Source organism: Stenotrophomonas sp. (genome assembly GCF_032099025.1).
GTDB lineage: Bacteria > Pseudomonadota > Gammaproteobacteria > Xanthomonadales > Xanthomonadaceae > Stenotrophomonas.
Genome location: NZ_DAMCID010000006.1, coordinates 56,169 through 104,609, shown reverse-complemented (window position 1 = coordinate 104,609; position 48,441 = coordinate 56,169). Strand labels below are relative to the sequence as shown.

Here is a 48,441-nt window from a genome sequence, read left to right as displayed (position 1 = left end):
ACCAACAGTAGTGCCGGCCGCTGGCCGGCTCCACGGATCGTCTGCTCGACCAACAGTAGTGCCGGCCGCTGGCCGGCTCCACGGATCGTCCGCTTGACCAACAGTAGTGCCGGCCGCTGGCCGGCTCCACGGATCGTCTGCTCCGGCCGCAAACCGGCCGGAATGCGATTTTCGACTTACGGAAAGGGGTTTTTCATGGCAATTGCCGAACATCAAAAACGCGCTGAAACCTTGTTGCTTGCTGCCGGCATCCTGCCGGTGGTGACGGTGCATACGCTCGACCAGGCGCGCGCGGTCAGCGCGGCGTTGCTGGAAGGTGGCCTGCCGGCCATCGAGCTGACGCTGCGGACGCCGGTGGCGATGGAGGCGCTGGCGATGTTGAAGCGCGAGCTGCCGGATGTGGTGGTGGGTGCGGGCACGGTGCTGACGGTGGAACAGATGCAGCAGTCGATCGATGCGGGCGCGGATTTCCTGGTGACGCCGGGTACGCCGGCGCACATGGCCGATGCGCTGGCGGCGGCACCGCTGCCGGTGGTGCCGGGTGCGGCGTCGCCGACGGAGCTGTTGGCGCTGTACGCGCGCGGGTTCCGGGTGTGCAAGCTGTTCCCGGCCTCGGCGGTGGGCGGGCTGGCGATGATCAAGGGGCTGGCCGGTCCAATTCCGGACCTGAAGCTGTGCCCGACCGGTGGGATCACGGAGACGACGGCGGCGGAGTACCTGGAGCAGAAGAACGTGGTCTGCATCGGCGGCTCGTGGATGGTGCCGGGCAACTGGATCGCCAACGGCGAATGGGACAAGGTGCGCGACAGCGCGGCAGACGCCGCCAAAATCGTCGCGCGTGTCCGGTCGCGCTAGGATTGCGAAGATGGCGCAGCCACGCAGGGCGTGGCTCTACCCAGTTGGAAATCTGCGGTTGGCGGTTGGCGGTTGGCGATTTGCGGTTCGCGGTTGTTTTTGACTACGTGATCGTCCTGCGCACGTAACGGTTCGTGGGTCCACGCCCTGCGTGGACACCGCGCACAGCGCGGCACACGCATCCGACGCCGCACAACTCACCGCCCCGCACAACGCTGCCGACGTTCAGCCCAAGACGAAGCGCGCCAGACGCGGCGCGGTCACATCGGCCGCGCCGGATCCACCAATCCGTACTGGCTGGCCATGCGGGCCAGCGCGATGTTGTCGTGGATGCCCATTTTCTCGAACAGGCGCGACTTGTGGGTGTTGACCGTCTTCGCACTCAGGCTCAGGCGCTTGGCGATCTCTTCCTGGCGCAGACCCTGGGTGAGCAGGAGGGCGACTTCCAGCTCGCGCGCGGACAGGCTGTCGAACGGGGACTGGCTGCCTTCGACGTTCGACAATGCCAGGTTCTGGGCGATGCTGCTGCCAAGGTAACGGCGGCCCAGCGCGGCGTCGCGCACCGCGCGCAGCAGTTCCTGTGCGTCGCAGGCCTTGCCGATGTAGCCGGAGGCGCCGGCTTCAAGCAGGCGCTTGGGCATGGGGCCGTCTTCGAGTACGGAGACGATCACCACGCGGGTGCCATGGTCGCCACGCACGACGCGTTCGGTGACTTCCATGCCGCTCACGCCGGGCAGGTGCAGGTCACACAGCACGACGTCCGGCCGCAACTGGCGGATCTCGGGCAACGCGTCTTCGCCGGATTCGGCTTCGCCCACGACCTCGATGTCCGTTTCATGGGACAGGATCATCTTCATGCCGGTTCGCACCAGCGCGTGGTCGTCCACCAGATACACTCGAATCGTCATCCACGCACCTCTTCCAAACGCTGCAATCGGGGGCAAGCCTAGTCGCGGGGTCCTGCGTTAACAAGGAAGATCGCACCTTCCCGGCGCGTTCTGCTCCGCACGTCACACGCATTCAGCACGGCCCGTTCCCCAAGCCTTTCACCCCAAGCTGTATCGGTTTATTGGACCTATCGTGGTCCGCGGAAACCCATGCCGCTTCCGGCCTGCTTCCCGCGCGGCCGGTCTCAGTGCCGGCTGCGCCAGGGATGGCGGCGCCGGAACATCACCAGGAAGCACCCTACCACCCAAACCAGCGCGGCACACCATCCGGCCAGGATGTCGGACGGGTAATGCACGCCCAGGTAGATGCGCGAGAGGCTCACCGAACCGGCGAACAGGACCGCGAAGGCCACTGCCGGCCAGCGCCAGCGGGTATTCCAGGCCAGCAGCACGATCACGGCGGCGAGGGTCATCGAACCCATGGCATGGCCGCTGGGGAAGCTGTAGGTGCTTTCCGGGGCGATCGACTCCCACAGGCTCGGCCGGTCACGCTGGAAGAACTGCTTGCTGCCCAGGTTGAGCAGCGCCGAGCCGGCGAAGCTGAGCGCGGCGAAGCTGGCCTCGCGCCAGCGCCGGCGCAGCAGCAGGGCCGCCACGATCAGGATGTCGGCGGGAATCACGCCCCACTGGTAGCCGATCTTCGAGATCAGGACGAAGGCCGCGTCCAGGCTGGGCCGGGCCACGGCATGCATCTTCCAGAGCAGCGGCGCGTCGAAAAAGAACGCCTCCAGCTCGTGGACTTCGTCGGCCAGGGCCACGAAGCCGGCCAGCGGCAACAGCACGCCGGCGAACAGCAGCACGAAGCGCCAGGCGTTGTGGGCCATCCAGTGGCGGAATCCGGCGGCCGGCTCCGGGCTGGCCAGCACCGTGGGCTTATCCGACGCTTCGGACATACGTGCGTTCGACGTAATCGTCGATCAGCGCCACGAACTCCTGGGCGATGTTGTCGCCGCGCAGCGTCACGGTCTTTTCGCCATCGACGAACACGGGCGCGGCCGGCGTTTCACCGGTGCCGGGCAACGAGATGCCGATGTTGGCGTGGCGCGATTCACCCGGCCCGTTGACGATGCAGCCCATCACCGCCAAGGTCATGTTTTCCGCGCCGGGATGGCTCACCTTCCATTCCGGCATCTTTCCGCGCACGTGGTTCTGCACGACCTTGGCCAGCTCCTGGAAGAACTCGGAGGTGGTGCGGCCGCAGCCGGGGCACGCGGTGACCAGCGGGGTGAAGGCACGCTGGCCGGTGGTCTGCAGCAGTTCCTGGGCGACGATGACTTCCTGCGTCCGCGACTGGCCCGGTTCCGGGGTCAGCGAAATGCGGATGGTGTCGCCGATGCCTTCCTGCAGCAGCACCGCCAGCGCCGCCGACGAGGCGACGATGCCCTTGCTGCCGATGCCGGCCTCGGTCAGGCCCAGGTGCAGGGCGAAGTCCGAACGCTGGGCCAGGTCGCGGTACACCGCGATGAGCTCCTGCACGCCGCTGACCTTGGCCGACAGCACGATGCGATCGCGCGGCAGGCCCAGCTCGACGGCGGTATGCGCCGAATCCAGCGCGGAGCGGATCAACGCCTCGCGCAGCACCCGGCCGGCGTCCCACGGCACATCGCGCTTGCTGTTCTCATCCATCAGGCGCGCGGCCAGGGACTGGTCCAGCGAGCCCCAGTTGGCACCGATGCGCACCGGCTTGGCATAGCGGATCGCAAACTCGATCAGCTGGGCGAACTGGGTGTCTTTCTTCTTGCCGAAGCCGACGTTGCCGGGATTGATCCGGTACTTGGCCAGCGCCTCGGCGCAGGCCGGTTCCTGGGTCAGCAGCTGGTGGCCGTTGTAGTGGAAATCGCCGATCAGGGGGACGTCGATCCCCATCATCTGCAGCTTCTCCACGATGCGCGGGATGGCCGCGGCCGATTCCGGGTTGTTGACGGTCAGGCGCACCATTTCCGACCCGGCCCGCCACAGCTCGGCGACCTGCTTCACGCTGGACGCCACGTCGGCGGTGTCGGTGTTGGTCATCGACTGGACCACCACGGGCTTGCCCCCCCCCACGACCACGCCGCCGATGCGGACGGCCTGGGTCTGGCGACGGGCCCACACGGTGGTGTCGGACGGTTGGGTAGGTTGGCTGACGGCGTCGTGCATCCCGGTATTTTAGCGCGCGCCGGGCACCGGCGCGCGCGCGTAGGTGCCGACCGTTGGTCGGTACTCATCTCGGGCGGCAACATATCCCCCGATGCGGCCGATTGTCGCAGGCGTACAGGCGCGCGAGCGCATACGATGGGCGTGATGACCGGCCAAGACGCTCCTTTCCTCCGCACCCTGTGCAGCCTGCGCTGGCTGGCCGTGGGTGGCCAGGCGGCCACCATCCTGGTCGCCACGTGGGTACTGGGGTTGGAACTGCCGCCGCTGCCGCTGTGGGCCGGTGTGGCCGCGCTGGCCCTGTTCAACCTGTACGCGCAGCTGCGCGTGCACGACGCCGATACCGCCCCGGTGACTGCGTTCGGGCACATCCTGGTCGACGTCACCGTGCTCACCTGGATGGTGGCGTGGAGCGGCGGCGTGGCCAATCCGTTCGGCTCGCTGTTCCTGATCCTGATCGCCCTGGCCGCGCTGGCGCTGCCGCTGCGCTGGACGCTGGCCGTGGCGGCGGCGTGCCTGATCGGCTATGCGATCAGCGGCATCTTCGGGCTGCCCCTGCCCGCCGGCTACTTCACGGCGATGCAGATGCACCAGTGGGGCGTGGTGTGCAATTTCCTGCTGTCGGCCACGGTGGTGCTGGTGTTCGCCACGCGGCTGGCGATCGCGCTGCGCAGGCGCGAACACGAGCTGTCGTTGCTGCGCGAGCGTTTCGTGCGCAACGAAGGCATCGTCGCCCTGGCCACCCATGCCGCGTCGGTGGCGCATGAGCTCAATACCCCGCTGGCGACCATGACCCTGCTCGCCGACGACATCGCCGACCAGACCGACAGCCCGGAACTGCGCGACGACGTGGACACGCTGCGCGAACTGCTCGTGCAATGCCGCGAACGCGTGCTGGCGCTGGCCCGCCCCGCTGCCGGCCAGGCGCCGGGACGCGATTCGGTGACCCTGCCGCAGGTGCTGGAACAGTGGCGGCTGGTGCGCCCGACCATCACCCTCAAACGCAACGACGACGCGCCGCTGCAGCTGCCGCTCGATCCCGGCATCGGCCACCTGCTCATGGTGCTGCTCAACAACGCCGCCGACGCCGGCGAACAGGCCGAACGGCCGCAGGTCGACCTGACGCTGCGCATCGAGGGCCACGACCTGATCGGCGAAGTGCGCGATTACGGGCGCGGTTTCGATGCGCGCGATGCGGTGCTGCCCGGCACCCTGTTCAACAGCGGCAAGACCCAGGGGATGGGCGTCGGCCTGGCCCTGTCCCACGCCACCATCGAGCGCCTGGACGGCGAGCTGTGGATGCGCCCGGCGCAGGGCGCCGGTACCCGCGTCGGCTTCCGCCTGCCCCTGGCCTCACCGGAGACTTCCGCATGACCACCCCCGCCCTTCCCGCCGCCAGCCATGGCCTGCTGGTCGATGACGACGAACTGTACCTGCGCACGCTGCAGCGCAGCCTGGCCCGCAAGGGCCTGGAGACCGTGACGGCCAGCGACACCGCCTCGGCGCTGCTGCTGGCCCGCCAGCAACCGCCGGCGTATGCGCTGATCGACCTGAAACTGGGCTCGGAATCGGGGCTGTCGCTGATCCAGCCGCTGCGTGCGCTGCGCGAAGACATGCGCATCCTGCTGGTGACCGGCTACGCCAGCATTGCCACCGCGGTGGAGGCGATCAAGCTCGGCGCCGACGACTACCTGCCCAAGCCCGCCACGGTGCCGATGATCCTGCGTGCGCTGGGCGAGGAAGACGACGGCCCGGCCGACGACGGCGACATGGAGCCGCCGGATGCGATGACTCCGATCAGCCGCCTGCAGTGGGAACACATCCAGCAGGCCATGCACGAGACCGGCGGCAACGTGTCGGCCGCCGCGCGCCTGCTCGGCATGCACCGGCGTTCGCTGCAGCGCAAGCTGGCCAAACGGCCGAGTCCGGAACGCGACCCGAGCCGCTGAGCCGTCACCAGAACACGGTGTACAGCGCGATCAGGATCGCGATCACGCCAAGGCCGCCGATGTTGAAACTGGGCGGCGTGGTGTAGCGCACGTCGTCGGTGCGGATCAGGTCCTGGCCGACCCGCGCCGGCCGCACCAGCGAGACCGCCACTGCCAGCACCAGCGCCAGCAGGAACACCAGGCCGACGCGGTCGATGAAGGGCAGCGCCGGCCATGCAAGCTTCAGCACGATCGACAGCACGAACGAACCGATCGCCGCGGCCAGCGCGCCGGCCTCGCTGGCCTTCTTCCAGAACAGGCCCAGCAGGAAGATCACCGTGATGCCTGGGGTGAAGAAGCCGGTGAATTCCTGGATGTACTGGAAGCCCTGGTCGAAGCTGCCCAGCAACGGACGCGCCGCCAGAATCGCGACCAGCACCGCCACCGTGGCGGCGATGCGACCCACCCGCACCAGCGCAGGCTGGCTGCTCTGCGGGCGTGCCTTGGCGTAGAAATCCAGGGTGAAGATGGTGGCCACCGAATTGATCTTGGAGGCCAGCGAGGCGACGATCGCCGCGACCAGCGCCGCGAATACCAGGCCGAGCACGCCGGAGGGCAGCAGGCCCATCATCGCCGGGTAGGCGCGGTCCGGCTTGCCCAGGTCCGGCGCCAGCACCACTGCGGCGATGCCCGGGACCACGACCACGAGCGGCACCAGCAGTTTCAGGAACGCGGCGAACAGCACGCCCTTCTGCGCCTCGCCGATATCCTTGGCCGCCAGCGCACGCTGGATGATGTACTGGTTGAAGCCCCAGTAGCTCAGGTTCATGATCCACAGCCCGCCGATCAGCACGCTCAGGCCGGGCAGGTCCTTGTAGAACGGGTTGTCCCGGTCGAGGATCATCTCGAAGTGTTCGGGGTGCTGCTGCCAGAGTCTGTGGAAGCCGCCGAGGATGCCGGCGTCGCCGCCCACGGCCTTCAGCGTCAGCGCGGTCACCAGCAGCCCGCCCAGGATCAGCAGCGAGACCTGCACGATGTCGGTCAGCGCGACCGCCTTCAACCCGCCGTACAGCTGGTAAAGCAGCGCGAACACGCCGATCAGCGCCAGCGCCAGCATCTGGTCCATGCCGGTCACTTCGGTGACTGCGATGGAACCCAGCCACAGGATCGAGGTGAGGTTGACGAACACGTACAGGCCCAGCCAGAACACCGCCATCAGCGTGCGGATGCGGTTGCCGTACCGTTGCTGCAGGAACTGCGGCATGGTGTAGATGCCGTTGCGCAGGAAGATCGGCAGGAAGTACTTGCCGACGATCAGCAGCGTCAGCGCCGCCATCCATTCGTAGGACGCGATGGCCAGGCCGATCGCATAGCCCGAACCGGACATGCCGATGATCTGCTCGGCGGAAATATTGGCCGCGATCAGTGATGCGCCGATGGCCCACCACGGCAGCGAACGCCCGGCCAGGAAATAGTCTTCGGCGCTCTTGCTGTGCCCTGCCTTCTCGCGCGAGACCCACTGCGCCAGCACGAAAATGCCGGCCAGGTAGACCAGCACGATTGCCACATCGAGTGTTGCCAATCCCACGTCATGCTCCTTGTGCGGCGTTGCAGCGGCCGGCGCGCCAGTGCGCGCCCGGCCGGGAATGATCCCCCGCCGCGCCGGCCGGGGGCGGTACGGTCATCGGGTGGCGCAGGCAACCAGGGTCTGTGCATCGTTGCCGGTGCCCAGCGCGATGCGCGATACCGACAGGTCCAGCACGGTGGACGAGGCGAGCACCGGCAGCCGCTCGATCTTCGCCAGGTCGGCGCCAGCGGCCGCGAAGCACTTGAGCGGCACGCCGATCGTGCGCCACTCGCCGTCGGCCACCTTGGCCAGCGTCGGCGCCAGGTCGATGCGGCCTTCGCAGCCGGCACCGCAGCCGATGCCCAGCTCCAACGGACCGGCCAGCGCACCGGTGCGGCGCAGCGTCAGCAGCAGCTGCACGTCGCCGTTGCTTTCGCGGGTGAGGTCCAGCGCGCGGCTGGACACCAGCGCCATGCTGGCCTTGCCGGACCCGGACCATTGCAGCCGGCGTGCATCTTCCTGTGCCTTGTGGTCGACCGCGCTCACCTCCAGGCTGGCGTCGCTGAGGACCGCCGGGAAGGTGACGGCCGGCATCTCGGCCTGCTTGATGCCGCTCAGGCGCATGGCCAGGCCGGCGCTTGGCTTGCCCTTGTTGAAGTAGACGCCCGCCTCGCCCTGCTCGCCGCGGATGCCCGAGTCTTCCAGCAGCGGTGCCCACGCGCCCTTGTCGGCGTAGCGCAGGCCGTAGCCGAACGCGAACTGCGGGTCGTAGTCCTTCTGCCCGACGTTGTTCTGGTACTGCACCGCAGTGCGCGGCCACGAGAAGCTGAGCGTGCCCTTGAAATCGTGCTGCACGCTGCCATCGGCCCTGCGCAGCAGCACGTCGGCAATGCCGGCGCCTTCCGAGCCGGGCAACCAGGCCGCGACGAACGCATCGGCGGCGTTGATCTCGCGGTTCATCCACAGCGGCCGCCCGCTCAGGAACACCGCCACCACCTTGATGCCCTCGGCCTTGAGCCGCTTGATCAACTGCAGGTCGCTGTCATCGCCGGGCTTGTAGGCCAGCGTGGCGATGTCACCCTGGAATTCGGCGTACGGGTTTTCACCGAACACCACCACCGCCACATCCGGCTTGGTGCGGTACCTGCCATCGACCGCCAGCTCGGCGCTGCCGCCGGCGGCGGTGACCTGCTGCTTCAGCCCGTCCCAGATGCTGTCCGCATTCGGGTAGTCGGCGCGCTTGGTGCCGGTGCCCTGCCAGTTGAGCGTCCAGCCGCCGGACTGCTTGCCCAGGTCGTCGGCGCCGTCACCGGCCACCAGCACACGCTGCTTCGGCGCGAGCGGCAGCACGCCGTCCTGGTTCTTGAGCAGCACCAGCGACTCGCGCACGGCCTGGCGGGCGATCGCACGATGTTCCGGTGCGCCGAGCAGCTCGAACTTCCCGCCCAGCGGACGCGTCGACGGCTTGCCGGCCTCGAACAGGCCCAGCCGCAGCTTGACCCGCAGGATGCGACGCACCGCTTCATCAAGTCGCGCCATGGGGATCACGCCGGCCTTCACCGCCGCCACATTGCTCTCGTAGATGCCCTTCCAGCTGTCCGGTGCCATCAGCATGTCCACACCGGCATTGAACGACGCCGGGCAGTTGTCGTTGCTGCAGCCGGCCACCTTGCCGTGGCCATTCCAGTCGCCGACCACGAAGCCGCCGAAGTGCATGCGCCCCTTCAGTACATCGGTCAGCATCGGCGTGTGGCCATGCATGGCCACGCCGTTGAAGCTGTTGAACGAAGCCATCACGGTCTGCGCACCGGCCTGGATGGCGGGCGGGTAGCCGGCAGCATGCACATCGCGCATCACCGCCTCGCTGACCTGCGTGTCGCCCTGGTCCTTGCCGTGGGTGGTGCCGCCGTCGCCGGCGTAGTGCTTGACCGAGGCGATCACGTGGTGCCCGTCCAGGAAGCCCGGCTGGCCCGGCACGCCCTGCAGGCCTTCCACGACCTTGCCGGAGAAACTGGCCACCACCTCGGGGGATTCGGAATAGCCTTCGTAGGTACGGCCCCAGCGGTCGTCCTGCGGCACCGCCACGGTGGGCGCGAAGGTCCACTCCATGCCGGTGGTGCGCGTCTCCACCGCGGTGACCTGACCGATCTGGCGCATCAGGTCGGGATTGCGGGTCGCGCCCAGGCCGATGTTGTGCGGAAACAGCGTGGCACCGACGATGTTGCTCTGGCCGTGTACCGCATCGATGCCGAAGATGATCGGGATGCCGGGACCCCCGCTGGCGGGATCCATCGAGGCCTCGTAGTAGGCATCGGCCAGCGTGAGCCATGCCGACGGCGGCGCATCATACTTGCCGCCCGGATCCGAATTGCCGCCGGCCAGTACCGAGCCGATGTGGTACCTGCGCACGTCATCGGGGGTCATGCTGGCGATGTCGCCCTGCACGGTCTGCCCCACCTTCTGCTCCACGCTCATGCCGGCCATCAGCGCATCGATGCGCTTCTCCAGCGCCGGGTCTTCGGCCAGCGGCCAGCGCACCTCGGGCCAGTCCTGCGGATGGAGGGTCTTGGCATCGGCGGCGCTCGACGGCGTCTGCGGGGTGGCATCAGGCTTGCCACCGCACCCGGCCAGCAGCAGCACCGCGGCCGAGGTGGCCAGCGCAAGGGCATGGCGGATCGACCGCCGGTTGGAACGAAGCGAAAGCAACGGCATGTACCCTCCCAGGTAGTGCGCAGGCAGCAGACAGATGGCGCGACTCCCCGCGCCATGACGTCGTACCTTTGGCGTTGCGCGCGATGCTGTCAATCCATTCCGCGGCTATGCCATCGCCGGGCGCTGGTATGGGATTGTGCTATAGCCAAACCGATGCCCCACCCTTCAATCACGGCGGTTTGCGGCATACCTGCTGCCACTGTCGAGCCCCACCGTGCTGCGTTGCAGTATGCCGCCGCGGCCCCACTGCGCAGACCCCACAACGCAGAACCGCCGGACGGGCCGGCGGTTCGTGGTCATGCAGCGTGGCGAGGTTCAGCCCGTCAGCCTGCCCAGCAGTTCCAGCGTCACCGGGTCGGTGATGCCATGGGCTTCGCCCTGCAACGCAGGCAACAGCTGGCTGGCCAGCTGCTTGCCCAGCTCGACACCGAACTGGTCGAAGGCGTTGATGTTCCAGACGACGGACTGCACGTACACCGCGTGTTCGTACATCGCGATCAACGCGCCCAGCGACTGCGGGGTGAGCGCATCCAGCAGGATCAGCGTGCTCGGGCGACCGCCCGGGTACTCGCGGTGCGGGTCGTCGCTGCCCTGGCCGTTGGCCAGCGCCTCGGTCTGCGCCAGCAGGTTGGCCATCAGCGCCTGGTGGTTCACCACGTAGGGATCATCGTTGTGCACGCAGCCGATGAAATCGGCCGGGATCACGCTGGTGCCCTGGTGCAGCGCCTGGAAGAAGCTGTGCTGCACGTCGGTGCCCGCCCCGCCCCACCACACCGGCACGGTGTCGCTGGCGACGGGGCTGCCGTCGAGCTGCACGCGCTTGCCCAGGCTTTCCATCACCAGCTGCTGCAGATAGGCCGGCAGCAGCGCCAGGCGCTGGTCGTAGGTCATCACTGCGTGGGTGGCGTGACCGAGCAGGTTGCGGTTCCAGATGTCGGTCAGCGCATGCAGCACCGGCAGGTTCTGCGCCAGCGGTGCGGTGAGGGCATGTTCGTCCATCCGCGCCGCGCCATCGAGCAGTTGCTCGAAGCGCTCGAATCCGATCGCCAGCGCAATCGGGAAGCCGACCGCCGACCACAGCGAATACCGCCCGCCCACCCAGTCCCACATCGGCAGCACGCGGCCGGCGGCGATCGAGAACGCCTTGGCAGCGCGCTCGGGGTTGGCGCTGACCGCATACAGGCGCTCGCTGCCGCCCAGCCAGTCATGCAGGATCTGCCCGTTGAGCAGGGTTTCCTGGGTGCCGAAGGTCTTGGAAATCAGGATGCCGGCAGTCGTGGCCGGATCCAGCGTGGCCAGCGTGCGCTGCATGGCGGCGCCGTCCACGTTCGACACGAAATGCACGCGGAAGCGCGCGCCGCTGGCCGGGCGCAGTGCATCGGCGACGAGGCGCGGTCCGAGGTCGGAGCCGCCGATGCCGACGCTGACGATGTCGGTGACGTTGGTTTTTTCCAGCGCGGCGATCAGTTCGCCCATCTGGGCACGCACCTGCGCGGAGGTGGCAAACGCCTCGCCGGCCACGGGGGCACCGCTGAGGTCACCGCGCAGGGCGGTATGCAGGGCGGCGCGCCCTTCGGTGACGTTGACGGTCCCGCCGCGGAACAGGCGCTGGAAGGCGCCGGCGACATCGCGTTCGGCAGCCAGTTGCAGCAATGCATCCAACGCGGCGCGGTCATACTTCTGCCGCGCGAAGTTGGCATACAACGGACCGACCCGCAGTCCCAGCGATTGTGCGCGGCCGGGTTCGGCGGCGATCAGTGCGGGGATGCTCGCGCCACGCAGGCGCTGGGCATGGGAGTGGAGCGGGTCGAATCCGTTGGTCTGTGTCATGCGGCCTGGGTCGGGATGCTGTCGTTGGTGTGGGAGATCTGGTTGTTGCCGTCCACGTATACCAACTTCGGGCGGAAGCTGTCAGCTTCTTGTTCGCTCATGCTGGCGAAGGCGGCAATGATGATGATGTCGCCCACCTGCACGTGGCGCGCGGCGCCGCCGTTGAGCGAGACCACGCCGCTGCCGGCTTCGGCGCGGATGGCATAGGTGGAGAAGCGCGCACCGTTGGTGACGTCCCAGATGTGCACCTGTTCGAACTCACGGATGCCGGTGGCCAGCAGCAGGTTGTCATCGATGGCGATGGAACCTTCGTAGTTCAGCTCCGAATGGGTCACGGTGGCGCGGTGGATCTTGGTCTTGAGCAGGGAGAGGTGCATGGCACGGGACAACGGTAAAGGAAAGGGAAATTCTATCACCCGGGGACCCGGCGGCAGGGGTCTGCCGAGGAACGCTGCCGGCGGTTCAGGCAGGTGACGGGTCTGGACGGCCCGCTGCCTTGGTGTGGTCGGCATTCGACAGGCTGCTGATCGCCGGGCTTCGCCCGGCTGGTGATGGTTCTGGGCGAACAGCCGATGACCAGCACCTCCCTTGGCTTGGCGGGTCGGTGCGGGTTCGCGGGGGACGCCGTGAACCGCCCTCCGGGCCCCGGCCCACACCAGAGAGACGCGCAGACCAGGCGCTGTTCGCCCAGAAGCATGAAGCCGGGCAGAGCCCGGCACCAGGGGAACACGTGCAATCAAGCGCAGCCGGGCAGAGCCCGGCTCTACCGCGTGCGGGCGGGTTAGAACTCGAGGTTGTCGATGAGGCGGGTGCTGCCGATGCGCGCGGCGATCAGGGCCACGCGATTGCCGACTTCGCTGTCGGCGGGCTCGGACAGGTCCGGCTTGCGCACCACGGCGTAGTCGACCTGGAAGCCGGCGGCCTGCAGCGCAGCGGCTGCCTCGGCTTCGATCAGGCTGCGCGCCTTGCCGGTGATGAAGCCTTCGCGCATGCCCAGCAGCACCTGGTGGATGGTGGTGGAGACCTGGCGCTGCTCGCCGTTGAGGTACTGGTTGCGCGAGCTCATGGCCAGGCCGTCGGCTTCGCGCACGATGTCGCCGCCCACGATCTGGATCGGGAAGGCCAGGTCTTCCACCATCTGGCGGATCACCGCCAGCTGCTGGTAGTCCTTCTTGCCGAAGGCGGCCACGTCCGGCTGGACCTGGTTGAACAGGCGCGAGACCACGGTGCACACGCCGTCGAAGTGGCCCGGGCGGTGCGCGCCTTCGAGCAGGCCGCTGATGCCCGGCACGTTCACGCTGGCGGCCAGCGCCACGCCGAACGGGTACATCGACTCGACCGTGGGCAGCCACAGCACGTCACAGCCGGCCTGCTCCAGCCCGGAAGTATCGGCCTCGGGCGTGCGCGGATAGCGGGTGAAGTCTTCGTTGGGGCCGAACTGCGTCGGGTTGACGAAGACGCTGGAGACCACGCGGTCGGCATACTGCCGCGCCAGGGTGACCAGCGAATAGTGGCCGGCGTGCAGGTTGCCCATGGTGGGTACCAGCGCGACGCGCAGGCCCTCGCGCTTCCAGCCGTTGACGACGGCGCGCAGGCGGGACAGTTCGGTGACGGTGTCGATCATGAGGCGTAGGCGTGTTCTGCGTCGGGGAAGGAGCCGTCGCGCACGGCGTCGGCATAGGCACGGACCGCACCGGCCACCGACCCGCCTTCGGCAAGGAAATCCTTGACGAACTTGGGACGGCGATGGCCGCTGTCCAGGCCGAGGAAATCGTGCAGCACCAGCACCTGGCCATCGCACTGGGGACCGGCGCCGATGCCGATGGTCGGCACCGATACCGCCGCGGTGACCTCGGCGGCGACCGGGGTCGGCAGGCATTCAAGCACGATCATGCTGGCGCCCGCCTCGACCACGGCCTTGGCGTCTTCAACCAGCTGGCGGGCGGCGTCGCCCCTGCCCTGCACGCGGTATCCGCCCAGGCGCAGCACCGACTGCGGGGTCAGGCCCAGGTGCGAGCAGACCGGAATCTCGCGCTCCACCAGGTAACGGATCACGTCCAGCTTGAAGCCGGCCCCTTCGATCTTGACCATCTCCGCACCGGCCTGCAGCAGGCGCAGGGAGGCCTCGAAGGCGCGTTCCGGGCTGGCATCGGCGCCGAACGGCAGGTCGGCGATCAGCAGCGCACGCTGCAGCACGCGGGCCACGCAGGCGGTGTGGTAGACCATGTCGTCGGTGGTCACCGGCAGGGTCGAATCGTGCCCCTGCACCACCATGCCCAGCGAGTCGCCGACCAGCACCAGGTCCACGCCGTTGGCGTCGAAGGTGCGCGCGAAGCCCGCGTCGTAGGCGGTCAGCATGACCAGCTTCTGCCCGTTGCGCTTGGCCTCGGCCAACGCGGGGACGGTCCAGGGCTTGCTGTCTGCGTGGGTACTCATGAGCTCATAACCGGTGGCGATAAGCCCCGCATTATCCTCCTATTGGCGCGATCCCGCAGGCCTCGATGCGCATCGCTGCGTCCCGCACGCGGCCCTGCCCGGGAATCATCGCCTCCGGGGCGATCTCGGCCAGCGGCAGCAGCGCAAAGGCGCGCTCGTGCAGATAGGGGTGTGGCACCTTCAACTGCGGCAGGTCGATGACCGCTTCGCCATACAGCAGCAGGTCCAGGTCGAGGGTGCGCGGCCCCCAATGCACCGCCGCGTCGCGGACGCGGCCGAATGTGCGCTCGATGCCCAGCAGTGCCTCCAGCAGCGCCGGCGCGTCCAGCCCGGTGTCCAGCACCGCGGCCGCGTTGACGAAGGCCGGCTGGTCTTCATTGCCCCAGGCCGGGGTGCTGTAGAGCTGCGAGCGCGCCCGCAGCGTGGTCAGCGGCAGCGTGGCCATCGCCTCGAACGCGGCGCGCAGGGTCTGCGCGGCGTCACCGAGGTTGGCGCCCAGTCCGATACAGGCCAGGGTCACGGCTTACTCGCCTGCGGCGCCACCGGGACGACGCCGACGGCGGCGGCGCTTGCGCGGTGCCCCGTTCTCGTCCAGCTCGCCGTCGCCCTGCGCGGCATCCAGTGCCGAGTCCAGCTCGGGCCCGGACTGCAGCTGGGCCTCGCGCCAGAACTCCACGTCGGCCGCGTGCTCGCTGGACGCGACCTGGCGCAGCGCCAGGAAGTCGAACGCGGCGCGGAAACGCGGATGGGTCAGGGTACGGATCACGCGCTTGCGCTGGCGCGAGCTGAAGCGCCCCTGCAGCAGCCAGATTTCCTGCATCGGCAGCGAGAACCGGCGCGGCAAAGCGATGGTGGTGAGCTGGTGCAGGGTGACGCGGTCGGCGGCACGGCGCTGCGCTTCTTCCTGCGCCACGCCCTGCTTCTGCAGGGTCGCCAGCGCGCGGCAGAACGCCGGCCACAGCAGCAGCGCGAACAGGAACGAGGGCGACACGGGTTCGTCGTTGGCCACGCGCTGGTCGGTGTTGTGCAGGCCTTCGATCACCATGCGGCGCAGGGCGCCACTGCGGTTGCTGCGCAGTGCGGCGGCGCTCTCGGGGAACATGACATCGAGCAGGCCGTAACGCTCCAGGCCCTCGAAGCTGGCCACGCCGTGGCCGGACAGGAACAGCTTCAGCACTTCCTCGAACAGGCGCGCCGGGGCGGCCTCGCCGAGCAGGCCGGCCAGCCGCGGCAGCGGTTCGGCGCTGGCATCGTCGATCTGGAAGCCGAGCTTGGCGGCCAGTCGCACGGCGCGCAGCATGCGTACAGGGTCTTCCTGGTAACGCTGCTCCGGGTCGCCGATGAGCTTCATCAGGCGGGCCTGCACGTCTTCAAAGCCACCGGTGTAATCGCGCACCGAGAAGTCCTCGATGGCGTAATACAGGGCGTTGCAGGTGAAGTCGCGGCGGATCGCGTCGTCTTCGATGCTGCCGTAGACGTTGTCGCGCAACAGCATGCCGTTTTCCATCTCGCGGTCGCCGCTGCCGTCATCGATGTTGGCGCGGAACGTGGCTACTTCGATGATCTCGCGGCCGAACATCACGTGCGCCAGCCGGAAGCGGCGCCCGATCAGGCGGCAGTTGCGGAACAGCGCCTTGACCTGTTCCGGCGTGGCATCGGTGGCCACGTCGAAATCCTTGGGGTTGCAGCCGACCAGCAGGTCGCGCACGGCGCCCCCCACCAGGTAGCCGGAGAAACCCGAGTCGCGCAGGCGGTACAGGACACGCAGGGCGTTGGGGCTGATGTCCTTGCGGGAGATGGTGTGCTGGTCGCGGGGGATCACGCGCAGGCTGAACGGTGATGTAGCGGAGGAATTGATGTTGGCGCTTCCGGTTGAAGTTTCGGGATTGCCCAATGGCATCGAGGTCCATATACTAGCGCGCTGCGCAGTTCGCGACAAAGCATGCTCCCTTCGTCTAGAGGTTAGGACGTGGCCCTCTCAAGGCTAAAACAGGGGTTCGAGTCCCCTAGGGAGCACCATTGTCGTTGTGCATGTAGCCAAAAACCCCGCCACGGCGGGGTTTTTGCGTTCCGGGCCGGGGCCGATCCGCGCGCCCTGCCCCGGCCTGGCCGGGGCCGCCACGGGCGGCCCCGATGCACGGGAGGGCCGCGTCAGCCCTCCATCTGCTCCAGCTCCTTGCCCTTGGTCTCGTACACGTAGCGCAGGACGAAGAAGATCGACGCGGCGGCGGCCACCGTATAGATGCCATAGGCACCGGCCAGGCCGATGCTGCCCAGCAGGATCGGGAAGGTCACGGTGATCGCGAAATTGGCCGTCCACTGCGCCGCGCCCGCCACCGCCAGGCCCGAGCCGCGGATCTGGTTGGGGAACATCTCGCCCAGCATCACCCACATCACCGGGCCCCAGGACATGTTGAAGAAGACCACGTAGACGTTGGCGGCCACCAGCGCCAGCATGCCCATCTGGTCGCTCAGCTGCAGCTTCCCGGCCGCATCCAGCGAACCGCTGGCGAAGGCGATGGTGACCAGCGCCAGCGACACCGCCATGCCCACCGAGCCGATCCACAGCAGCGGCTTGCGGCCGATGCGGTCGATCAGCACCACGGTGATCAGGCAGGCGCCGATGCTCAGCGCACCGGACAGCACGTTGATCAGCAGGGCGTCGTTTTCGGAGAAGCCGACGGCCTGCCACAGCACCGCGCCGTAATAGAACACCACGTTGATGCCGACCAGCTGCTGGAACACCGCCAGCCCGATGCCGACCCACACGATCGGGCGCAGCTTGCCGGTGGCCTTGCTGATCAGGTCGGAGAACGTGGGCCGATGCTGGTCCAGGGCCAGCGAGCCTTCGATCTCGGTGATCTTCGCCTGGGCTTCGGCTGAACCGTACAGCCGGGTCAGCACCGCCAGGGCCTGCTCGCGCCGACCCTTGACCACCAGGAAGCGCGGGCTCTCGGGAATGATCAGCAGCAGCCCCAGGAACAGCAGCGAGGGAATGGCCTGCATCCAGAACATCCAGCGCCACGCGGCCTGGCCCAGCCACAGTTCCTGGGTGGACGCACCGGCCGCCTTGGCCAGCAGGAAGTTGCTCAGGAACGCGCAGAACAGGCCGCTGATGATCGCGATCTGCTGCACCGTGGCCAAGCGGCCCCGGTAGCGGGCCGAGGCTACCTCGGCGATGTAGGCCGGCGACATCACGCTGGCCGCGCCGACCGCAAACCCGCCGATCACCCGCGCGAGGATGAAGACCAGCGAGCTGTGCGCCGCACCGGCGCCGATCGCCGACCCGAGGAACATCACCGCGGCGATGATCAGCACGCCGCGCCGTCCCAGCCGGTCGCCCAGGCGCCCGGCGAAGAACGCACCGATCGCGCAGCCCAGCAGCATCGAGGCGACCTCGAAGCCGATGCCGGCCGAACTGGACTGGAAGGTGTCCTTCAAGCCCTCCACGGTGCCATTGATGACGCCGCTGTCGAAGCCGAACAGGAAGCCACCAATGGTGGCCACGCAGCTGATCAGCACGATGAAGCCGGTGTTCTCGCCGCTGGCGGCGCGGGTACTGCTGAGCGAAGCACTGGACATGGGAATCCCTGGGTTGAGGGGAAGCTGCGGATCAGCGCAGCAGGTACTGGTTGATCAGGTTCTCGTAGCGTTCCTGGTGGCCGCTGCGCTGCTGCGGCTCACCGCTTGCCAGGGCCAGTGTACGCAAGGCGTCGAGGCTGCTGCGGCCCGCCGCGAAATCGGCGCCCGCGCCAGTGTCGAAGCTGGCATAGCGCTCCCTGCGCCAGCCTTCCAGCGGCGAGCGCTCGATCAGGGCATGGGCCACTTCCAGCCCGCGCGCGAAGGCATCCATGCCGCCGATGTGGGCGATGAACAGGTCCTGCGGGTCGCTGGATTCACGCCGCACCTTGGCATCGAAGTTCAGCCCGCCGGGCGCCAGGCCGCCCTGCCGCAGCACCACCAGCATCGCCCCGACCGTGTCGTACAGGTCGGTCGGGAACTGGTCGGTATCCCAGCCGTTCTGGGGATTGCCGCGGTTGGCGTCGATGCTGCCCAGCAGACCCGCATCGGACGCCACCTGCAGGTCGTGGGCGAAGGTATGCCCGGACAGGGTGGCGTGGTTGGCCTCGATGTTGAGCTTGAAGTCCTGGTCCAGCCCGTGCTCGCGCAGGAAGCCGACCACGGTGGCGCTGTCGAAGTCGTACTGGTGGTTCATCGGCTCCATCGGCTTGGGCTCGATCAGGAACGTGCCGGTGAAGCCGATGCTGCGGCCATGGTCGCGCGCGAGGGTCAGGAAGCGCGCCATGTGGGCCTTCTCGCGCTGCATGTCGGTGTTGTGCAGGCAGGCGTAGCCTTCGCGGCCGCCCCAGAACACGTAGTTCTCGCCGCCCAGCGCCACGGTCGCTTCCAGTGCGGCCTTGACCTGCACCGCCGCGCGGGCGACCACGGCGAAGTCCGGGTTGGTCGAGGCACCGTTCATGTAGCGCGGGTGCGAGAACAGGTTCGCGGTGCCCCACAGCAGCTTCACCCCGGTGGCCTGCTGGCGCTCGCCGGCAATGCGCACCATGTGCTGCAGGTTGGCCTCGTACTCGCCGATGTCATCGGCATCCGGGGCCAGGTCGATGTCATGGAAGCAGTAGTACGGGACGCCCAGCTTGGTGATGAATTCGAACGCGGCATCGGCCTTGGCTTCGGCGCGGGCCAGCGGCGTGCCGGCCGCATCCCACGGATACACGCGGGTGCCGGGGCCGAACGGGTCGTGGCCGGCACCGCAGAAGCTGTGCCAGTACGCCACGGCGAAGCGCAGGTGCTCGGCCATGGTCTTGCCACCGACCCGCTTGTTGGCGTCGTACACCTTGTAGGCCAGCGGATTGTCCGAGTCGCGGCCATCGAAGGCGATGCGGCCGATGCCGGGGAAGTATTCCTTTGCGCCGATGTAAACGGAGGTGCTCATGTGTGGATCCTTGCGGTAATGACGGATCAGCCGGCGTACAACGGGCTGACCGCGGAGAGATGGGTGAGGAAGCGCCGATACGCATCGGCGTACAGCGGCACGTTGCGCGGGTCGGGCGTGGCCGACAGCGCGTCGTCGAAGCGCACGTGCGCATCGACCGTGGCGGCCAGGCTGGCAGTGCCTCCCTGCCGATGCAGATCAGCCCACAGCGCCTGCAGCGCCGCGCCGAAGGCCGCGCCTTCGACCTGGGCAGGCACCTTGACCGGCAGGTCGAAGACGTCTGCAACCAGCTGCCGCCACGCCGCACTGTTGCTGCCACCGCCGGTGAGCAGCACCGTGTCGAAGGCCAGCCCGGCGCTGGTGAAGGCGTCATAGCCGTTGCGCAGGCTGTAGGTGGCCCCTTCCATCGCGGCGCGATAGACTTGCGCCGGCGTGGTGTTGTGCAGGTCCATGCCATGCAGGCACGCGCGTGCATTGGGCAGGTCAGGCGTGCGTTCGCCATTGAAGAACGGCAGCATCAACAATCCACCGGCCCCGGGTGCGGTCTGCGCCATCAGTGCCTCGCCGCCGCCACGCGGAATGTTGAACAGCGTGGCCATGCGCTCGGTCGCCACGGTGCAGTTCATGGTGCAGATCAGCGGCAGCCAGCCGCCGCTGGAGGAACAGAACGCCGCCCAGCGCGCCTGCGCGTCCACCACCGGCTGGTCGGCGTAGGCGAACAGCGTGCCCGACGTGCCCAGGCTCATGGTCAGTCGGCCGGCCGCCACGTTGCCGGTGCCCAGCGCCGCCATCATGTTGTCGCCGCCGCCGGTGGACACCCGCACGTCGGCCGGCAGGTCCAGCCGTTCGGCGATGTCAGCCGCCAGGGTGAAGATGGTTTCCAGCGGCACCAGCGGCGGCAGCAGCGCGGCGAGGTCGCGCTGCGGATCGATCGCCTCCAGCAGCGGGCGCGACCAGCAGCGGTTGCGCACATCCAGCCAGCCAGTGCCCGACGCATCGCCGTATTCGGCGTAGCGCTGCCCGGTCAGCCAGAAGTTGATGTAGTCGTGCGGCAGCAGGATGCCGTCCATCGCCGCATAGGCCTGCGCGCGGTGTTGGCGGGTCCAGGGCAGCTTGGAGGCGGTGTAGCCGGCCAGGATCGGGTTGCCCGCCAGCGCGATGCACTCTTCCACCCCGCCCACCGCGTCCATGATCGGATCGCATTCGGCCGCCGTGCTGGTGTCGCACCACAGCTTCACGGGGGCAATGACCTCGCCGCGCACGTTGATGGGCACGAAGCCGTGCTGCTGCCCCGACACGCCGATCGCCCGCACGCGCGCACGCTGTTCGGCTGTCAGCCGGGCGAAGCAGGCCGCGATGCCGTCGGTCCACCACTGCGCCTCCTGCTCGCGGGTGCCATCGTCATGGCTCACCAGCTGCATCGGCTTCGATACGGTCGCCACCACCTCGCCCAGCGCCGGGTCATAGGCCAGCAGCTTGACGCTCTGGGTCCCTACATCCAGGCCTACGTACAGACTCATTGCTTCACCAGTTGGTTGCCGTGCAGGCCGATGCGCTGCTGCCCGCCGGCGGGGAGCGCCACGGTCAGCGTGCTGTCGCCATGCACCAGTTGATAGGTCCCGCCGCGCTCGCTGCGCAGCACGGCCGCATGCAGCCTGCCGTTGCGCCATTGCAGGTCGACGCCTGCCGTATTGCGCGCGCGCAGGCCGCGCACCTCGCCGTCGGGCCAGGCCGACGGCAAGGCCGGCAGCAGGAAGATCGCGCCGCCCCAGCTCTGCAGCAGCATCTCGGTGATGCCGGCGGTGCCGCCGAAGTTGCCGTCGATCTGGAACGGGGGATGCGCGTCGAACAGGTTCGGGTAGCTGCGCTGCGGTGAGAGCAGCATCTTCAGGATCGCCAGCGCATGCTCGCCATCGCCGAGCCGCGCCCACAGATTCAGACGCCAGCCAATGCCCCACCCGGTCGCTTCATCGCCGCGTATCTCCAGGGAACGCCTGGCGGCCTTCGCCAGTGCCGGGGTATCGCGGCGGTTGATCTGGCTGGACGGATGCAGCGCATACAGATGGGAGATGTGGCGGTGGTGGATCTCCGGCGCGTCCATGTCCCAGTCCTGCTGCCACTCCTGCAGCTGCCCGGCCTTGCCGATGCGGTCCGGCGGCAGCTGCGCGCGCAGCGCCTGCAGCTGCCGGGCGAAGTCGGCATCCACGCCCAGCACATCGCTCATCTGGATGCACTGGTCGAACAGATCGCGCAGCAGCTGTGCGTCCATCGCCGGCCCGGCACACAGCGCCGCACCGAAGGGATGCTGGTTCTCCGGCGAGATCGACGGGTTGGTGACCATTGCACCGGTGCCGGGGTCGCGCTGCAGGGTGGCCACGAAGAACTCGGCCGCGCCCTTGAACAGCGGCTGGATGCGGCGCAGGTAGGCCGGATCGCGGCCATAGTCCCAGCGGTCCCACAGCTGCTGCAGCAGCCACACCCCGCCCATCGGCCACAGGCTCCACTGCGCGCCGTCGATCGGTCCGGCCTGTCGCCACAGGTCGGTGTTGTTGTGCACCACCCAGCCCGGTGCGTCGTAGATGCGCCGGGCCGTGCGCGCCCCGGTCCGGGCCAGATCGAACAACATGTCCTCCAGCGGCTGCACACACTCGGGCAGTGCGTTCGGCTCGCTGGGCCAGTAGTTCATCTCGGTGTTGATGTTGATCGTGTATTTGCTCTCCCACGGCGGCGCCATGAGGTCGTTCCACACGCCCTGCAGATTGGCCGGCTGCGAGCCCGGCCGCGAACTGCTGAGCAGCAGGTAGCGGCCGTACTGGTGGTACAGCGCGGCCAGCGCCGGGTCGTTGCCGTCGGCGAAGGCGCGCACGCGCTGGTCGGTGGGCAGCTGGGCGGCCGGGGTCTGGCCCAGGTCGATGGCCACCCGGCGGAACAGCGCCTGGTGTGCGTCCAGGTGACGCTGCAGCAACGCCGGGTAGTCATGCGCGTCCGCCTGGCGCTGCTGCGCGGCAGTGATGCCCAGCGGATCGCCGCCGACATCGTCGAAGCGCCTGTAGCTGGTGGCCGCCGTCAGGACGAGCACCAGTTCGTCGGCAGCGTCGACGTGCAGGCGGTCGCGTGCCACGCGCACCGTGCCGCCCACCGCACGCACCTGGATGCGCAGGGCGAAGCGCAGCTGGCCCTCGATGCCGGCGAATGCCGCGTTGCGCCCACTGAACAGCAGCCCGTGCGCATCCACCTGCAGCTCACCCTGCTGCGGGCTGTCCACGCCGAGGCGCAGCGATACCCGGCCCGGATGATCCGCGCTCAAACGCACCACGATGCACTGGTCCGGCGCGGACACGAACACCTCGCGCCGATGCCGCGCGCCCCCACTGTTGAACTCGGTGGTGGCCAGCGCGGTATCCAGGTCCAGCTGGCGGCGATAGCCGTCGATATGGTCGGCGCGGTCGAAGTCCAGCAGCAGGTCGGCCAGCGGCTGGTAGGGCATCTGCTTGAGCGGCCGCGACAGCATCTTCGCGTCGGCCAGTGCCTCGGCCTCGGCATACCGCCCAGCGAACACCAGCGCGCGGACCTGCGGCAGCGCCGCCAGCGCGTCCGGGCTGGTGGCGTCATACGGGCCGCCGGCAAACAGCGTGTCCTCGTTGAGCCCGATACGCTCATGCGCGATGCCGCCCCAGACCATGGCACCGAGGCGACCGTTGCCGGTGGGCAGCGCCTGCACCCATTCGGTGGCCGGCTCGCGATACCACAGCAGCAGCGCGGTGCTGTCCGGTCCCGCCGTTGCCTCAACGGCGCGGCGCGGCGCGTTCGCAGGCGCTGCGGCGGCGCCACCCCCCGTGGCCGACACCGCCAACCCGGCGCCGATTGCCTTGAACAATCCACGACGGCTCAGCGCCACGCGCGCCTCCTGCCCTGCACTGGCCTACCTGCCCTGCCTGCTGCCACGTCGGCGCCCTCCCGAGCGTCATGTCCACCGGTAGTCATCTGCATGGTAGGCGCTCAGCGCGCGCCTGCCATCTTGCGCTGCCGCACGACCACGGCGGTGCCGTCGTAGCGCAGCGTCTGGTCGCTCGCCGGTGCCAGCGCGCCCGCATCGGCACGCGGGCCGTCGACGAAGCGCACGTTGAAGGTGCGCGACGCAGGCATGCCCTTCCAGCGACCTTCGCGCGCGCCAATGCGCAGTTCACCGCGGGCCTGGTCCCACTGCAGGGGAATACGGCTGAACTGGCCCTGCTCGTAGCCGTAGCTGCGGCCGTCATCCTCGTACAGCGAGAACCGACCATCGGCACCGGTGTAGACCACCACGGTAAGCGGCGCGTCCGGCTGTTCGTCCACGTACTGCTGCACCGGCCCGATCGGCACGATCGCGCCCGCCCGCACGTACAGCGGCATGCGTTGCAGCGGCGCGGCGGCGTCGATGGTCTGGCCGCCCTGCAGGCGCTGGCCGGTGTAGTAGTCCAGCCAGGTGGTGCCGGCCGGCAGATACACCTTGCGCGAGGTGGCGCCGAAGGTGGTCACCGGGGCGACCAGCAGCGAGGGACCGAACAGGTACTGGTCATTGATGTCGCGCACGGCCGGGTCGGCCGGGAAGTCCATCGCCATGCCGCGCATGATGCTGCCGTCGTGGTGCCAGGTATCGGCCGCCAGCGTGTAGATGTAGGGCAGCAGCGTGTAACGCAGGCGGGTGTAGTACACCATGCTGTCGTAGTACGGCGTGCCTTCCGGGGCGATGTTCCAGATTTCGCGGAACGGGAATTGGCCGTGCGAGCGGAACAGCGGCACGAACGCGCCGAACTGGAACCAGCGGGTGTTGAGTTCGCGCCATTCCGGCAGGTGCGCGGGATCTTCTTCCGAATAGCGCTTCTCGGTGGAGAAGCCACCGATGTCGAACGTCCAGTTCGGCAGGCCCGACATCGAGGTGTTCACGCCGGCCGAGACCTGCTCGCGCATGTCATCCCAACGCGACACGATGTCGCCGCTCCACACCGCTACCGCGTTGCGCTGCGTGCCGGCATACCCCTTGCGCGACAGGATGAAGACACGCTGGCCGTCGGCCGCGCGGTCGCCCTGGTACACGCCCTGGGTATGCGGCAATGGATACGAATTGAAGAACTCGGTCGACGGGCCCAGCGCGGTGGGCGTGGTGCGCGCCTTGCGCTCACCGATATCCAGGTTGGAATGCACGTCCGGTTCGTCGGCGTCCATCCACCAGGCATCGAAGCCCTTGCTGTTCAGCTTCTCGTTGATCTGGCGCCAGTAGATCTGCTGCGCCTGCAGGGCATAGGGGTCATAGAAGGAGTTCCTGTAGCCCTTGCCGATCCAGTCCAGCTCACCCACCTCCACGTTGCGGTGGTACATGAAGCCAGCCGCGTCCAGTTCCTTGTAGTTGGCCGTGGTCGGGTAGAACTTCGGCCACACCGAGATCATGACCTGCGCATGCTGGTCATGGATGTGCTTGACCATGCCGTCCGGGTCGGGGAAGTGCTTCGGGTCGAAGTCATGCGAGCCCCACGCATCTTCCGGCCAGTACGACCAGTCCAGCACGATGTTGTCGATGGGCAGCTTGCGCCGGCGGTACTCGTCGAGCACGCCCAGCAGTTCGTCCTGGCTCTTGTAGCGCTCGCGGCTCTGCCAGAAACCGTAGGCCCACTTGGGCAGCATGACCGCCTTGCCGGTCAGCGTGCGGTAGCCGGCGATCACTTCATCGGCGTCGGCACCGGCCACCACGTAGTAGTCCACCATATGGGCGGCCTCGGACCACAGCGACAGGTCGGCGGCCTCGCCCGCAGGCTGCGGGTCACGGTGCAGCAGCGCGATGTAGCTGGGGTCGATCAGGTCCCACTCGACCTTGATGGCGTGCTTCGTACCGGGCGTCAGTTCCAGCGCGAACTCGTGATGCCAGGGGTTCCAGTTCTGGCGCCAGCGGTCGATCACCGGCTTGCCGTCCACCCACAGCTTGATGTATTCGCTGCCGTACAGCGAGAAGGTGTGCCGACCGGCGGTCTGTGCCTCGATCGCACCTTCCCAGACCACCTGCGAGCGCCCGCCTTCGGCCGGGTTCTTCGCCTTGGCCGGGAAGGCGGCCAGGTCCTTGATGTACTGGTAGTTCACCTCCGGCTCGCGGCGCTCCACCTGGACCTTGCCGCCCACGCTGTAGCGGGCGGTGAGTGCCCCGGGCCGGCCCTGCGCGTCGTAGACCTTCAGTGACGCCTGCAGTGGCTGCAGGCCACGCGGATCGCCGAGGCGGCTGATCGAGTTGTTGTCCCAGAGCAGCCCGTAGTTGCGGCTGGAGACGAAAAACGGCACGGCCATGTCGATGTTGCTCTGGAGCAGTTCGACATCACGGCCCTTCTGGTTCATCCAGCCCTGCTGGTGCTGGCCGAACCCGTAGACGGCTTCGTCGGCCGGCGATTCGAAGCGCTGGCGCACGCTGTAGTACGCCTTGCCGTCCACGCCGAGCGGCGCAAAGCTGCGGCCACCGGCGCGCTCGGCCAGCAGCGGCTTGCCCGCCGCGTCACGGAAGCTGACATGACCGTCGGCTTCGGAGACGTCGGCGGTGATCCCCGCTGCCACCAGGCGCACGCTGCCATCGGCCTGCTCCACCTTGAAGCGCGGCGTGGACGCCAACGGCACGCGCATCAGGCTGGGGGTGCGCGTGAAGTCACCCTTGGGCTCCGCGCTGACCCGCACGATGTTGTCATCCACCAGTTCCAGCCGGACCTGGGCGGCGCCGGCCTGCGCCGGCACCACCACCACGCCGTTGTCCAGCACCCGGTGGCTCTGGGCCAGCGCCGGGCTCGCCAGCAGTGCCAGCAATGGCATGCTCAGTACGCTCATGTAACGCATTCAATGCTCCCTCGTCCGTTCGTGTCGCCGCTGTCAGGCAGCGGCGGTTCAATACGTTGCCAGCGTGACCTTCAGCAGCTGCGGCGCCGTGGTGAAATTCAATCCGTAGTCGGTCTGGTCGCCGTTCCAGTTGCGCTGGAACTGCCACGTGCCGTCCTTGTAGAACCCTTCTTCGACGCGATCGAGCACCATGTTCGCGGTGGCCTCGCTGGCCGGGTGCAGGGTCACGCGTGCATGCTGCGCGGTGATCAGGAATTCATCCGGACCCAGCTCGGCGATCAGCGCGCTGCCGATCGGCTCGGGGTTCCCGGGTGGCTGGCCCTGGAACCAGAACTGCGGCACGCCGTAGGTGACGGTGGCGCGCCAGCGTGCGTTGAGCGGCACGTCCTGCACCGCCTGCCCCGCCGCTTCGGCCACGCCGTGCAGCTTGCCCTCGGCCGAGGCCCTGGCGAATTCACGCATGCCCAGGCCGACCAGCTGGAAGCCGGTGGCGAACGGGGCCAGCGTTTCCTCGTCCACCTTCTTCGCGCCCAGCGGGTAGTTGCTGTAGTGGCTGAAGTCGATGCCGAAGGTGGACCAGCCGATGCCGTCGTGGCCCAGCGTCGGGAACAGGTAGCGCGCGTAGGGCGGCGCGTTGCCGGTCTCGGCGACGAACAGCGCGTTGTCCGGGCGGGCGTAGCGCTGCAGCACCGTGGTGTACATCCGGTGCTCGGGCATGTAGATGTCCGGCGCGAGCAGATCGATGTGCGGGCCGGCGGCCTTCCACACGTCCAGCACGTTGTCGGTGGGCCCGCCGCTGGCGTACTGCCCGGGCTGGCCCGGGTTGAACGGCCCGCGCAGCGCGCCGTTGACGTACATCGGCAAGGGGTACACGGCCTTGCCGGCCTCGGTGACCTGGTCGATGAAGCGACCGATCGACCACGCGTGGAAGAACTCGTCGGCGTCGGCACCGAACACCTGTGCCCAGCTGCCGGGCGACTTGCCCAGCTTCTGCAGCAGTTCGGCCGGCACCGGTCCCTCGAACAGTTTCTGCGCCATCGGCGAGAAATCACGCACGCTGCCGTAGGTGCCCGGCTCGTTCTCCGGTTGCACCATGATCACGGTGCGCTGCGGGTCGGCGGCCTTGAGGTGCTGCATGAAGGCAACGAACGCCTTGCGGTCGGCATCCAGCGTGGCCTGCGCATGCGGCGACAGCGAGCCGATGCTGCGCCCGTCGCGGGTGACCACGCGCGGGAACCGCGTATTGTCGGTCTTCACCCAATGCGGCGTGTAGGCCGGACCATTGTTCTTCCAGGTGCCGAACCACAGCAGCACCAGCCGCACGTCATGCGCGCGCGCCTGCGCCAGCAGCGTATCGACGAAGGAGAAATCGAACCGCCCCTCCTCGGGCTCGACCTGCTCCCAGGCAATCGGAACCTGCACGGTATTGGCGCCGATCACCTTCACCGCCGGCCAGACCGCGTCCAGCGCCGCCGGGTAGTTGCTGGAGTTGTTCACCTGCGCGCCCAGCACCAGGAACGGCGCACCGTCCACCAGCAGCGCATGTCTGCCGTCCTTGCTGGTGAACTGTGGAATCGGCGCCTCCGCGGCTGCCGCCTTGCTGGCCGCAGGCGTGCCAGCTGCATCAGCGGTCGCCGCCCCCTCCACGGGCGTCGGCGTGGGCTGGCAGGCGGCCAGCAGGCACACCAGTGCGGCAGGCAGCAGCCTGGGGCATGGGAACAACGAAGACGGTTGCGTGGTCGGGGACATGCACGGGTTCCTTGTGGTCACCAGGTATCGCTGCGGAACGGCGACGCCGGCAGCTGTTGCGAATTGATCAGGTCGGCGTCGGCCGGGTTCTCGCGCCAGGCATAGCGCACGGCCACCGGCTGGGCGACCGCCGCGCTGCGCACGATGACGCGGTCTCCCTCTATCCGCCCCTGTGCGGGATGAAAGCGGCGGTCCGCACCGGCCAGCATGAAGCCCTGCACCTGCGTTCCGCCGCCGCGTACCGCCAGCGCGCTTCCGTGCAGGTTGAACGCCACCACGGCCTGGTCGCCGTCGAAGCGCACTGCCTGCCGCACCGGGCCACTGAACACCCCTGTTTCGCCGTAGGCCACGTGGCGTGCGGCCAGCGCCAGGCGCGCGCCGACGTCGCGCTTGTTGCGCGGGTGGATGTCGCTGGCGTTGCCGATGTCGATGGTCACCACCTGCGCCGTCTTCGGCAGCGAGAGTGCGGCGGACTGCGATTCGCGCAGTACCGCCCACGGGCTCTCATCGCCATGGTCTTCGCCGGCGCCAAAGCTGGCCAGCTGCACCCACACGAACGGCAGCGCGGGCGCGCTCCAGTCGCGACGCCATTGTTCGATGAGCGCCTTGAACTGATCGCGGTAGGCCAGCGCACCGCTGTTGGTGGCATTGCTCTCGCCCTGGTACCAGATCACGCCCTTGACCGGGAACGGCGGCAACGGGTGGATCATGCGGTTGTACAGCAGCGTGGCGGTCTGGTTCTTGTCGTCGTCCAGCGCCACCGTCACCTTGCCCGGGTGGAAGCGCCAGTCCTGCAGCGGCACCCGGCTGCCATCGGCCAGGCGGACGAACAGTTCGTCGTCCTGGCCGTGGATGCCGCCGCCACCGCCGAAGTCCTCGACGCGCACCGCAACCACGTTGCGCCCGGCCGTCCAGTGACCTGCCGCCACCGGATACACCCGCGGCGTGTTCCAGGCCATCGCGGTGGCGCCGATCTGCACGCCGTTGACGTAGGTGCGATCCGAATCGTCGATGCGGCCCACACCGACGCTGCCGCCCTGCCGTGCCTGCGCAGCGCTGAGGGTGAACGTGGCGCGGTACCAGCCGACGCCGTCCATGCCGGCGTAGCCGGTGGTTTCCCACAGCCCCGGCAGCGTGGCCGGTACCCAGTCGCGGGTGTCGTGGTCGGGCGCGGCCCACTGTGGCTGTTCGTCGACGCCCGTCCAGCGCGCAAGGCGCTGGCGCACCTCGGCGAGGGTCTGCGCATCCTGTGCTTTCCGGGCCTGCATCCGGGTGGCGAGCGCGCGCGCGTCCACGCCCTGCAGGGCGGCGGGCATCCATGCCTCGATGGTGCTGCCCCCCCAGGTGCTGTCGATGATGCCGATCGGCACGCCGAGGTGCGCGCGCAGGTCGCGCGCGAAGTAGTAGCCGACGGCGGAGAAGGTGCCTGCGTTGGCGGGCGTGGCGGCTTTCCACTGGCCGCCGGCCAGCGTGCGCTCGGGCTCGCCGGACCAGGATTTGGGTACCTTGAACTGGCGCAGCTGGCCATCGTCGGCCGCCGCCACCGCGGCGGCGGCGTCCTGGGTGTCGTGCAGCGGCCACTCCATGTTGGACTGACCGCTCGCCAGCCACACGTCGCCGAACAGCACGTCGCGCACCTGCAGCGCGCCGCCGTCGCCCTCCACCTGCAACTCGAACGGACCGCCGGCCGCGTGCGCGGGCAGCAGCACCTGCCAGCGCCCGCCTGCATCGGTCGTGGCGCTGGCGGTTCGCCCGTCCAGACGCACCGTGAGCTGGGCCCCCGGGGTTGCCGTACCCCACACCGGCAGCGGCTGGTCGCGCTGCAGCACCGCGCCGTCGGAGAACAGCAGCGGCAACACCGGCGCGGCGCGGACGGTACCGGCCGCCAGCAAGGCCGCCAGCCCCGGGGCAAGGACGTACAGGTGTTTCATCGTGGATCTCCCTGGATGATGCCGCGCCCACCGGTGGCGAAGTACACGCGCCCGTGCAGGCGCGGATCCCCGGTGACGCGTTGGATATGGCCGAAGCGGTGGGCCGCGTCGTCGATGCGCAGCCATTGACCGCCGCCGTCGTCGGAGCGGAACAGGCCCTGGCTGCCGTTGACCCGTCCGGACACGAACAGGCTGGATCCGCTGCGGCCCGGCGCGGCCCTGCCGACGCCGACGCTGTCCGCCTCGTCGACACCGCCGACGCGCTCCACACCGCCATCGCGCGACCAGCGCAGAAGGCCCTGCGGCCCGGCACCGATCAGCACCACGCCGGGCTGCTGCGGATCCGCCCGGACATCGGGCTGGCGCGGCATCGTCGTCGGTCGCGTCGCCGCCGCGGCACGGAAGCTCGCACCGCCATCGTCACTGCGCAGCAGTGCGCCGCTGGGCGCATCCCAGCCGAACCAGTGCAGCGGGTTGGCGCTGTCGGCCACCACCACGGCGGTGGCCGGCAATCCGCGTACCGGCTGCCAGCGACGGCCCTGGTCGCGGGTTCGCCAGTGACTGCCGTGCAGGGTCTGCCAGATCACGGTGCCACCGTCGCTGGAGAGCCGGATGCGGCCGGCCCCCTCGCCGTCGCCCGGTTCGCTGGCGAAGGCCTGCCAGCGCACGCCGCCATCCTCGGACCACGCCGCGCGAACCTCCCCCTGCCGCCGATGGCGCACGGTGCCACTGCGCACCACCCGCAGCGGCGCCTGCGCGGCCACGTCGATGCTCTCGCTGTTGGTCAGGCGTGGACCGGCGTACTGCCGCGGCGACCGCTGCAGGTCGTCATGGCGGAATCCATCGATGTCGCCGAGCGCGCTGAGCAGGTGCGCGCCCTGCGCCGGGCTCACCAGGTCCAGCGGCACGGTCTCCTCCAGCCCCGCGTTGTCGAACGCCCACTGCACCGGCGTGCCGCGGTCGGCGGCGCGGATGTCACGGCTCGCCCACAGGCCATAGCCGGTGACGAACAGGACGTGCCCCGGATCGAACGGGTCGATCTGTACATCGGCGATCCAGTGCGGCGACGCCTGTCCGGTCCACGGTGCGTTGTCGTGTGAGAACGCGGCACCGGCGATCACCGGCCGCCAGCTGCGCCCACCATCGGTGCTGCGGAAGATATCGTCGTGCGGGCCGAAGCGGTTGAAGGTACTGGCCATGACCACGTCCGGGTCGCGCGCATCCACGCTGACCCCGCCCCAGCCGAAGCCGTCGCCCTGGGTATCGCTGGACTGCGGCACCGGGCTGATGTCCTGCCAGCGCGACTGTGCCGGGTCGAACCGCCACAGGGCACCGTTGTGCATGGCGTCCGGGCCCGGCAGGTCGGCATAGGCGATGTACAGGCGGCCGTCGCTGCCCTGCGCCATCCGGGTCGGGCGCAGGCCCGGCGGCTGGCCAGGCACCGGCTGCCAGTGCCGGCCGCCATCATCGGAGCGGTACAGCGAGGTCCCCGTGGTCGACACCGCCGCATGGATCACGGGCGTCGGTGTGCCGGCCTGGCCGCTGCGGGCATCGAAGTGCACGAACACGATGCCGATCTGCTGGGGACCGTTCCAGCCCGGTGCGCTGGCCTGTTCGCTGCGGGCGATGGCGGGAAAGGTGTCCACCTGCGCCCAGCTGGCGCCGTGGTCGGTGCTGCGCCACAGGCCGTTGGCACGCGAGCCGAGCAGCAGGATGGCGCCCTCGTTGGGGTCCACCGCCAGCCGTTCGCCATTGCCGCGCGACAGCTCGTTGCCGCCCAGCTTGAACGGCAGGTCGATGCGCTCGAAGGTCGCGCCGCGGTCGGCCGAGCGCAGGATCGCGCCATTGCCCACCTGCGGTTGGGTATAGGTGCCAGCGGCCAGGTAGACACGCTGCGGATCGCGCGCATCCACGGCCAGGCTTTCGATGCCCGTCAGGTTGGCGTCGTCCCGCCCGAGCCAGTCGGTCAGGGCGGTCCACCGCTGCGCGGGCGCATCCCAGCGATACGCGCCACCGACATCGGTGCGCGCGTAGACAAGATTCCGCTCGGCCGGGTGGAACACCAGCCCGGTCACGAAGCCGCCACCACCGATGGCCACGTTGCGCCACGCATACGGCGTGGTCGTCGGCGCCGCCGGGGCGAGCAGCGGGAACACCAGCATCAGGCCTGCCAGCCACCCCGCCCGGCACCGGTCACGCCAGGCCGGCACGCGCAACGACAACAACAGTGGATACATGGCGGGGGTCATGCACGGGCCTCCCGGTGGAGCAGAAACTGCAGCCTGGCCCGCTTCGTGGTGGAGAGGACGGTCCACGAAGCAGGCAGGCCGACAGACGATCACGCGCCTTACAGGCTGGCGCGCAGGGTGATGCCGTAACGACGATCGTTGATCACGAAGTCGCGGTAGCGCGAGGTGTAGCCAAGATAGCTTTCGTTGCGGGTATCGAGCAGGTTCATGCCGTCCAGCGACACCGACCAGATGTCGTTGATGTTGAAGCGCAACGAAGCATCGAGCTGGCCGAAGCCCTTGTTGTACACCGGCAGGTTGCCGGTGCCGTTGCCCGCTGTGGTGATCAGCCAGTCGCTGCGCCAGTTGTAGGCCACGCGGGCCTGGAAACGCGGCACTTCATAGCTGAGGATCACGTTGTAGCTGTTCTTGGACAGGCCTTCCAGCGGCACCACCAGCTGGCTGCCATTGGTGTCGGTGGCATTCGGGCTGGGCGCCTTCGAATCGACGTAGGTGTAGTTGGTCTGCAGGCCGAAGTGGCTCATCCAGCCCGGCAGGAAGTCGAAGAACTGGGTATAGCCCACTTCCACACCCTTGATCTTGCCGTCGTCGCCATTGACCGGGCGGGTGATCTCCCACGTGTCGCCGGCATACACCTCGTTGAACACCGCATTGGCGATGAAGCCGTCGACCTTCTTGTAGAAGGCGGTGCCGTACATCATGGAGCCCTGGCCGAAGTACCACTCCAGCGAGGTGTCGAACTGGGTCGCTTCCATCGGCTTGAGGTTGGGATTGCCGGCCGAGCCGGTGCGCCGGGTCACGCCGCCGGCGTCGGTCGCGCTCAGGCTCAGGTTTGGATTGAGCTTGTCGAAGCCGGGGCGCGAGATGCCCTTCGACGCGGCGAACCGCAGCTGCAGCTGGTCGGTGAACATCCAGCGCAGGTTGAGGCTGGGCAGCACATCGGTATAGGACTGCGCGACGTTCACCGGCAGCAGGCCGCCCCCTTCGATATCGGTGCCGGTACGCACACCGTCGGAGGTCACTTCGGTACGCACCACGCGCACGCCGATGTTGCCATCGAACGGCACGGCGAAGTCATCCACGCCGAAGCGCAGCACACCGTAGGCCGCGTAGGTTTTCTCGCGCTGGGTGTTGATGTTGTTGGGCGAGAATTCCAGCGGATCGGCGCCGAAGTCGGCCAGGGTCTGTTCGTAGTTGTTCACCGAATCACTGGAGGCACTCAGGGTCGGCCCGAAGGCATACCCGTCGCCACGAAAGAAATCGGTGATCGGGTTGGGCACCAGCGCCACGTTCGGGAAGTCGGCGAACGGCGCACCGAGCCACATGAAGCGCCACACGTTGCCCTGGTTCTCGGCCTTGCGGTCGGTGTAGCGCACGCCGGCCTTGAAGCTGCGGGCGAAGCCATCCTCGAACGCCAGGTCCATGTCCGACCGCCAGGAGAACTGGGTGCCCTTGTTGTCGTCCTTGTTGTCCAGGTGGAACTTCCAGCCGACATAGTTGGCCGGATCGGTCAGGTAGCCCTGGTTGCCGGCCGCGTCGGTGATCGCCAGGTACGGCAGGTCGCCGCGCAGGTCGATCGTGTAGAACGGCGTGGCATTCATGCCGGTGCCCACGATGTAGCGCGTGCCCTTGGTGGTCGCATCCACGTACTGGAAATCGGTACTGAGGGTCAGGTTCGGCGTGACCGTCCACGTCGCGCCCAGCGAGTAGTCGGTGGTGATCGACGTGCGCTTGGTGAGGCTGGTGTTGGAATCGGCCGGGGTGTTCTGGAACACGCCGCTGACCAGTTCGTTGCGGTCGTTGACCACGATGTCGCGCGCACCCTGCATGGCGTCGCCGCCGCTGTAGGCAAAGAACGAATAGTCCTGCCAGCGGAAGTCGTAGTCCGAGCGCAGCACCTGCGCCTGCACTTCGATGTCATCGCGCGGGCGCCACTGCAGTGCCACCGCGCCGGTGCGACGCTTGCGCTCGCCAACGGTGGTGTTGACACCGGCACCGTGCGGCACGAACACCTCGGTGCCTTCGTAACCGGGCAGGTCGGTCTGCGAGTACCACGGCTCCAGCGAGATGGTGTCCTGGCGGAACGGGCTGGTCTGCTGCGAGTAATTGACCAGCAGGCCGATTTCGCCGATGCCGGTCTGCCAGCGGTCGCTGAACAGGCCCGAGAACGCCGGCTTGCTGTCGTCGGCCAGGTCGTAGTGGTTGTACTGCAGGCTGCCGGCGATCTTGCGGCCTTCATAGTCGAACGGCAGGCGCGTGCGCAGGTCGACCGTGCCACCCAGGCCACCCTCGATCATTTCCGCGGACGGATTCTTGTAGACGTTGACGCCGCCCAGCAGCTCGGCCGACACGTCTTCGAAGCTCAGCCCCCGGCCATCGTTGGCGGTGAAGATGTCGCGCCCGTTGAGCTCGGTGCGGACCTGGGTCAGGCCGCGGATGGCGATGGTGCTGCCTTCGCCGTAGCTGCGCGTGATCTGGATGCCCGAGATGCGCTGCAGGGCTTCGGCCACGTTGTTGTCGGGCAGCTTGCCGATGTCCTCGGCCACGATCGAGTCGACGATCTGCTCGGCGTTCTGCTTGATCTGCTGCGCCTTGGTGACGCTGCCACGGGTACCGGTCACCTGCACGGTGTCCAGCTGGGTAGCCGCCGCCGAGGTGTCCTGGAGATCACTTTGCTGTGCGATGGCCGGTGCGGCAATCAGCAGGGAAACGCAGACCGCCAGCGCACGACGGCGCAGGACGGTAGGGGTGCGCGCAGGCACGGACGCGCCTGTCGCCCCACGGCAACGACGTACTGACATGATGTTTCCCTCCCAGGACACATGTGCTGACGGTGGACGGCGCGTTCGGCGCCGCCTGTATCAATCAGGTTTTTATGGTTATGCCCGCGCCGGCATGGCCGCTGCGGGATACAACACCGCCATCACTTCATGGGTGTTGGCTCGCCGGCAGCTTAGGCAGCGGCAGCCATTCCATGCCAATAAAATATTGGGCTGGATGTATTCCAACCGAGAATACCCCTCACCCCTCCCCGCGCAGACCGGGGTACAACCAGCGCGCGGTGGTGCGCAGGGCCATCAGCATGCGTTCGGCCGCGGGCGGCAATACGTGCCCGCGCCGGTAGATGATGCCGAACGACTCCATCCGCACCCCCACATCGATCGGCAGCACGGTCAGCAGCTTGGCCTGGATGTACGGCGCCACCGACTCCACCGGCAGGGCCGCCAGCAGGTCGCTGCCGCGCAGCAGGCTGGTCATCACCGGCAGCGAGCTGGTTTCGATGATGTTCTTCGGCGCCGGCAGACCCTGTTCCAGGAACAGGGCATCCAGCCGCGCGCGCAGCACGCTGTCGGCCGGCGGCAGGATCCAGCCGTAGCGGGCCAGCTCGGCGTACTGCAGGCTGTCGCGGTTGGCCAGCGGGTGACCGGCGCGGGCGATGACCGAGTGCGGCTCGTCCGCCAGGGCCTCGAAGGCCAGGTCGGCGGCGCCCTCCGGGCCGAGGATGCGGCCGATCACCAAGTCCAGCTGGCCATCCAGCAGGCGCGCCACCAGCGGCCGGCTGTAGTCCATCTCGACCCGGATCAGGATGTCGGGAAACTCGCGCTTCACCTCGGCGATGGCCTGCGGCACCAGGTTGGTGCCCGGGTTCACCACCGTGCCGATGGACACCTGGCCCATGTGCCCGCTGCGCAGCGCGGCGATCTCCTCGGTGGCCCGCCCGATCTCGGACATGGCCGAGCGCGCCCGGCGCACCAGCACCTGGCCGTACCAGGTCGGCTCGATGCCGCGCGCGTGGCGGTCGAACAGCTTGACCCCGAGCATGTCTTCCATTTCGGCCAGCAGCTTGGACGCGGCCGGCTGGGTCATGCTCGCCGCTTCGGCGGCCCGCAGTACCGAGCCCTGCTCGTGGAGATGCAACAGCAACATCAAATGCCGGGTCTTCAGCCGGGAGGCGTTGACCCACGGGCCCTGCGCAATAGTCATCACGATTCCGCTCAGCGTTGGTGGCCGCATTGAATCACGGTATTCAACACAGGAATAGATCGCCCGAAAAAATTCATTTGATATGAATACCTTCGCGGGCAACCCTCACCGCTCGGTCGCCGCGCCCTGCGCGCCCGTCGCTTACTGGAGCCCTGCCTTGTCCGCTGCTGCTTTGTCGTACCGTCTGCCGTTGGCACTTCGCATGGACACGCTGTTCGATGAGTAAACGACTGCAGGACAAGATCGCACTGGTCACCGGCGCCGCCAGCGGCATCGGGGCGGCCACCGCCGCGCTGTTCGCCGATCACGGCGCCCGGGTGATCGGGCTGGACCTGAACCCGCCGCTCCAGGCGCACCCGGACGTGGACTACCAGTTGGCCGACATCACCGACGGGGCGGCGGTACGCGCCCTGGTGGATGCGGTCGTGATCGCGCACGGCCGGGTCGACGTGCTGGTCAACAACGCCGGCGCCGATGTGTTCGCCGACCCGCTGCAGCTCGACGACGCGCAATGGGTACGCTGCCTGGACCTCAACCTGAAGGGCGCCTGGAACGTGTGCCGCGCGGTGCTGCCGTCGATGCTGGCGCAGCAGGCCGGCGCGATCGTCAACATCGCCTCGGTGCATGGCCACCGGATCATCCCGCATGCGTTTCCCTATCCGGTGGCCAAGCACGGCCTGATCGGGCTGAGCAAGGCGCTGGGCATCGAGTACGCCGCGCAGGGGGTGCGGGTGAACTCGATTTCGCCCGGCCTGATCCTGGTGCCGCGCATCGAGGCGTGGTTCGCCAACAGCCCCGACCCGGCCGCCAAGCGACGCGAGCAGGAGCAGCTGCTGCCCTGCCGGCGCATCGGCGAGCCGGCTGAGGTCGCCCACACCGCGCTGTTCCTCGCCAGCGACGAGGCACGCTTCATCAATGCCACCGACATCCTGATCGACGGTGGCCGTTCCCAGCTTTACCACGAGTAGCCATGACCGCACCGACCTTCCAGCTGCCTCTCGTCGCGATCCTGCGCGGCATCACGCCCGAGGACACCCTCGCCCACGTCGGCGCGCTGGTGGACGGCGGGTATGACGCCATCGAAGTCCCGCTGAACTCGCCACGCTGGGAAGCCAGCATCGCGCTGGCACAGCAGGCCTACGGGTCGCGTGCATGGATCGGCGGCGGCACCGTGCTGCACGAGCAGCAGGTGGATGCGCTGGTGGAGACCGGTGCGCGCTTCATCGTCACCCCGAACACGCGTCCGGCGCTGATCCGTCATGCGGTGGCGGCCGGCCTGCAGGTGATGGCCGGTTTCGCGACCGCCAGCGAGGCGTTCGCCGCGATCGATGCGGGTGCGCAGATGCTCAAGCTGTTCCCCGCCGCCACCTACGGCCCCGGCCACGTGCGCGCCCTGCGTGCGGTGCTGCCGGCCGGGCTGCCGCTGTACGTGGTCGGCGGCATCACCCCGGACAACCTCGCCGCCTACCTTGACGCGGGCGCCGTTGGTGCCGGCATCGGCGGCGATCTCTACCAACCGGCCCAGCCCCTGCAGCGTACGCAGCAGCAGGCACAGGCCTTCCTCCTGGCATACCGGACGACCCACGGATGAAGATCACCCGACTGGTTACCTACCACGCCGCGCCGCGCTGGCTGTTCCTGAAGATCGAGACCGACGAGGGCATCGTCGGCTGGGGCGAGCCGGTGATCGAAGGGCGCGCACGCACGGTCGAAGCCGCCGTCCACGAGCTGTCGGACCTGCTGGTCGGCAAGGACCCGACCCGCATCAACGACCTGTGGCAGACCATGTACCGCGGCAGCTTCTACCGGGGCGGTGCGATCCTGATGAGCGCCATCGCCGGCGTCGACCAGGCGCTGTGGGACATCAAGGGCAAGGCGCTGGGCGTGCCGGTCTACCAGCTGCTGGGCGGACTGGTGCGCGACCGCATGAAGACCTACCGCTGGGTGGGCGGCGACCGCCCCGCCGACCTGGTCGAGCAGGTGCACCGTTACCGTGCGCTCGGCTTCGACACCTTCAAGTTCAACGGCACCGAAGAGATGCAGCTGCTGGACAGCCCGCGCGCGGTGGATGCCGCCATCGCCAAAGTCGCCGCGCTGCGCGACGCCTTCGGCGACAGCATCGACTTCGGGGTGGACTTCCATGGCCGCGTCGGCGCGCCGATGGCCCGGGTGCTGCTCAAGGAGCTGGAACCGTACCGCCCGCTGTTCGTCGAGGAACCGGTGCTGCCCGAACAGGCCGAGTACTACCCGCGACTGGCCGCATCCACGTCGATTCCGCTGGCCGCCGGCGAACGCATGTACTCGCGCTTCGAGTTCAAGCAGGTGCTGGCGCAGGGTGGCCTGTCGCTGCTGCAGCCCGATCTGTCGCATGCCGGCGGCATCACCGAATGCCTGAAGATCGCGGCCATGGCCGAGGCGCACGACGTCGCGCTGGCGCCGCACTGCCCGCTTGGGCCGGTCGCGCTGGCGGCCTGCCTGCAGGTGGATTTCGTCTCGCACAACGCCGTGCTGCAGGAACAGAGCATCGGCATCCACTACAACCAGGGCGCCGACCTGCTCGATTATGTGTTGAACAAGGACGACTTCCGCTGCGACCATGGCAGCATCGCCGCCCTGCCCAAGCCCGGGCTGGGTGTGGAGATCGATGAGGAGCGCCTGCGCCATGCCCATGAGAATCCGCCCGACTGGCGCAACCCCGTCTGGCGCCACGCCGACGGTTCCGTTGCCGAATGGTGAGCCGCGATGAGCGTTGAACTGGCCCCGGCCACGCTGGCGGTGGACAGCCGCTGCACCCATGGCGAAGGCGTGGTCTGGTGCGAACAGCGGCAGAGCCTGCTGTGGGTCGACATCGCCGAGCGCCGCTTGTGGCAGCACCGCCTGGAAAGCGGCACCACCCGGCACTGGACGCTGCCCGACCGGCCCGGCTGCATTGGCCTGTTCGAGGACGGAACGCTGCTCATCGCGCTGGTGAGTTCGCTGCACCGCGCCGATCTGGCCGCCGCCACCGACGGCACCCTGCCACTGCAATGGCTGGCCGATGTGGAGCCGTACAAGCCCTATACGCGCAGCAACGATGGCCGCGCCGACCGCGACGGCAACTTCGTGTTCGGCACCATGAACGAACATCCCGCGCGCGCCGCCGACGGACGCTTCTACCAGTACTCCACCCGCCACGGCCTGCGCGAACTGCCGTTGCCCGGCATCGTGATTCCCAACGCGATCAGCTTCAGCCTCGACGGCCGCACCCTGTACTGGTGCGACTCGGTATCGCCGCGGATCATGGCCTGCGATTACGACCCCGAGCAGGCCAGCACCCGCAACGTGCGGGAATTCACCGCCCTGGCCAACACCGCCGCCGAACCGGATGGCTCGACCGTGGATGCGGCCGGACGGGTCTGGAACGCCCAATGGCGCGCACGCCAGGTCAGCTGCTACGCACCCGACGGCACGCTGCTGCAGGTGCAGCCGGTGCCGGTCAAGCATCCCACCTGCGCCGCCTTCGGTGGCACCGATCTGCGCACGTTGTATGTGATCAGCTCGCGGCTGGACCATACGCCGGAGGAACTGGCCGCGAGCACGCACGCCGGCAGCCTGTTCAGCGCGCGCCAGGCGCAGCCGGGCCTGCCCGAGAGCCGGATCCGCGGATGATCGCGGTCGACTGGGGCAGCAGCAGCCTGCGCGGCTACCTGCTCGATGAACACGGCGCAATCCTCGACCAGCGTGCGGATGCGCGCGGCATCCTGGGCTGCGACGGCAACTTCGCTGCGGTGCTGGCCGACCTGGTCGACGGCTGGCCCGGCACGATCCTGATGAGCGGCATGATCGGCAGCCGCAACGGCTGGATCGAGCAGCCCTACCTGCCCTGCCCGGCCACGCTGGACGATGTGGCCGCCGCGCTGCACCCGCACCGGGATGCGGCACTGCCGGGGCGTGCGCTGTGGTTCGTGCCCGGGGTGGCGGTGGCTGCGTCTGATGCCCCGCCGGACGTGATGCGTGGCGAGGAAACCCAGCTGTTCGGGCTGGACCTGCACGCCGGCAGCGCGCAGGTCTGCCTGCCGGGCACGCACAGCAAGTGGGCAACGCTGCGCGCGGGCGCCCTCACCGGATTCGCCACGGCGATGACCGGTGAGCTGTTCGCGCTGTTGCGCACACACAGTCTGCTTGGGCGCTTGATGGACGACGGGCAGGCGCTGGACGCCGCCGCCTTCGCGCGAGGGGTGCAACGCAGCGGCGAGCCAGGCGGCCTGCTGCACCACCTGTTCGGGGTGCGGGCGCTGGGCCTGTTCGACCGACTGTCGCCCAGCGCGGCGCCCTCCTATCTTTCGGGTCTGCTGGTGGGCCATGAAATCGCCGCGCTGGCCGATCCCGCGCAGCGCGTGCATCTGGTGGGCAGCGCAGGGCTGACCGAGCGCTATGCAGTGGCGTTGGCACAGCTGGGCTTCACCTCGGCCCAGGCACCTGAAAGCCTTGCGGCGCGGGGCCTGTACCGGATCGCCAAGGCCCGCGGCATGCATGGCTGAGCACGCCACACCAGCATTCAGGTTCAACCTGCTCTAGAATTGCACGGCTTAACGCCGGATTTCCCCATGCCTTTTGTCGTCACCGAAAACTGCATCAAGTGCAAACACACCGATTGCGTGGAAGTGTGCCCCGTGGATTGCTTCCATGAAGGCCCGAACTTCCTGGTGATCGACCCGGACGAGTGCATCGACTGCACTCTGTGCGAACCCGAGTGCCCGGTCAACGCGATCTTCCCTGAAGACGACGTGCCCGCCGGCCAGGAAAAATTCGCGGCGCTCAACGCCGAGCTGGCCAAGGCCTGGCCGGTGCTGACCGTACGCAAGGACCCGCCCGCCGATGCCGGCGAATGGGACGGCAAGCCGGACAAGCTCCAGTATCTGGAGCGGTGAAACGAAAAAGGCGCCTTGGGCGCCTTTTTTGTTTGTTGGTTTTTTATTGGCTAAAGCTAAAGCTAAAGCTAAAGACAAGGACAAGAGCAGCGTTTCATTGTTCCGTGCTGGGGAGGCCGGCGGGCAGCCCCCTCCGGGACACGCCGCAAGTACGTCCATGTAGGCTTGGCAAAAACTTGCGCGTGTACGCGATCCTGCGTACACGGCAAGACCGGGGTTGGGCGTCCTGCCCAACCCGTCCGGCGCATGCGCCGTACCCATGTTTTTGACAGTCCCTACGGAGACTACCCGCCGGCCTCCCCCGATGGATGGTCGTTGGCTGGGAGGAAGAGCAGACACGCATGGCGTGTCCCTACGCGTGGCGGGAATGCGGCGCCGTCCCACAGAACGCCGGGGGCCGGGGCTGATGCCGGTAGGGTTGGTTCCCAAACAACTGCCATTTCACTATCCAGATCCAGTAACGCATTGAAACGATCGAGGGCGCTTTTGATCTCGGGTGGCCACCGACCAACTGACAGAGGGTCGGCGGGTGCGGGGGTACGGGACCGTAGAAAACATGGATGTTTTCTACGAGCCTACATGGACGTATTTACGGCGTGTCCCGTACCCCCGCACCCGCCGGCCCTGCAGGGCAACCCCCGCAGCCAAAAGGCTGTTCGCCCAAATGCGTGAAGCAGCCGGCCAGGGCCCGGCTACATGGACGTATTTACGGAGTGTCCCGTACCCCCGCACCCGCCGGCCCTGCACGGCAAGCCGCCAGCCCACCGGCTGTTCGCCAAAATGCAAAAAGCCGCCGGGCAACGCCCGGCGGCTTCATGAAACGCTGCAATCTCAACGCAGGCCGCCGACCAACGGCCGGCCCCTACCGAGAAGCACCCCTTACGGCGCCAGCTTCGCCTTCAGCTCACCCAGCAGCTTGGTCGGGGCCGGGCCGGTGGCCGGCAGGCCGCGCGGGTCGACGGCCGAGACGTACACGCCGGCTTCGACGCCCACCACGCGGACCAGGAAGTCGCTGCCTTCGTAGCCTACGTCATACGAGCCCAGCAGCTGGGCCTTGCTGGCGATCTTCACGCCGTCGATCGACTCCAGCGCCGTGCCGACCTTGCCGAACACGTCTTCCTTGCTGCCCGGCACCGTGAACCCGCCCGCATTGGCGGCGGGGGTGGACGGGGCCGGCTTCGCGGCCTGCGAGGCCAGGACCGGAATCTGCGCGGACGGGTTGTTGCCCGGCGCGTTCAGGTCCGGCGGCACTTCCAGCGGCCGCATTTCCGGGGCCAGAGCGTAGTCGCCCTTGGCGCCGCGCTTGAAGCAACCGGAGGTACCCACCAGGGTGGCGGTAGCCAGGATCGCGAACGACAGCACGCGGATGGCGGAAACAGAATGACGCATGTGAATCTCCTGGGTCAGGCCACTGCGATTCAGTGGCTGGAAAGTGCTTCAAGCGCACCGATATCGGTGGCAAGGTGTTCAGCGGCCGCGTGGTGGGCCTCGGACAGCGGCAGCAGCGGCAGGCGCAGGCCGTGGCCGATGCCGATCCGGCGCAGCAGGTCCTTCACCGGAATCGGATTGGGCTCCACGCCGCAGAAGTCGTGGAAGGGCTCAAGCCGGGCATCCCAGGCCGCCGTGGCCTCGCGCTCCCCGGCCGCGGCCAGGTCGCACATCCGCCGGTACGCGCCCGGCAGCGCATTCGAGCCGACCGAGATCAGCCCGTCCACACCCGACAGGATCGAGCGCGCCGCCGTGCCATCGTCGCCGCTGAGGATGGCGAAGCCCGGCGAACGCAGGGCCAGCAGGGCCTGGACCCGGCCCACGTCGCCCACCGCCTCCTTGATGCCCACGATGTTCGGGTGCGCGGCCAGTTCGGCCACCGTCTCCGGCAGCATGTCGCAGCCGGTGCGGCCCGGCACGTTGTACAGGATGACCGGCAGCCCGCCCTGGTCGGCCACCGCGCGGTAGTGCGCGACCAGCCCTGCCTGGGTCGGCCGCACGTACGGCGGGGTCACCACCAGCGCATGGCTGGCGCCGCCCGCGGCCGCGCGCCGGGTCTGGTCGATCGTTTTGGCGGTGCCGGACAGGCCGGTGCCGGCCAGGACCGGCACGCGCCCGGCCACGGTTTTCACCGCACTGCGCAGCAGCTGGTCATATTCGTCATCGGACAGGGTCGCGGCCTCGCCGGTCGACCCGGCTACCACCACCCCGTGAACGCCACCCTCCAGTTGCAGCTGCAGCAAGCGCTGCCAACCGTCGGGATCCAATGCGCCATTGGCCTGGAAAGGCGTGGCCAGCGCGGTGATGAGACCGGAAAGGGACAAGGAAACGATGCTCGGAAGAAAGGGGGACGAGGGCCACGTAAACGGCAGCCGGACGTACGTTGCATGTTACTTGCGGGTCGAAAGCGCGGGCAAGTATGCTGGACTCCGGTGAACGCGCCGTCGCCGGCGCCGTTCAGACTCATCCCGCATTACCGGAACCACCTTGACCGACACCACGCCGCGGCCTGCGCCGACCGAAAATCATCTCCTGATCAACGCCTACACGACGCATCCGGAGTCCCCCCTGCTGCCCGTCACCCGGCGCATCGCCGACAGCGGCTGCAACCTGGTCGATGCCCGCCTGGCCACCGTCGGCCGCGATGTCTCGGTCACTGCACTGGCCACCGGTTCATGGGACTCGGTTGCCAAGCTCGAAGCCATGCTCACCCGCCTGGAGCGCGAAGAAGGCCTGAAGCTGGTCTGGTACCGCACCGGTGCCAAACAGGCCCAGTCCAACCTGCTGCCCTACATCGTGGAAGTGATCGCCGCCGACAAGCCGGGCATCCTGTTCCAGCTGGCCGACTTCTTCGACCGCCAGGGCATCACCATCGAGAACCTGCAGAGCACGCGTTACCGTGCCATGCAGACCGGCGCGGAGATGTTCTCGGCGCAGGTCACCATCGGCGTGCCCGCCAACATGCACATCGCCGCCCTGCGCGACGATTTCCTCGAGTTCTGCGACCACCTCAACCTGGACGCGATCATGGACCCGATGAAGTTCTGACGGCTTCGCGCGTTCGTCACGAACGCGCGGTGTTTCATGCAGTTGTAAGACGTGTCACTCAGGCTCCGAAGCAAGGACCTCATGAACAACGGCGATACCCTGGACAGCACCACCCTCGCACTGCCGCTGGCCCTATCCGGCGGCGAACACACCACCCTCGGCGATCTCGCCGGCCAGTGGCTGGTGCTGTACTTCTACCCCAAGGACAGCACCCCGGGCTGCACCACCGAAGGCATCGACTTCAATGCCCTGCTGCCCGCATTCACCCGGCTCGACGCCCGGGTGTTCGGCGTCTCCCGGGACTCGGTCAAATCCCACGACAACTTCTGCGCCAAGCAGGGCTTCGCCTTCCCGCTGATCAGCGATGGCGACGAGGCACTGTGCACCGCGTTCGACGTGATCAAGCTGAAGAACATGTACGGCAAGCAGGTGCGTGGCATCGAACGCAGCACCTTCCTCATTTCTCCCGACAGTCGTATCGTGCAGTCGTGGCGCAAGGTGAAAGTGGCCGGCCACGCAGACACCGTCCTTGACGCCCTGAAGGCCGCGAAAACCCAGTGATCAACCCGGCACCCCCAATGGCCATCACCCTGCCCCGCAGGTCGTGATGGCTTGTCCCTGTTCTGCCACCAGGAAATGACGATGACCCGAGGCAAGCGCATCTACGTTCTGGATACCAACGTGCTGATGCACGATCCAACCGCGCTGTTCAAGTTCGAGGAGCATGATGTCTACCTGCCCATGCAGGTGATCGAAGAGCTGGACAACGGCAAGAAGGGCACCACCGAGGCAAGCCGCAACGCGCGCCAGGTGAGCCGCTTCCTCAATGAGCTGGTGCAGGCCTCGGGCCTGGACAACCTGGCCGATGGCATCCCCCTGCAGCGCCCGAACGGGCTGCAGCTGCGCGGCAAGCAGAGCGTGGGCCTGCTGCGCTTCCAGACCAGTCATTTCGACGCGGGCAAGAGTTTCGGCGCCGTCATCCCGGACAACGCCATCCTCGGTGCCATCCTGGCCCTGAAGGAACAGGTGCCGGAGATTCCGGTGGTGTTCGTGTCCAAAGACATCAACCTGCGGATCAAGGCGGCAATCGCCGGGATCGTGTCGGAAGACTACGAGAACGACCGGGCACTGGATGATTTCAGCCTGCTCTACACCGGCGCCACCGAGCTGCCGGAAGACTTCTGGAAGAAGCACACCGACGACCTGCGCAGCTGGAGCGACAAGGGCCGCACCAGCTACGAAATCGTCGCCACCGAAGACGAGGACTGGCACCCGAACCAGTTCGCCTACCTGCCGGGCGAAGACGAGGTCGAGCTGCGCGTGGCCAAGGTCGACGGCAGCGGCAAGGTCACCCTGGCCCTGGTCAACGACTTCCGCGGCAGTCATGCGGTGTGGGGCATCGGCGCGCGCAACCGCGAACAGAACTTCGCGCTCAACGCACTGATGGACCCGGAGATCGACTTCGTCACCCTGCTCGGCACCGCCGGCACCGGCAAGACCCTGCTGGCGCTGGCCGCCGGCCTGGCCCAGACCATGGACCAGCAGCGCTACCGCGAGATCATCATGACCCGCGCCACGGTCAGCGTCGGTGAGGACATCGGCTTCCTGCCCGGTACCGAAGAAGAAAAGATGACCCCGTGGATGGGCGCGCTCACCGACAACCTGGAAGTGCTCACCCACACCCAGGAAGGCGGCGCGTGGGGTCGTGCGGCCACCAACGACCTGATTGCCAGCCGCATCAAGATCCGTTCGCTGAACTTCATGCGCGGGCGTACGTTCCTCTCGCGTTACCTGATCCTGGATGAGGCGCAGAACCTCACCCCGAAGCAGATGAAGACCCTGATCACCCGTGCCGGCCCCGGCACCAAGATCGTCTGCCTGGGCAATGTCGAGCAGATCGACACGCCCTACCTGACCGAGACCACCTCGGGCCTGACCTACGCGGTGGACCGCTTCAAGAACTGGCCGCACAGCGCGCACATCACGCTGCGCCGTGGCGAGCGTTCGCGCCTGGCCGACTACGCCTCGGAGGTGTTGTGAACCGTTTCCTTCCCCGTGCCGTCCTGCCGCTGGCGCTGGCCGCGCTGGCGGCGGCCTGCACGCCCGCCAACACCCGTCCCGGCATCCGCGTGCCGACCGACGTGCGCAGCGGCCAGTCCTGGGTGGTGACCCGTCCGGTGATCGCCGCCCAGGTCCTGGACACCTGCTCGCGCCCCAGCCCCGGCCAGCCGCCGGGGCGGGTCACCGGCTACTGGGCCCCCAGCCGCCAGCAGGTCGAGCAGCTCGAAGCGCAGCTGCCATCGCTGGAGGCGCAGGTGCCGCATGCCGGTGACTTCGACCGCCAGTACGTGGGTGTCGAGCTCGACGGCCGGCAGCTGATCTACCTCAACGCCTTCCGGCTGCCGGACCACAGCGAGATCGACCCGGCCCGCGAAGCGATCCGCGCCTGCGACGGCGGCCGGCAGTTCTGGGGCGTGCTGTTCGACCCGGCCAGCAGCCAGTTCTCCGAGCTGCAGTTCAACGGCGGCAAGGGCGGCTGACGCCCCTGCATGCCGGGCACTGCCCGGCATGCCCATGGCGCCCTGCACCGCCCGGCGGCACAATCGCGGCATGAGCCCATCCACGCCCGTCTCTGCCCTCACCATCGCCGGTTCCGATTCCGGCGGTGGTGCCGGCATCCAGGCCGACCTGAAAGCGTTTGCCGCACACCGCGTGCATGGGCTCTCGGCGATTGCCGCGCTCACCGCGCAGAACACCCGCGGCGTCACCGCTGTGCACGTGCCCCCGCTGGCGTTCCTGCAGGCGCAGATCGATGCCTGCTTCGCCGACTTCGACATCCACGCGGTCAAGCTGGGCATGCTGGCCAACGCCGAGGTGATCGGACTGGTGGCCGACGCGCTGGAAAAGTACCGCCCGACCCACGTCGTGCTGGATCCGGTGATGGTCGCCACCAGCGGCGCGCGGCTGCTGGAAGACAGCGCGCTGCACGCGCTGCGCACGCGCCTGCTGCCGCTGGCCACACTGCTCACCCCCAACACCCCCGAAGCCGAACTGCTGCTCGGGCGCCGCATCGTGAACGCCGATGACGCCGAAGATGCCGCCGCCGCGCTGCTCGACCTGGGCGCGGGCGCGGTGCTGCTCAAGGGCGGCCACATGGCCGAGGGAACGCGGGTGATCGACCGCTACTTCGACGGCGTGACCCGCGAGGAGTTCATCCACGCCCGGCTTCCGGTGGATGCACACGGCACCGGTTGCACGCTGGCCTCGGCGATCGCCGCACAGCTGTGCTGCGGGCTGTCGCTGCCCAACGCGTGCGAGGCCGCGATCGATTACGTTGCACGCGGCCTGCAGAGCGGATACGCGCCGGGCCGCAGCGAGGTACGGGTCATCGACCACTTCGGCGCGGCGTGGTCGGCATGACGCGCGCCCTGGCCATACCGGTCGAGGCCGACGATGGCCACCGCTTCGAACTGATCGCACGCGCACCGGCGCAACCGCGCGCCCACCTGCTTTGGCTGCCGGCGCTGGGCGTGTCCGCACGCAACTACCAGCCCTTCGCCGACGCGCTGGCCGCGCGCGGCATTGCCGTGTTCCTGCACGAATGGCGCGGCAACGGCAGCAGCCGCCTGCGCCCGTCGCGGCAGCAGGACTGGGGCTACCGCGAGATCCTCGCGCATGACCTGCCGGCCAGCCTGAAGGCACTGCGCCTGCACGGCACGGCCCCGCTGGTCATCGGCGGTCACAGCCTGGGCGGCCAGCTGGCGTGCGTGTTCGCGGGCCTGCACCCGGGCGTGTTCGAACGCTTCTGGCTGGTGGCCACCGGCACGCCGTACTGGCGCGCCTTCCCGGCCCCGCGTGGCTGGGCGCTGCCGCTGGTGTACCGCTTCCTGCCGTGGCTGGCGCAGCGCCAGGGCGTGCTGCATGGGCGCCGGCTCGGCTTCGGCGGCACCGAGGCGCGCGGACTGATCCGCGACTGGGCGCGGGTGGGCCTGAACAACCATTACGCCGCCACGGGCATGGCGCAGGACCTGGAGGGCGGCATGCGCAGGCTGCAGGGCCGTGCCAGCGCGGTGGTCATGGCCGACGATTGGTTCGCCCCCACCGGCTCCATGCAGGCCCTGCTGGCCAAGCTGCCGCAGGTGGCGTCCGCACTGTCGGTTGTGCCGGCATCGGCACTGGGAACGCGGGCGGACCACTTCGCCTGGATGAAGTCGCCGGAGGCCGTGGTGAAGGCGCTTTTTCATTCATTTGAATGACGTCCTTCACAAAGGCGTTGACGGATGCGGCGTCGATCCGCATAATTCCGCTCCTGTTGACGCGCCCGTAGCTCAGTTGGATAGAGTACCTGGCTACGAACCAGGCGGTCGGGAG

At 68.3% G+C, this 48,441-nt stretch carries 38 protein-coding genes and 1 tRNA gene; 16 read left to right on the top strand and 23 right to left on the bottom strand.

Annotated features, from left to right (window positions below):
- The first annotated feature begins 195 nt into the window (after positions 1 to 195).
- Entirely contained in the window at positions 196 to 855 is a 660-nt protein-coding gene (eda, locus tag RT456_RS06335; protein ID WP_313344184.1) for a bifunctional 4-hydroxy-2-oxoglutarate aldolase/2-dehydro-3-deoxy-phosphogluconate aldolase, read from the top strand.
- 260 nt (positions 856 to 1,115) lie between these two features.
- On the opposite strand, the gene RT456_RS06330 is transcribed toward eda, so the two are convergent.
- From RT456_RS06330 to ispG, 3 genes are all read right to left on the bottom strand, one after another.
- Positions 1,116 to 1,763, bottom strand: coding sequence for a response regulator (locus RT456_RS06330; protein WP_313344005.1), 648 nt, complete (start codon positions 1,761 to 1,763; stop codon positions 1,116 to 1,118).
- Positions 1,764 to 1,987: 224 nt separating this feature from the next.
- Positions 1,988 to 2,695 carry a phosphatase PAP2 family protein gene (locus tag RT456_RS06325; RefSeq protein WP_313344002.1) on the bottom strand — a complete coding sequence of 236 codons (708 nt, stop codon included), beginning with the start codon at positions 2,693 to 2,695 and terminating at the stop codon, positions 1,988 to 1,990.
- Positions 2,676 to 3,941, bottom strand: a complete 1,266-nt coding sequence (gene ispG, locus RT456_RS06320; protein ID WP_313344001.1) for a flavodoxin-dependent (E)-4-hydroxy-3-methylbut-2-enyl-diphosphate synthase — start codon at positions 3,939 to 3,941, stop codon at positions 2,676 to 2,678. Before ispG ends, RT456_RS06325 begins: the two co-directional genes overlap by 20 nt.
- A 144-nt stretch (positions 3,942 to 4,085) precedes the next feature.
- On the opposite strand from ispG, the gene RT456_RS06315 reads away from it, so the two are divergent.
- Both RT456_RS06315 and RT456_RS06310 read left to right on the top strand, forming a co-directional pair.
- Positions 4,086 to 5,312, top strand: a complete 1,227-nt coding sequence (locus RT456_RS06315) for an ATP-binding protein (RefSeq protein WP_313343998.1) — start codon at positions 4,086 to 4,088, stop codon at positions 5,310 to 5,312.
- Positions 5,309 to 5,887 carry a response regulator transcription factor gene (locus RT456_RS06310; protein ID WP_313343995.1) on the top strand — a complete coding sequence of 193 codons (579 nt, stop codon included), beginning with the start codon at positions 5,309 to 5,311 and terminating at the stop codon, positions 5,885 to 5,887. The genes RT456_RS06315 and RT456_RS06310 overlap by 4 nt, the downstream gene beginning before the upstream one ends.
- A gap of 4 nt (positions 5,888 to 5,891) precedes the next feature.
- Here the strand turns inward: RT456_RS06310 and RT456_RS06305 are convergent, their stop codons facing one another.
- The 8 genes from RT456_RS06305 to pcnB form a co-directional block, all read right to left on the bottom strand.
- Positions 5,892 to 7,454 (bottom strand): sodium/sugar symporter, encoded by a 1,563-nt coding sequence (locus RT456_RS06305; RefSeq protein WP_313343992.1) that lies wholly within the window; start codon positions 7,452 to 7,454, stop codon positions 5,892 to 5,894.
- A 93-nt stretch (positions 7,455 to 7,547) separates the two neighbouring features.
- Positions 7,548 to 10,145: an exo 1,3/1,4-beta-D-glucan glucohydrolase gene (locus tag RT456_RS06300; protein ID WP_313343990.1), complete on the bottom strand. Its 2,598-nt coding sequence runs from the start codon at positions 10,143 to 10,145 to the stop codon at positions 7,548 to 7,550.
- A 315-nt stretch (positions 10,146 to 10,460) separates the two neighbouring features.
- Positions 10,461 to 11,975 carry a glucose-6-phosphate isomerase gene (gene pgi / locus RT456_RS06295; protein ID WP_313343987.1) on the bottom strand — a complete coding sequence of 505 codons (1,515 nt, stop codon included), beginning with the start codon at positions 11,973 to 11,975 and terminating at the stop codon, positions 10,461 to 10,463.
- The gene (gene panD / locus RT456_RS06290) at positions 11,972 to 12,352 is read right to left on the bottom strand and encodes an aspartate 1-decarboxylase (RefSeq protein WP_313343985.1); all 381 of its coding nucleotides are present in this window, start codon (positions 12,350 to 12,352) and stop codon (positions 11,972 to 11,974) included. Before panD ends, pgi begins: the two co-directional genes overlap by 4 nt.
- Positions 12,353 to 12,756: 404 nt before the next feature.
- Positions 12,757 to 13,599, bottom strand: coding sequence for a pantoate--beta-alanine ligase (gene panC, locus RT456_RS06285; RefSeq protein ID WP_313343983.1), 843 nt, complete (start codon positions 13,597 to 13,599; stop codon positions 12,757 to 12,759).
- Positions 13,596 to 14,411: a 3-methyl-2-oxobutanoate hydroxymethyltransferase gene (gene panB / locus RT456_RS06280; RefSeq protein WP_313343981.1), complete on the bottom strand. Its 816-nt coding sequence runs from the start codon at positions 14,409 to 14,411 to the stop codon at positions 13,596 to 13,598. The genes panC and panB overlap by 4 nt, the downstream gene beginning before the upstream one ends.
- Positions 14,412 to 14,442: 31 nt before the next feature.
- Positions 14,443 to 14,931, bottom strand: coding sequence for a 2-amino-4-hydroxy-6-hydroxymethyldihydropteridine diphosphokinase (gene folK / locus RT456_RS06275; protein WP_313343978.1), 489 nt, complete (start codon positions 14,929 to 14,931; stop codon positions 14,443 to 14,445).
- Positions 14,932 to 14,934: 3 nt separating this feature from the next.
- Positions 14,935 to 16,305: a polynucleotide adenylyltransferase PcnB gene (pcnB, locus tag RT456_RS06270; RefSeq protein ID WP_313344182.1), complete on the bottom strand. Its 1,371-nt coding sequence runs from the start codon at positions 16,303 to 16,305 to the stop codon at positions 14,935 to 14,937.
- A 50-nt stretch (positions 16,306 to 16,355) separates the two neighbouring features.
- On the opposite strand from pcnB, the gene RT456_RS06265 reads away from it, so the two are divergent.
- Positions 16,356 to 16,430, top strand: a tRNA-Glu gene (locus RT456_RS06265).
- A 132-nt stretch (positions 16,431 to 16,562) separates the two neighbouring features.
- On the opposite strand, the gene RT456_RS06260 is transcribed toward RT456_RS06265, so the two are convergent.
- The 10 genes from RT456_RS06260 to RT456_RS06215 all read right to left on the bottom strand — a co-directional run bounded on the left by RT456_RS06260 (position 16,563) and on the right by RT456_RS06215 (position 36,124).
- On the bottom strand, positions 16,563 to 17,993 hold the full coding sequence (locus tag RT456_RS06260; protein ID WP_313343975.1) for a sugar porter family MFS transporter: 1,431 nt from the start codon (positions 17,991 to 17,993) through the stop codon (positions 16,563 to 16,565).
- Between the two features lie 31 nt (positions 17,994 to 18,024).
- Entirely contained in the window at positions 18,025 to 19,365 is a 1,341-nt protein-coding gene (gene xylA / locus RT456_RS06255; RefSeq protein WP_313343972.1) for a xylose isomerase, read from the bottom strand.
- A gap of 26 nt (positions 19,366 to 19,391) precedes the next feature.
- On the bottom strand, positions 19,392 to 20,885 hold the full coding sequence (gene xylB, locus RT456_RS06250; RefSeq protein WP_313343969.1) for a xylulokinase: 1,494 nt from the start codon (positions 20,883 to 20,885) through the stop codon (positions 19,392 to 19,394).
- A complete protein-coding gene (locus tag RT456_RS06245) occupies positions 20,882 to 23,263 on the bottom strand; it encodes a glycoside hydrolase family 95 protein (RefSeq protein ID WP_313343967.1) in 2,382 nt (793 codons plus the stop codon). The genes xylB and RT456_RS06245 overlap by 4 nt, the downstream gene beginning before the upstream one ends.
- Before the next feature lie 101 nt (positions 23,264 to 23,364).
- Positions 23,365 to 26,211, bottom strand: coding sequence for a TIM-barrel domain-containing protein (locus tag RT456_RS06240; RefSeq protein ID WP_313343965.1), 2,847 nt, complete (start codon positions 26,209 to 26,211; stop codon positions 23,365 to 23,367).
- Between the two features lie 48 nt (positions 26,212 to 26,259).
- Positions 26,260 to 27,960: a DUF5597 domain-containing protein gene (locus RT456_RS06235; protein ID WP_313343962.1), complete on the bottom strand. Its 1,701-nt coding sequence runs from the start codon at positions 27,958 to 27,960 to the stop codon at positions 26,260 to 26,262.
- A 17-nt stretch (positions 27,961 to 27,977) separates the two neighbouring features.
- Positions 27,978 to 29,891 carry a sialate O-acetylesterase gene (locus RT456_RS06230; protein ID WP_313343959.1) on the bottom strand — a complete coding sequence of 638 codons (1,914 nt, stop codon included), beginning with the start codon at positions 29,889 to 29,891 and terminating at the stop codon, positions 27,978 to 27,980.
- A complete protein-coding gene (locus RT456_RS06225; protein ID WP_313343956.1) occupies positions 29,888 to 32,140 on the bottom strand; it encodes a cellulase in 2,253 nt (750 codons plus the stop codon). Before RT456_RS06225 ends, RT456_RS06230 begins: the two co-directional genes overlap by 4 nt.
- A gap of 98 nt (positions 32,141 to 32,238) precedes the next feature.
- Complete coding sequence (locus RT456_RS06220) at positions 32,239 to 34,902, bottom strand: TonB-dependent receptor (RefSeq protein WP_313343954.1); 2,664 nt, start codon at positions 34,900 to 34,902, stop codon at positions 32,239 to 32,241.
- A 259-nt stretch (positions 34,903 to 35,161) separates the two neighbouring features.
- A complete protein-coding gene (locus RT456_RS06215) occupies positions 35,162 to 36,124 on the bottom strand; it encodes a LysR substrate-binding domain-containing protein (protein WP_313343951.1) in 963 nt (320 codons plus the stop codon).
- Positions 36,125 to 36,342: 218 nt separating this feature from the next.
- Here RT456_RS06215 and RT456_RS06210 point away from each other — a divergent pair, with 218 nt between their 5' ends.
- The 6 genes from RT456_RS06210 to fdxA all read left to right on the top strand — a co-directional run bounded on the left by RT456_RS06210 (position 36,343) and on the right by fdxA (position 41,034).
- Positions 36,343 to 37,092 (top strand): SDR family oxidoreductase, encoded by a 750-nt coding sequence (locus RT456_RS06210; protein ID WP_313343948.1) that lies wholly within the window; start codon positions 36,343 to 36,345, stop codon positions 37,090 to 37,092.
- A 2-nt stretch (positions 37,093 to 37,094) separates the two neighbouring features.
- Entirely contained in the window at positions 37,095 to 37,715 is a 621-nt protein-coding gene (locus RT456_RS06205) for a 2-dehydro-3-deoxy-6-phosphogalactonate aldolase (protein ID WP_313343945.1), read from the top strand.
- On the top strand, positions 37,712 to 38,860 hold the full coding sequence (dgoD, locus tag RT456_RS06200) for a galactonate dehydratase (RefSeq protein WP_313343942.1): 1,149 nt from the start codon (positions 37,712 to 37,714) through the stop codon (positions 38,858 to 38,860). The genes RT456_RS06205 and dgoD overlap by 4 nt, the downstream gene beginning before the upstream one ends.
- A gap of 6 nt (positions 38,861 to 38,866) precedes the next feature.
- The gene (locus RT456_RS06195; RefSeq protein WP_313343939.1) at positions 38,867 to 39,772 is read left to right on the top strand and encodes an SMP-30/gluconolactonase/LRE family protein; all 906 of its coding nucleotides are present in this window, start codon (positions 38,867 to 38,869) and stop codon (positions 39,770 to 39,772) included.
- Positions 39,769 to 40,644, top strand: coding sequence for a 2-dehydro-3-deoxygalactonokinase (locus RT456_RS06190; protein ID WP_313343936.1), 876 nt, complete (start codon positions 39,769 to 39,771; stop codon positions 40,642 to 40,644). Before RT456_RS06195 ends, RT456_RS06190 begins: the two co-directional genes overlap by 4 nt.
- Positions 40,645 to 40,710: 66 nt before the next feature.
- Positions 40,711 to 41,034 carry a ferredoxin FdxA gene (gene fdxA, locus RT456_RS06185; protein ID WP_313343933.1) on the top strand — a complete coding sequence of 108 codons (324 nt, stop codon included), beginning with the start codon at positions 40,711 to 40,713 and terminating at the stop codon, positions 41,032 to 41,034.
- 879 nt (positions 41,035 to 41,913) lie between these two features.
- Here fdxA and RT456_RS06180 read toward each other — a convergent pair.
- The gene (locus tag RT456_RS06180) at positions 41,914 to 42,423 is read right to left on the bottom strand and encodes a hypothetical protein (protein WP_313343930.1); all 510 of its coding nucleotides are present in this window, start codon (positions 42,421 to 42,423) and stop codon (positions 41,914 to 41,916) included.
- A 29-nt stretch (positions 42,424 to 42,452) separates the two neighbouring features.
- Complete coding sequence (dapA, locus tag RT456_RS06175; RefSeq protein WP_313343927.1) at positions 42,453 to 43,346, bottom strand: 4-hydroxy-tetrahydrodipicolinate synthase; 894 nt, start codon at positions 43,344 to 43,346, stop codon at positions 42,453 to 42,455.
- Between the two features lie 163 nt (positions 43,347 to 43,509).
- Between dapA and RT456_RS06170 the strand changes: the two genes are divergently transcribed.
- The 6 genes from RT456_RS06170 (at position 43,510) to RT456_RS06145 (ending at position 48,326) form a co-directional block, all read left to right on the top strand.
- Positions 43,510 to 44,070: a glycine cleavage system protein R gene (locus tag RT456_RS06170; protein WP_019183297.1), complete on the top strand. Its 561-nt coding sequence runs from the start codon at positions 43,510 to 43,512 to the stop codon at positions 44,068 to 44,070.
- An 81-nt stretch (positions 44,071 to 44,151) separates the two neighbouring features.
- Positions 44,152 to 44,631, top strand: coding sequence for a peroxiredoxin (locus RT456_RS06165; RefSeq protein ID WP_313343924.1), 480 nt, complete (start codon positions 44,152 to 44,154; stop codon positions 44,629 to 44,631).
- Between the two features lie 81 nt (positions 44,632 to 44,712).
- Positions 44,713 to 46,110, top strand: coding sequence for a PhoH family protein (locus RT456_RS06160; protein ID WP_313343922.1), 1,398 nt, complete (start codon positions 44,713 to 44,715; stop codon positions 46,108 to 46,110).
- A gap of 23 nt (positions 46,111 to 46,133) precedes the next feature.
- Positions 46,134 to 46,610, top strand: coding sequence for a hypothetical protein (locus RT456_RS06155; protein WP_313344179.1), 477 nt, complete (start codon positions 46,134 to 46,136; stop codon positions 46,608 to 46,610).
- Positions 46,611 to 46,680: 70 nt separating this feature from the next.
- Positions 46,681 to 47,490, top strand: a complete 810-nt coding sequence (gene thiD, locus RT456_RS06150) for a bifunctional hydroxymethylpyrimidine kinase/phosphomethylpyrimidine kinase (protein WP_313343919.1) — start codon at positions 46,681 to 46,683, stop codon at positions 47,488 to 47,490.
- On the top strand, positions 47,487 to 48,326 hold the full coding sequence (locus RT456_RS06145; protein WP_313343917.1) for an alpha/beta fold hydrolase: 840 nt from the start codon (positions 47,487 to 47,489) through the stop codon (positions 48,324 to 48,326). Before thiD ends, RT456_RS06145 begins: the two co-directional genes overlap by 4 nt.
- Positions 48,327 to 48,441 lie beyond the last annotated feature (115 nt).

Coding starts and splice junctions, on each gene's coding strand:
- eda (WP_313344184.1), top strand. CDS start 196: ATGGCAATTGCCGAACATCAAAAACGCGCTGAAACCTTGTTGCTTGCT.
- RT456_RS06330 (WP_313344005.1), bottom strand. CDS start 1,763: ATGACGATTCGAGTGTATCTGGTGGACGACCACGCGCTGGTGCGAACC.
- RT456_RS06325 (WP_313344002.1), bottom strand. CDS start 2,695: ATGTCCGAAGCGTCGGATAAGCCCACGGTGCTGGCCAGCCCGGAGCCG.
- ispG (WP_313344001.1), bottom strand. CDS start 3,941: ATGCACGACGCCGTCAGCCAACCTACCCAACCGTCCGACACCACCGTG.
- RT456_RS06315 (WP_313343998.1), top strand. CDS start 4,086: ATGACCGGCCAAGACGCTCCTTTCCTCCGCACCCTGTGCAGCCTGCGC.
- RT456_RS06310 (WP_313343995.1), top strand. CDS start 5,309: ATGACCACCCCCGCCCTTCCCGCCGCCAGCCATGGCCTGCTGGTCGAT.
- RT456_RS06300 (WP_313343990.1), bottom strand. CDS start 10,145: ATGCCGTTGCTTTCGCTTCGTTCCAACCGGCGGTCGATCCGCCATGCC.
- pgi (WP_313343987.1), bottom strand. CDS start 11,975: ATGACACAGACCAACGGATTCGACCCGCTCCACTCCCATGCCCAGCGC.
- panD (WP_313343985.1), bottom strand. CDS start 12,352: ATGCACCTCTCCCTGCTCAAGACCAAGATCCACCGCGCCACCGTGACC.
- panC (WP_313343983.1), bottom strand. CDS start 13,599: ATGATCGACACCGTCACCGAACTGTCCCGCCTGCGCGCCGTCGTCAAC.
- panB (WP_313343981.1), bottom strand. CDS start 14,411: ATGAGTACCCACGCAGACAGCAAGCCCTGGACCGTCCCCGCGTTGGCC.
- RT456_RS06260 (WP_313343975.1), bottom strand. CDS start 17,993: ATGTCCAGTGCTTCGCTCAGCAGTACCCGCGCCGCCAGCGGCGAGAAC.
- xylA (WP_313343972.1), bottom strand. CDS start 19,365: ATGAGCACCTCCGTTTACATCGGCGCAAAGGAATACTTCCCCGGCATC.
- xylB (WP_313343969.1), bottom strand. CDS start 20,885: ATGAGTCTGTACGTAGGCCTGGATGTAGGGACCCAGAGCGTCAAGCTG.
- RT456_RS06240 (WP_313343965.1), bottom strand. CDS start 26,211: ATGCGTTACATGAGCGTACTGAGCATGCCATTGCTGGCACTGCTGGCG.
- RT456_RS06235 (WP_313343962.1), bottom strand. CDS start 27,960: ATGTCCCCGACCACGCAACCGTCTTCGTTGTTCCCATGCCCCAGGCTG.
- RT456_RS06230 (WP_313343959.1), bottom strand. CDS start 29,891: ATGAAACACCTGTACGTCCTTGCCCCGGGGCTGGCGGCCTTGCTGGCG.
- RT456_RS06225 (WP_313343956.1), bottom strand. CDS start 32,140: ATGACCCCCGCCATGTATCCACTGTTGTTGTCGTTGCGCGTGCCGGCC.
- RT456_RS06215 (WP_313343951.1), bottom strand. CDS start 36,124: ATGACTATTGCGCAGGGCCCGTGGGTCAACGCCTCCCGGCTGAAGACC.
- RT456_RS06210 (WP_313343948.1), top strand. CDS start 36,343: ATGAGTAAACGACTGCAGGACAAGATCGCACTGGTCACCGGCGCCGCC.
- RT456_RS06205 (WP_313343945.1), top strand. CDS start 37,095: ATGACCGCACCGACCTTCCAGCTGCCTCTCGTCGCGATCCTGCGCGGC.
- dgoD (WP_313343942.1), top strand. CDS start 37,712: ATGAAGATCACCCGACTGGTTACCTACCACGCCGCGCCGCGCTGGCTG.
- RT456_RS06195 (WP_313343939.1), top strand. CDS start 38,867: ATGAGCGTTGAACTGGCCCCGGCCACGCTGGCGGTGGACAGCCGCTGC.
- RT456_RS06190 (WP_313343936.1), top strand. CDS start 39,769: ATGATCGCGGTCGACTGGGGCAGCAGCAGCCTGCGCGGCTACCTGCTC.
- fdxA (WP_313343933.1), top strand. CDS start 40,711: ATGCCTTTTGTCGTCACCGAAAACTGCATCAAGTGCAAACACACCGAT.
- RT456_RS06180 (WP_313343930.1), bottom strand. CDS start 42,423: ATGCGTCATTCTGTTTCCGCCATCCGCGTGCTGTCGTTCGCGATCCTG.
- RT456_RS06165 (WP_313343924.1), top strand. CDS start 44,152: ATGAACAACGGCGATACCCTGGACAGCACCACCCTCGCACTGCCGCTG.
- RT456_RS06160 (WP_313343922.1), top strand. CDS start 44,713: ATGACCCGAGGCAAGCGCATCTACGTTCTGGATACCAACGTGCTGATG.
- thiD (WP_313343919.1), top strand. CDS start 46,681: ATGAGCCCATCCACGCCCGTCTCTGCCCTCACCATCGCCGGTTCCGAT.
- RT456_RS06145 (WP_313343917.1), top strand. CDS start 47,487: ATGACGCGCGCCCTGGCCATACCGGTCGAGGCCGACGATGGCCACCGC.